The organism is Pirellulales bacterium, assembly GCA_036499395.1.
GTDB lineage: Bacteria > Planctomycetota > Planctomycetia > Pirellulales > JACPPG01 > JACPPG01.
On the sequence record DASYDW010000095.1, the window covers coordinates 115,344 to 173,014 of the forward strand.

A 57,671-nucleotide genomic window follows, 5' to 3' on the forward strand; every position below is an offset into this window, starting at 1 on the left:
CCCCTAGCGAGACACATCCTCGATCGCTTCGTCGCCGGCCATTGAAATCGTCTTGATCTCTTTGGCGTTCAGATCGACTTGGGCCAGGTCGACGACGCGAATGCGGCTGTTGGCGAACGTGCGGAAGTAAAACCTTCGATTCGCCAGGTCCGAGGCGCTGGTCCACAGCGTGTACTCGGCATGCTCGTGCCCGTCAGTAACATCGCGGACCGCCCCCTTGGGGATATCGAACTGGTTTAAGATGTGGAAAGCTTGCAGTGTCCCTTCGCGCGACGTTTTGACGGGCACGGCCGACTGCGAGAACGCAACGGCACGGACAAAGCGTGACGGCGGCGTAAAATCTCCGGGCAAACCCAGCAGCCCGTTCCCTTGGCCGAAACCGCTGACTTTGATTCCTTCCATTTCGACAGGGGGAACGTTGGTGACCGTCAGGTTGGCATAGTTACGCAGATTTGTGATATGCCAGTCGAAGGTCGGGGAATTGCTGAACACACCCAAAGGGTTGTCATAGACCTTCAGTTCACCACCGACATATTCGATCACCGAGCAATGGCCCGCCGCGTCGTGTAGGACGTAATGGCACGGGGGCACAAATCCAAAGTTCTTTTGGACGACTTCCCCGACCCGCACCTGCTGGGCAGCGGCGACGGCTTCCTCGACATTGGCCGTGGTGCCCAGGAGGAACGCTCCCAGTTCCCACGGCGCCAGGGTCCGCTCGTCGTCGGCCGGGCGGACTTCCTGGTATTTCGCGTAACCGGGGAAATAAAAGATGCCGACACCGAGTCCCTTTTCATTGACGCCATCGACTAGCACCGATAGCCCAAACGCGTTGGCGCCGACCGCGCCATATTTGGTCGTCCAATTCAGACCCGGCTGACCGTCGGGCGTGCTACCGACGAACGCTCTGCCACGCGGGATTACGATCACGCTCGAATCCAGATCGATACCGAACTCGAGCGTCCGCGCGGAAATGATCGAACCGTCTTCCGGCTTGATGCGGATCCCGGTGCAAGCGCTGGCCGGCGACAATTGGCCGAGCAGAATCGCCAGAACGACCATCCACGATGCGACTGTCTTCATGGAAAGGATCCTGTAATAGGGCATCATTCACGCGGGATCGAAGGATTTCTGAAGCACGCCCGACCTGCCGGAGCTGGCAGCCAGACCGTGTATGTATATAGGTTTTTCTTCGCGGTCCCGTAGAAAAGGGGAATGGCGGGCTCGTGTACCCACGGTTGGCCGCGCGAAGCCTGGCGGCCACGGAACGCGTGAAGCGGCACCAACCGACGCGGTTGTAGGAAGCCGGCCGTGGTTTACGTCAACTGCGCCGCGCGAATTGCATGAATTCCGCACGATTGATTCTCACCGCCGGACGGTCCGCTTGCCGAATGGAACTTGATAGAGAAGTCCGGTGACGGCAAAAACGTGCCAAGCCCGACCATGACACCGGACTGCTCGTTCTCGCTACTCCCTACCATCGTTGAAACGCGTGCGGCATGCGACTCGCTGATCCTTCCCGACTGACGCTATTCCCGCCTGCCCGGTGGGAAGGACGTGTGGCCGTTGTGGCGATCGAGTCGTTGATCGATGTGTCGGGAAATCACGCGGCCGACGAGGATTTCGACTCGCTCGAGCAAGATCTGCGGGCGATCGTGGTGCGGCGTTCCGGCAAGCTGCCGGCCGTGCATCAATTCTGAAGATCGCTCCGGCAACGCGTCGGCGCAGGGCTGGCCGATGTTTCCACTGACGTAGCGGTGGCAAACTCTGCCGCTTGTTACAGGGCCGAAGCGCCGTCATTGCCGGCCGGCGGTGGTGATGGCGATGGACCCATACTTGGAATCGGTGGCGGAAGCGTCCACGCCTCGATCGGTCTTCCCACGCGCACGTCGAAATTGCGGATGTTCGCCTGCATCATGGCGAATCCCAGGATGAGATAACCGCCGACTCCGATGAAAAGTGCCAGGGCGATATTCATCGCCTCGGACCCAAGATAGTGCCGCTCCATAAATGCCAGCCACAAGATGGACGGGCAACCGAGCAAGAATGGGATGCAGGCCGAGAACCCCAGCAACGCTTCGTCGCCCCGCCCCACGATGTAAACCGGCATGCAGCAGAGCAGATAGCCGCCGCCGAGAAACACGCCCAGCGCTACCGTCCCTCCCATGGCGCGAATCGACGTCGTACACCAGGAGGAAAACCAAACGCCGAGCGCCGCCAAGGCCCAGGCGATTACGAAAAACGGCGCCAGTAGGAACGGTAACGCGCCGAGATAACTGGGCGTGAGGATTACGACCAACAGCCACCAGATACCGATCGGCAGTACAAACCAGCGAGCGGCATAAATACTGCCTGCCGTTTTGGCCCAAATAATTTCGCTGGGAGTTAGTGTCGTGCTGACGAGTGTGAGCCAGCTATCCCGTTCTTTCTCAGACGTGATCGAACCGGCGGCACGCGTCGCTACGACCAACAGGGCAGCACACTCCAAGAGAGTGACCATTCCGATCGACGTCCCGACTAATTGGCTCGGAATTCCGTTGCGTAGCTGCCGGGTCGTGATTTCGTCCCAGAAAATCAGGAACGCGGGCACAGTCGCCCCCGCGAACAACAGTAAGACGGCAACCCGACCGAGCATTCCCAGGTGCAGCGCGGCGCTGCCGGCGAACAATTCCTTCCACAGCATGGGCCACTGGCCCAGTCGCGGGCGCCAGCGTGGAAAAGTACCGCGCACCCGCTTTCCTTCGCTCACGCCCATCGATTTGCGGTACACGCGCCGCACGGAAAGCGTTGCCCAAGCGAGCGACAACACGGTAAAGAGTGGATAGACCACGAGCAGCGGGCCGACGATCGCACGATATGTCTGACCGCTATTGCTGGTGAACATCAAGAGCGACCCGATCACGTAGAACGGGTTCACTAGCGTCACGGCGCCGATGCCGGCCAACGTCTTTGAGGCCCAGGGCCACATTAACGGCGTGTTGCTCAATACCCACGCCAGCGGCGGCAATGCCAGGAATACCAAAAGATACAGGTAAGTGCGGATCACGGCGTCGCGGCTGCGCTTCGACCATACGCTGGTCGCGATCGACAGCGCCGATATCGCCACGAGCGTAGCGACCGTGACGAGAAAGACCATGAACAGCAGCATCGGTTCGACGCCGCCGAGCATCAGTACTATGGCCAGGATGGGGAGCCCCACGAGGAGCGTTATCGTGACGTGCAGCGTTCGGCCCAGGAACTTCGAGAAGATAATCTCGCTGCCTGAAAGGGTGCTGGCGAACAGGTATTCGATCGTGCGCCGCTCGCGTTCCTGAGCGATCGAACCGGCGATCATGGCCGGAGTCAGAAATAGGACCGCGATCAGTTGTGCGAAGGCGAACGTGATGAAAAACGTCCGCGAAAAATCGGCGACCGCGCGAATGCTTACCGTGGCCTGCGGTGTCGAACGCCGTTGCAGCGGAGAATCAGCATAGTTGATCCATAACAGCCCGAGCAGCACCGCCGCATAAACGATACGGATAATGAAATACCGAGCGCGCCGCGCACCGGTGACCATCTCTAATGAAACGATGGGGCCGAAAAACATCGTTTGGTCGGTTACTGCCTCGTGGATTCGCGGGAAGCGTCTCTGATTCCGGGCGAGCGTTCGGCAGTCGCGGTGAAAATGCCGCCGATCGCATGCGACAAGCAGTCGTCAGCTTACACCCCAGCAAACGGCGAAGAAAGTACGCTCAGGGATAGACAGTGTAAAACGTCCGCGCGTCTTTAAATGTGCCAGACGCACTTCGGACGCAAAACATGAACGCACTAAGAACGGCGGCGCACGATCGGCTGCCTGTGCCTGGGGGAATCGAACCCGGGCACGCCTAGTAAACGGCTTCGCCGCGCAACATCACGGTTGGCGTGGGGGCGTACGAGGGCGTTCCGCTCTGATAAGAGATCAAGCGATCGAAGACATAGCCGGCTTCGAAGCGGTGATAGACGCCGGAGACCGTTTTGCGTTCCAGCCCCAGGATAAATCTCAGGTCGCGATAGGTCGCGATGTCGTTGGCGCCCCACGCCCGCTCGATGGCGTAGCTATTGCCGCCGAATTCGCCGGCAGTGTAGGCCCACCAATCGGCGTTGACGCTATCGGTCAGCCGACGGGCGAGTTTCGGCTTCGGGAAAATGATCTCGTGGCGCCAATCCGGAGTCGGTGTCCAAATTAAACCGCCGATCGGCAACACCGGCACGTCGGTGCGTCCGGTAGCCATCGCACCCCCCGCGATTTGCAGCGTGGGCGAGTACGTATAAAGCGCCGCCGCGCGGCCTACCCAGCGATATGCCTGATGCGACATGTTCTGGAAATCGCTGAGGATCGTCGGCGCGAACGCCAGATCGACTCCCCATTGCGGCGTGGGCTGCCGTAGGATTCGAAACTCCAGCGACACGTCGTACAACTGCGGCGGCAGATCGGTCTGAACCGGACCTTGCAGAATGTTGGCCTGAAAATAGGGCGTGATAAAAATCGGCTTGTCGCGCGTGAAGAGTGGTAGCGCGAAGACGGTCTGCAGCAGGATGCTCTGTATGCCCATCCCTGTTTCGCGTGACCCTTGCAGCAGGAAGGTCTTGCGAAAGGTGGTGAATTGCAGCACGCCGTTCTTGAAGCCCGGCGGCAACGCGGGGGCGTCTTCCTTCAAAATCTGCTCGTCGAGCGGGTCGTAAGCCCGGCCCGGATCGCGCGGACTGCTAAAGAAGCTCGAGTCGTCGGCGCTAGGAGGTAACAGCGCCACGCTTTCGGGTTGCCGCGTCGAGAGTACCGAACCGGGCGGAATCACCGGCGGCAAACGATTGAAGGGAGACTGTTCTTCCGACGGCGGCAAACGCGTGATGCTTTCCAGCACGTCATCGCCAGAAACTAGCGGCGGAAGCACGCTGTCAGCACAGGCTCCCGCCGCGAGCGCGACGCAGATCAACAACGGCGCGCAGCACGATCGCCAGCGCTGCAGGCGATTCGCGCATCGCAGAGAGCCTGCCATCGTTGATGATTCCGCGATATCGATCCGTGTAACCGTATTGAGTGCTTATCGGTCCCAGCGGCCTGGCGCCGGCACCAAATGGTTGAAGTTGAAATTCCCGCCATCGCCTGAACCGCCTGTTTTCACAGCTTGTCGCTGGCCTATCCGTGATTGCGGTATGCCAGCAGCGCAAGCTCAGCTTAGTGAAGATGCAAACCGCGAATGCCCCTGGTTGACGTTCTGAATGCCCTGCCTCGACGAAACGTGCGCAGCCGTTGGCCGCGCCGACTAGAAGCTGAACCCGCCACGGACCATCACAGTGCCGTGCGGGTAAGTGGTGGGTGTAATACCGCTTTGATACATCAAGCGGCGGTTGAAGACGTAACCGACTTCGAAGTTCATCCGCCGTGCCGCGGCGCCGATCAGTTCAGTTCCAATGCTCAATCGCAAATCGTTGTAGTCGACCAGATCGCCGCTGAAGCCGGGTTGATTGCGGCGAATTGTCCACGTGTTTCCGCCGTATTCCCCTTCGACGTAGCCCCACAGGTTCCCATTACGGATCGTCGCGATGCGATGCGATAGCTTCGGCCGCGGGAAGAGCAACTCGAACCGCGAATCCGGGTCGGGAGTCCAGATGACGCCACCGGCCGGCAGGATGCGCACCGAAAGACGATCGAGATACACCACGCCCGCCACGAAGGTCACCTGCGGGTTCACCGCGTACAGACCCAAGGCACGAAACGGAGTGCGCAAGCTCTGGTAGCTGACGAAATTGAAGTCCGTGTACATGCCCACGCGGACGGCCAGGTCGGCGCTGAGCCGTGGGGTAACCTGCGGCTTCCACGTCGTATCCAAGTAGGCGTCGTACGTCTCGGGGGGCATTTCTGGGCCTGGGTTAACCCCGAAGCCGCTGGTATCCGGACCGTTCCAAAAGTGCGCGGCGAATCCAGGCGTCACCAGGAACGGAGCCTTGAAAAAGATCGGGATCGCAAACGTGGCGCTCGCCTCGACATCGGTGATCCCTAGGTTCGTTCCCTGGTTATTTCCCGCGAGCCATGTGGAATCGAAATCAACTTGTTGAAAAAATCGCGTCGCATTGCCGATAAAGGTGGTCGGCTGGCCGGGGGCGGCGGCAGGATCCGCCAAGGTCGGCGCGGAGGTGGCGTAAGGGTCGAAGGCGGGCGGACCGCCTACGCTGGGCGGCGGAGGCGCATAGGTCGGCGCCGTAACCGGTGGCGGCGCGGTGTACGGGCTCCCTTCGGGCACTGCCGAAGGAAACTGTACTCGCTGGCCACTGCTCACGTTCGCGGCAAGCAGGACTAGGGCGGCCACCAGGCCGCCAGCAACGTACGCGTATCTCAGAAGAACTTCCTCGCGCGCGATTCTCGAACGAGACGTTGGGACTTGGGGAAGAGAGCCGCGTTGAATACCAAGGACCGATTTCTCGGTCAAGGTCGACTCCCCTGCGCCGCAAGTAATGCCCGCCAGGCATTGCCAGGAAGTCCAGCGTCGCAGCCGACTTGCTGCGACATGCCATCATCAACTGCTGGCACGACGGTTGTTTGATCGGCGTCGGATAATGTGCGGGACAGCCCTTTGGCAAACTGGGGCAGTTGCTGTCCGCTATCTTTGCTGCGACCCCGGAGCGGTACCGTGGGATCCCGGCCTCGAAGAGGCCAGCTATAGCAGACGAGGCGGGATTCTCGACTTTGCAGTTCACTGGCCGTCATCTCAGGTTTACGCCGAGCGAAAGCTGGTAAGAATAGAGCCAGCGACTTTCGTCCGCGGGCAAATGAATGACGCAGCAATCTGGAGAATTCGCCGTGCTTGATATTCTGGTCGTGGCTCCCCATCCGGATGACGCCGAACTGGGCATGGGGGGGACCATCCTCCGCGCGAAGGACGAGGGGCTGCGGGTCGGCATTCTCGACCTGACCAGTGGCGAGCCGACGCCGCACGGTACTCTCGAGATTCGTGCCCGCGAGACGGCCGCCGCGACCGAGATCCTGCAAGTCGATTGGCGCGAAAATCTGGGACTCGTGAATCGCAAGCTCGAACCAACACTCGAAGCCCGCGCACTTTTGGCAGGCGTGTTCCGCCGCGTGCGGCCGCGGCTGATCTTTGCTCCCTACTGGGTTGACTCGCACCCCGACCACGTCGCCGCCACGGAACTGGTTGAAGCAGCCCGCTTCTGGTCAAAGCTGACCAAAAGCGATTTGCCCGGCGAGCCGTTTTTCCCCTCGCGTATTCTGTATTACTACTGCGTGCATTTACGCCTGGTGACGCCGCCTGCGTTCGTGATCGACATTACTGCCTACTGGCAGCGCAAGCGGGCCTCGATCGAGTGCTACCACAGCCAGTTCATCGCGGGCCGCGAAAGCCAATCCCCCTCGTTCATCGATCGCTGGCGCGACCAGGCCTCGTTCTGGGGCTGGTCAATCGGCGTGGAGTACGGCGAGCCGTTTGCCAGCCGCGAGCCGGTGGGGCTCGCCAGCCTGCGAGATTTGCTCTAACGACCTTGCGCCCAATCCGTACGCGGCACTTCTGCGCGCCCGTAATGTCATTGCCAGCTTATAGGCGGTTGCCGCGCGGCGCATAGGGAACGGATTGCCGCCAGTCGCGCGGAGAGGCAAATCTCGGCGGTGGCGCTTTCTAACAGCGCTCGATAAAACGGCTCGCTAAAGCTGGAGAAGCGTTGCCGATTATGTCGATATCGTGAGCCGTGCCACCCAAAGGTGCGGCGCGTTGGCGCATCGCATTCAGCGGTCGATATAGCACCAAAGAGACAGCGTGCGTCTACGTGGCCCCCTGCGGCAATGCCCAGGACGGCCTTCCGGATCGGAACCGAAGGAGGAGGTTCGTCGTGGCCCAGGACATCAACGTTCTTGCCCTAGTGAAAGGGGCCGAGCGGTACGTGTTTTTGTACAACGACGCGAGCCGTGCGGCGACGTTGCGAGTTTTGGGCCGTTACGCCTCGAACCCGGACCTGAGTTTCTCCTGGTACGACGCCGCGGTGTTGAGCCAGAAGATTCGCCAGGAGAGCCAGCAGGTTCCCGCGACGCGTCCCCGCTTCAACATGCCGCAACCGGCCGACGGCGAGGAAACGACGTAACGTTTCCGGTGTTGTATTGCGTCTGGCCTGCGAGACCGCTGTGGCTACTGTCTCGGAAAACTCTCTGTCGGCCTCGGTGGGCCGCTTCCTGCAATACCTGCGGGTTGAGCGCAACGCCTCACCGTTGACGATCAAGAGCTACCGCGAAGATCTCGACGCGCTGGTCGAATTTCTTTCCGAGCGTCATCGAGGTCGCTGTCCTGACGCGGCCGATCTGACCACGCTCGATTTGCGCGGCTACGCCTCGGCCATGCACACGGCCGGCTACGCCAAGACGACGATCGCCCGGCGGCTGGCCTCACTGCGCAGCTTCTTTCGCTTCGGACAGCGCGAAGGATGGACCAGCACCAACCCAGCCAAACCGCTGCGGAATCCGCGGCGCGGGCGGTCGCTGCCGCATTTTCTGTCCACGGGCGAGCTGGACCGATTGCTCAGCGCTCCGCCGAGCGGTGATCCTTTGGGGCTGCGCGATCGAGCGATTCTCGAAACACTCTATTCGGCCGGCCTGCGCGTTAGCGAGCTGGTCGGACTGAACGACGGCGACACGGATCTGCCTGGCGGCGTGCTGCGTGTGCGCGGCAAGGGTCGCAAGGAACGCCTGGCACCGCTCGGCTCCTATGCTCAGAAGGCGGTGCAAAAGTGGCTGAAGGTCCGTCGCGTGGCGGGACGCGTGGCCGAAACTAGCCTCGCCCCGGTGTTCGTCAATCGCTTTGGCAAGCGGTTAACCACGCGCAGTGTTGGCCGGCTGTTGGAGAAGTATCTGAAAGTCACGGGGCTCGACGGCCGGACAACGCCGCACACGCTGCGGCATAGCTTCGCCACGCATCTGGTCGACGCCGGCGCCGACATTCGTAGCGTGCAAGAGCTGCTCGGACACAAGAGCCTGGTGACGACGCAAATCTACACGCACGTCAGCACCGCCGCCTTACGCCAAGCGTATGAAAAGGCGCATCCCCGCGCGAAATAGGGGCGAGGAAACCTTTTCGCCCGCGGCGGCAGGTTTCGCCATCGCAACCTTCGCGCGATATGCTTGCGGGTAGTGAAGCCTTGCAGCTTTCTTTTGCGTCCCGCGGGAATCGACCGAATGATGCGCGTGTGGATCATCGACGATCAGGAATACATGCGCACGAAAACCGTGCCGAAGATCGTGCGCGACCGCTGGCCCGATTCCGACATCACGGCGTTCAATAATCTGGCCGCGGCGCTGTACTACACGGGCTCGACCGACCTGATCATCATCGATATCACGGCCGTTTGTCCCATCGAGCGCGCGCAGCTGGCCTATGGCCCGATCTGCCAGTTGATCGACAAGCATCCGGGCACGACGGTGATCATCAATTCGGCGCTGCCGCGCTACGTGACGGATGTGGTGCGCCGCGAGGTGCTGGAGTTCTCGCCCGACGCGCACGTCCTGCTCTGCGGCTTCCCATTCGACGTGAACCTGCCGAAGGTGTTAGCCGAGATCACGTAGGGTACCCTGGATGCACCAGAACAACCCTCGATTCGATGGTGCACAAAATGCACCCTACGAATGCTTCGTACCGCCAGTGACTACACGATTCCCTTTCGCACGGCCCATACCGCGGCCTGGGTGCGATCGTTGACGCCGATCTTGCGCAGTACGTGTTGCACGTGTTCCTTGACGGTCTCGACGCTGATCGTCAGGCTCTTGGCGATTTCCTTGTTCGATAGCCCCAGTGCCAGATGGCGCAGGACCTGTGTCTCGCGCTGCGTGAGCGAGGCTTCGTCGTCCTCGGTCTTCTTGCGCGTAGCCATCGTGCCGGCGACCTTGCTCAATTCTCCGTGGTCGCTCGAACCATCACGCGTGGCCACGGCATGGATCGTTTCCAACAATTGTTCGCGCGTGCAACCCTTCAGCAGGTAGTCGCTCGCGCCCAACGCATTGGCTCGCGCGATGTAGGTCGGGTTGTCGAATGCCGAGAGCATGACGACGCGCGTGTCGGGCAGGTCCTTATGAATCTGCTCGAGCGCCGTCAAACCGTCGTCGCCGCCATCCATCATGCGGATATCCAGCAGCGCCACATCGGGCCGATGCCGATGGGCCATCTCGATTGCTTCGCTGGGATGGCTCGCCTCGCAGATAATTTCCACGTCGGTACCGGCCAGCAGGCTTGCCAATCCTTGCCGCACTACTTCGTGGTCATCCGCGATCAATAGCCGTACGGTCATCAGAACCCTCCTCCTCGACGAAGCGTACAGAGCACAAGGGCCGAAGGCCCTGAAGTGTGCCCCTCAGAATATTAGCCTAGCTGGCCGTCGCGGACCGAACAACCGGCATCATCCCGTCTGGCCGGCTGATTCGTCTGATGTCTCGATCCGCAGCGGTGTTGCCGCTTTGACCTGACACAGCGCGTGACGTAGATATTTGACGACAGTCGCGGTCCCTTCTCCCCACGGGCCTTGCCCGAACTGCGCCTGTTACCTCGTGGTGGCCCAGCCACTGGGGGGAACGAGTTGGATTGGAAACGATTAGAGCGGTCGTCACGGCCGGCACTTCGCGGGAGGTGCTGCTGAAACAGGCGGACCGTTGTCGGCTGTCACCGGAACGCAGCCGTGATAGGTAACAAGCGTGATGACAGCGACCGCTGCGCGAGGGATGTCGCGCTTAACACTCGGCCGTTCATCCGCGCTCGCGCGAGGCAATTCTCCATGAAGCGAGGCTCTTTGTTGCTGGTGGACGACGACCGTCCCCTGTTACAGTCCATGGCCCAGTGGCTGCGCGAGTTGGGATTCACCGTCGACGCCGTGACCGGCGTCGCGGAATCGATCGCCGTGCTCGGCAAGAAACATTTCGACCTGGCGCTAGTCGATCTGCGCCTGGGTGACGGGGACGGCTTCGACGTTCTGGCCCATTGCCGCGAGCATCGTCAGAACACGGCCGTGATCCTCATGACCGGTTACGGCACCGTGGAGACCGCCATCGAGGCGATTCGCGCCGGAGCCTTCGACCTGGTCACCAAGCCGATCGTCGACGACGAGTTGGAAATGTCGATCGATCGGGCGATCAATCATCGCCGCGTTGTCGAGGAGAACAAGAATCTCAAGACGCAGCTCGACATGCGCTTCGGCATGGATAGCATCGTCGGCCATGACTATCGCATGCGACGCGTATACGAAATGGCCTCGAGCGTTGCCGACACGCGCGCCAGTGTGCTGATCACCGGCGAAAGTGGCACCGGCAAATCGATGATCGCCCGGGCCATTCATCGTCAAAGCCGCCGTCGCGACAAGCCCTTCGTCGAAGTGGCTTGCGGCGCGCTCCCCGAAAACTTGCTCGAGAGCGAACTGTTCGGACACGTAGCCGGCGCGTTCACAGGCGCGATCGGTGACAAGGTTGGAAAGTTCAAGCTGGCCGACGGCGGTACGATCTTCCTCGACGAAATCGCCACCGCCAGCCCAGCGATGCAAGTCAAACTGCTGCGCGTGTTGCAGGAGTTCGAGTTCGAGCCGGTCGGCGGTACGAAGACCTTTAAAGTCGACGCCCGCGTGATCCTGGCCACCAACGAAAAGCTCGAAGACCTGGTGCGAGAAGGGCGCTTTCGCCAGGATTTGTACTACCGCATCAACGTCATCAATATCGAGCTGCCGCCATTGCGCGATCGCATTGCCGATATTCCGATGTTGGCCGCGCACTTTCTCAAAGAGGTGTGCGACGAGTGCAGCAAGCCGATCCCTGGCTTTACCGACGAATGCATGGCGCTGTTGGAGAATTACCAATGGCCAGGCAACGTCCGTGAATTGGCCAACGTCATCGAGCGAGCGGTGCTACTAGGCAAGGGTGGGCCGATCGGCGCTGCCGACCTGCCGGGGGTCATGACCTCCGGAGGCGGGCGGTCACTGGAACCGGTCGGCGGTCGTACCTTAAAGCAAGCGCTCGAAGAGCCTGAACGACGGATCATTCTGGAAGTGTTGGAAAGCAATCAGTGGAATCGTCACGCCACGGCCGACTCGTTGGGCATCAACCGCACGACGCTTTATAAGAAGATGAAGCGCCTGGGGCTGGAGGATCGCCCGTTCGTTCGCTTGTAAAGACAACGGCCTAGCGAGCGTGCGTCTAGAGCATTTGTCGACGCCGGGTTCTATAGCTCTTCGCTACAGGCGAGTGCGTCCGATTCTACCGCACGGCGCCGCTTGACGAGCGTGACCTCGTTGCCGCGGTCGTTGAAGTTCAACTCGTCGACGAACGTGCGCATCAACAGCAGGCCCCGCCCGCTGACCTTGTCGAGATTCACCGGATCGGTGGGGTCGGGAAGTGACGCCGGCTCGAATCCCGGTCCGTCGTCGCGGATGCGGACCGTCACTTCGTCTGTCGAAACGCATACCTCGACGTGGATCTTGCGTTGTTTGTAGGGAGATTGCTGGGCGCGCTCCTCGACCATCGCGTAGTACGCCTCGTGACTTTTCTCCATCAGCGCGGACTGCACTTCCAGGTTGCCGTGATAGAGGGCGTTGACCAGTGCTTCTTCCAGCGCGATGCCCAATCGTACGCGCTCGGTCTGATCGAACAGACCAAACCGCGTGGCATGCTCTTGCACGAAGTTGATCAGCGGCGGAAACAGCGTGCAGTCGTTCTCGAGTTGAAACGTACAGCGATTCTGCACGACATGCTGCAACAGGCGCGCCTGTCCTTCGCGCGGGCGAGAAGCGTCAAGCACCCGGCCAATGGTGTCGAGAAGCGTTCCGGCGAGCTGGCTCTTGGGGACGTAGCTCGCCGCCCCGCCTTGCAGTGCCTGGACCGCGATTTCTTCGTTTCCCTTCGACGTCATCAAGATGACCGGCACGAACGGATGATGCTCGCGAATCGCCTTGACCAGCTCCAGCCCGTTCATCTCGGGCATGATCAAATCGGTGAGCACCAGCGCCGGAACGTTTTGCCGCATCATGGTCAGCGCGTGCGTGCCATTGGCCGCGAAGGTGACCGAGAGCTCGGGATCCTTCTCGATGAGCCCGCCCACCAGGCGACGATCGACAGCCGAGTCATCAACGACCAGTACGTTCGGCATAGCCCCCATCCTTCGCTCTTATCGTGAAACCTAAAGCCGTATCCTCAATCGACGACTCTCACCTTCAGGGTCGCGATTGTCTTCACCATTAATCGGTACCGTTTTCCTGCAGGCCGACCAGCGGCGGCAATTGTTTTAACACATCCTGGACCCGTTCGATGAACAAAGGCATCGCGATCGCGGCATCGGCAATGCGCTGGTCGCGACCGCAAGATTCCAGTGTAAACGCATCCTCCGCCAAGGACGCCGCGCCAAGATAGCGCAGCGATGCTTTTAGGGTGTGCGCAGTGCGGCACAAAGTCTCGGCATCGCCGGTCGCGGCCGCGTCGCGCAGTTCGCGGAGCTGGTGCGGCGCTTCTTCCAAAAATGCGGCCGCGATCTCGCGCAACAAGTCACGATCGCCACCCACGGTTTCCATCATCGCGTTCCAATCCAATCCAGCGTCGGCGATTGCTTTCTCGGGCGCCGCCATGTTGGAAGGGGCTTCCTCGCCATCGGTGAGCTGCACGATCGTCGCGAACAGATCGCGGCTGCGGATCGGCTTCGAAATATAACTGTCCATGCCCGAGGCCAGGCAGCGCTCGCGATCGCCGGCCATGGCATGGGCGGTCATAGCGATCACGGGGACGCGGGTTCGTCCCGTAACGACTTCCCGCTCGCGCAGGGCGCGCGTCGCGTCGAGGCCGTCCATCTCGGGCATTTGCACATCCATCAGCACCACATCAAAGGGCTGCGCATCGAGCGCGGCGAGTGCCTCGCGACCATTATTGGTGACATGCACGCGATGTCCGCGCCGTTGGAGTAACCCAACGGCCAGTTTCTGATTTACCAGGCTGTCCTCGGCCAACAAGATGGACAATCTGCGGGCGTCGACCTGGCGCGCTTCCGGGGGTTGATCTGCCGCCGTGACATCGGCCGGAGCAAGCGCGGCAGCGATCGCGTCGAACAGCTCGGATTGCTTGACAGGCTTCATCAGATAGGACGTGATGCCCAACTGGTGGCAGCGTGCCACGTCGTCCGGTCGATCTCCCGAGGTGAGCATCATGATGACGGCGCTACTGAGCGCGACGTCGGCCTTGATAGCACCGGCCAGCGAGAAACCATCGACTTCGGGCATGTTGGCGTCGGTCAGCACGAGCGTAAACGGCCGGCCTGTACGATGCGCGTCACGCAGCGCTTGCAGTGCCTCGTTTGCGCCGGCGGCGGGCACCGGCTGCATCCGCCAGTTGTGCAACATCTCGCATTGAATGCGCCGGTTCGTGGCATTGTCGTCGACCACCAGCACGCGCAATCCTTCCAACGCATCGGCCGTCGCACTGGGCTCGGCGAGCGGAAGATCGACGGCGTCTTGAAAGCGCGCCGTGAAATGAAACGTGCTGCCGACTCCCTCTTTGCTTTCGACCCACACGCGTCCGCCCATTAAGTCGACCAGCGCCGAAGAGATTGCCAAGCCTAACCCTGTGCCACCAAAACGGCGCGTCGTCGAGGTGTCGGCCTGCTCGAACGCTCGGAAGATAATCCCTTGCTTGTCGGCAGGAATCCCGATGCCGGTATCCTGCACGGCGAAATGCAGAGTCATTCCGTCGGGGTCGCTCGCGTGGCGGCGGACGCTCATCACGACTTCCCCCTGGTCGGTAAACTTGATGGCATTGCCGACCAGGTTAATGACCACTTGTCGCAAGCGGTTGGAATCGCCGACCACTGCCTTGGGCACGTCGGGCGAAATATCGTGAACCAGCTCGAGCCCTTTCTTGTGCGCACGCACGGCGAGGGACTTCATCGTGTCGCCGATGCTTTCGTGAATCTCGAAAGGGATCGGATCGAGATCGAATTTGCCAGCCTCGATCTTGGAGAAGTCCAACAAGTCGTTGATGATCGACAGCAGCGAATCGGCGGATTCCAACACCAGCTTCAGATACTCGCGCTGCTCGGCGGACAATGACGTATCGAGAATCAACTCCGCCATGCCAATGATGGCGTTCATCGGCGTGCGAATTTCGTGGCTCATGTTGGCCAGGAAGGCGCCCTTGGCCCGGTTGGCGGCTTCGGCCGCCTCTTTGGCGACGCGCAGTTCGGATTCGTAACGTTTGCGCCGGCTGATGTCGTGCAGAAAAGCGTGATACAGCCGCGTCTTGCCGAGTTGCACGGGCGTGATCGCGGCCTCGACCGGGAACTCGCTGCCGTCGCGACGCATGGCCGTGATCTCGATCCGCTTGTTCAGCACCGCGCCCTGTCCGCGGGCGAGTGTCTGCTGCAATCGATGCCGGTAAACCTCGCGAAAGCGTTGCGGAATGATCGTCTCGGCCACCCGACGGCCAAGGGCCTCGTCGCGCGGCCAGCCGAAGACCGTCTCGGCCTGCGGATTCCAATCGATGATCCGGCCCTCTTCGTCGACCCCTACGAACGCATCGTAAGCGGTGTCCAGAATCAGTCGCGTCCGCTCGGCATTTTCCCGAAGTTTCTCTTCGACGCGCCGCCGCGCGGAGACGTCCCAGAACATGCCTTGCACGCCGCGCACCTGGCCGTCGGCGCCCAGCACAGGCGCTTTGAGAACCTGCACGTGAATGACTTCGCCGTCGGCCCTTTGGTGCTCTTCGACGACTTCCAGCACCCGTCCCGTGCTGAGGACTTGCTGGTCGTCACTGCGATATTTTTCCGCCATCTCGCCGGGAAAGAGGTCGGCGTCGGTTTTGTTCTGCAGCGCCTCGAGGGGCCGGCCGAGGATTTCGCAGAAGCGGCGATTGGCGAATATGATCCGCCCTTCGGCATCTTTGCGAAAGATGCTCAGTGGCAGGCTTTCGACCAGCGAATGGTACAGGGCCTCGCTGTCGCGCAGTGCTTGTTCGGTCTTCTTTTGTTCGTCGACGTCACGGAAGAAGGAGAGCGTGGCGGGCCGCCCCTCCCAGTCGATCATGACCGAGTTGATTTCGATCCACAGCCGCCGGCCGCTGGACGTAAGCAAGCGGAACTCGTACTGATGCGGAATGTCTTCGCCACGCAGCCGCCGCATGTACCGGTCGAGCACCAGGGGGCGATCCTCGTCGGCAATCACATCCGTGAAGGGCATCGTCGAAAGATGCTCGCTGGTGTAGCCGAGCATTTGCTGCAACTTCGGATTGAAAAACTTGACCACGCCGTCTTGCGCGACGCAGATGGCGTCGTTGGCGTTCTCGATCAATACACGATACTTCTCTTCCGAGATGCGCAGCGCGTCCTTGACCCGCTGCCACTCGCCCGAGTCGACGCGGTCTCGCGATTTTGCCGGCGCCTCATCGGCCGTGGCTGCTTTCGGGTCGCTGACCTGGGCGTTGCGTCGTCGCTTACCGAAACCAAAGGCGCAGCCGAGCGCGGCCACACAGGAGAGTCCGATCAAGCTGGGAAGCAGCGGAGAAATCATGACGCCTTCGCCGCGGGTCCGCCTGGAAGCGCGAGCTACCAGCTCCGCGAGCAATCGCCGAATGCGGTCTCGATTGAAAAAACGCGCCGCCAGTATCGAGCGTTACGACACCGACGGCCCCACGGTTTCCAATGTCGCAGACCGGTTTCGAGTGTCAATAAAATTCGCGATTGATTGCCGTACCGGCCTGAAGCGGTCCGGTCAGCACGGGGCGCTGGCGAGGCCGTTTCGATGCCCTCGCCGGGTGCGGTCGAGCACCGGCCAGGGCCGAGGCGTCGCAGGTTCGCTTATGTTCCCTGCCCGGGGCGTCCGGGGTCACCGACCCGTTGGACTACACCCTCGGCGAAGGGAGCTTCGTGCAGGAATGCCTGCGCGCGATGAGAAGCTTGCGAGCGGAACGCCGTTTCGCCGGCCGGATCTTGCTGCCCCTGACGCGCTTCTTGAATCATCAGCCAGGCTGTGGGAAGGACGACCAGCGCCATGCCACCCAACGATTCGGGCGTGAAGCTGCGCGACCAGAACAGCACGTCAAACAGCATCGCGAAACCAACCTGGCTGAGTGCCACGACCGAGACCTTGGCCGCATTGCCGCTGGTGAAAGCCTTGGTCAGCAGCAGTTGGCCGATCGTGGCTGACACGCCAACGCCCAATAGCATCAACAGCACGCGAGCGTCCCAACAATTCGCCAGCGGATGTTTTGTGGGGAACAAGAAAAACGCGGCGACGCAAAACAAGGTCGCCACGGCCGAAAAATGGACGACCACCGCGCGGACGTCGATCCCTGTCAGTCGGTGCAGTCCGATCATCGCGACGGCCGTGGCCATGCTGCCGATCAGAATCACGACGCTGGCGATGTTCGCATCGTTGCCTCCCGGCTGTTGCACCATGAAGACGCCGGCCACGGCGCAGACGATCGCCACCCAGACGCCGGCCGAAGGCTTTTCGCGCAACAGAGGCCACGAAAGCAGCGCCACCCAGACCGGAAAGATGTTGGCCAGCGTCAGCACATCGGCAATCGGCAATCTTGGAAGCGCGTAGAAGGTGCAGAGCATGCTGACGCTGCCGGCGATGCTGCGCACCCACAAGGTCTTCGGCCGCAAGATGACAAAGCGGGCTCCGCCGGACAGCACCATGCCGGTCGCAAACAGCGTGGCCAGGATGGCGCGGACAAAGACCACGACCTGCCAATCGCACGAGCCTTCGAGCCCGTGCGCAAATGCCCCCATGCATGCAAAGGCGAATGCTCCACAGAGCATCCAAAAATAAGGAAGCACAGAATCTCCAAACGGGGCACACCGCGGGCAGAGAAGTCGGCCGACGGCGCGGGTAGGCAGGCAAATCGTCGACCAAGCAAGCAGTGGACGCATTTCAAACGGAAATCGTTCGCGCTGCAAGAACAATTAGTGAACAGCAAGGTTTGCTAGTGCCGGTTGCCGCTGGCAACGCGCGCCGATCATCAAGCGGTCGATAACCTTGCCCCCATTTGCGGGGATCAATAGCTCGATTGACACACCTTTCGGAACCCGCGAAACTAGGTTTAGCCTGCTGGGGCCCAGCCGGGGCCTCGTCCCGTACCTGCCCAATTTTCCTCGCCCTGCCATGATGCATTATAGGGCGGGCGTGGTTTTCCAATTCTACTGGTCCCTGACTCTCAGGAGCATTCCGCGATGCGCAAGACTTTACCGATCGCCCTGGTTTGTGTGGCGATGCTGGCGAGCACGGCCGTGGCTGGCAAGTTCAACAAGGTCTTGAGCCTGGGCAGTGCCGCGCCGGCCTGGCCCACCGTCAGTGGCACCGACGACAAGCAACACAGCTTGCAGGATTACAAGGATGCGAAGGCGGTCGTGGTCATCTTCACCTGCAACCATTGCCCGGTGGCACAGCAGTACGAGCAACGATTGGTCGACCTGCAGCGCGATTACCAGGCGAAGGGGGTCCAGGTCGTGGCGATCTGTGTTAATTCCGGCGAGGAAGACAGCCTCGAGCACATGAAGCAACGGGCCGCGGCACAGGTCTTCAATTTTCCCTACTTGTCCGATCCTTCACAAGCGGCGGGCAAGATGTATGGCGCGCAGAAGACGCCCGAAGCGTTCGTGCTCGATGCCGATCGCAAAGTCGTTTACATGGGCGCCATCGACGACAATTGGATGGATGCCACCGAGGTCAAGAAGCCGTACGTTCGCAATGCGATTGATGCCGTGCTGTCGGGTAAGGCTCCCGAAGTGCAAGAAATTCGCGCCACGGGTTGCGGCATTGAGTATGGCCGCTAAGTAATCGCTCGATCGCGCAGCATTGATCGAGTGACGACGAGCGGCACCATCAGAGGAGCTTTTACATCCATGTCACGGTACGCACGTGTAGCCTGCAGCTTCGCGGCAGCAGTGGTTGCCTGGTTTTGCCTGTCGGGCTGGACTATCGAGCAATCGTGGACAGGGGCGACCGCCTGGCCTGCGGCAAACGTTGCCGCCGCGGCCGAATCGAAAGCCGACCTGAACCCGGCCGACATCAAGGTAATCGTCGTCGACAAGGCAGGACTGGCGAAAGCCATCGCGGCCCACAAGGGTAAAGTCGTGCTGGTCGACTACTGGGCCACCTGGTGCGCACCATGCGTCAAGCAGTTTCCCCACACCGTCGAGTTGTGGCGAAAAAACCGTGATCGGGGGTTGGCCGTGATCGCGCTCTCGTTCGACGAACCTGACGAGATCGAGGACGTGCAAAAATTCCTGGCTGGCAAAGGGGCCGGTTTCGACAATTTGATCAGCAAAGTCGGCGCTGCTGAGTCGTCGGCCGAGGAATTCGACTACGACGGCGCCCTGCCGAACTACGCGATTTACGATCGTGCAGGCAATCTGGTGAAGCGCATTTCTCCTTCGGATCCAACGATCAAATTTCGCCCGGAAATGATCGACGAGGCGGTCGAGGAGCAGTTGGCCGTCAAAGCCGCGCAATGAGCGCCGGCGGACAGCCTTGGTTGTCGTGCAGGAGAATCGCGATCTGCGGATCAGCCGGTCCGATAGCTGTCGGACCCCCGCATCCCGGCCCAGGGGCCTTTCCCCACACAGCCCGATTTCAGCTATCCTAGCTACAGGTGGCCACTTACTCGGGCCCGATGCAGAAAGGTGTGCATGCGCCAGTTTCTGACAAGTCTGCGCTGGCTGACGGTTTTCAGTGCCACGCTCTCGGCCGGCACCGGTCACGCTACGGCCGATGATACGGCGTCCCTGGACACGCGTGTTCAGATGTTGATTGGCCAGTTGGGCGACAACGACTACTTCGTTCGCGAGCGCTCTCAGAACGAGCTTGCCAAGATCGGGTTCGAGGCTTTCGATGCGCTCGAGGTCGCGGCGGACAACGATGATATTGAAGTCGCGTCGCGCGCCAAAAGCCTTGTGAATCAGATGCAGATCGAATGGACTACCCCGGACGATCCGCCGGAGGTCAAACGGCAACTGCATAACTACGGACTGAAAGACGAAGCGGCCCATCTGGCGACAATCAGCCCGTTGATTGACCTGCCCAATGACAAGGGGCTGGCCGTGCTGTGCCGTTTGGTTCGTTTCGACAAATCGCCGATCATGTCGAAGCAGGCGGCGCTGGCGATCATCGAGCAAAAGAAAGTACGTTCGGACCGGTGGGCGGCGCGCGAGCAAACCATCAAGGACGTTCTGGGCAACAGTCCACGGCCGGCGGCGGAATGGCTGCGAACCTATCTGGCCGCGCAGCGCGATCCGGCCACCGGGGTTGATGCCTGGGGTCGACTGGCTGAGCTCGAGCAACGCATAGCGCCGCCGCAAACGCAGCCGCAGATTGTTTGCGCGCTGTGGCGGCAACAGGTCGCTGCGTTGCGGAAGCTCGATCGCCGCGATGACGCGGTGGCGGCCATGATGCGGATTGTCGAACTCGAAGAAGGACACAGCGAAACCCTGGCCGAGTTGGTGCGCTGGCTGGTCGAGCAGGAAGCTTGGGATGTCGTCGATACAGTCGCTAAGCGGTTCGCCGAGCGAATCGACCACGAGCCGATTTTGCTGTACACGTTGGCGCAGGCGCAGCAGGCGCGCGGCAACGAACAACAAGGGCAGGAATTGGCCGACAAAGCCCTGGGGCTCAACCAGGGGGATGCCTTCGACAAATTGGTTCAGCACGTCGAAGCAGCTCGTGAGCTACAGCGCCGCGGCATGATTGCCTGGTGTCAGCGGGAATTCATGCACGTCATCAACACCGGCGGGCCGGGCGATTTCATCACGATCTTCGCTCAGCGCGGCTTGAGCGAACTGGCGCACGATCAAGGCGACGATCGCCTGGCAGCCCGAGTCTGGGAAGGGGCGGTTAACGCCCGCGACGCCAAGGAAAAAAAGAAGGACGGCGACGTCCAAGTTCTGGCTGACCGTTTCGGGACGGTGGAAACGATGCGGGCCCGCATGCATTTTTTCCGTGCCTGCTACCACGATGCCGAAGGAAACCGCACCGAGCAACTCGCGGAATTGAAAGCCGGATTGGAGCAGGACCCGGAAGAGATCGACGTCTTGATCGCGTTGTTTCGTTTCCCGAATCTCGATCCCGAGCTAAAGGATAAGACGCGCCGCCTATTGCATGAAACCATCGACGGGTTCCGGCGCGAGATTCAAGAATCGCCCGACGATCCAACTCCCTATAACCAGGTCGCCTGGCTGATCGCGAATACCGAAGGTGATCCCCAAGAGGCACGGCGCCACAGCGAACGTTCGCTGGAACTGGTGCGCCAGCAATCCGACGATAAAGAGGTCCGCCAATCCGAGGCCGGTTACCTTGATACCTTGGCGCGCTGTCATTATGCGTGCGGTGATCTGCCAAGCGCCGTAGAAACCCAGACCAAGGCCGTGGATCTTGATCCGCATTCAGGCCAAATGCGAAAGCAATTGACGCTCTTCAAAGCGGAGCTTGAGAAGTCGCAGCACAAGGGGTCTTAGCCTTCGACGGAGCAAGTGAGTTATGCGGCGACTTAGTGTTGGTGACTCTCAGTTCAACGTGTTCGAGCGCGGTCGTGGTCAGGCCGTGGTTTTCATTCACGGCTTCCCGCTGAACCATGCCATGTGGATGCGGCAGCTCGACGAGCTGGCCGAAACGACTCATCTGATTGCTCCTGATCTACGCGGCTTCGGCGGCAGCACCATCACCGATGGCACGGTCACGATGGCGCAAATGGCCGATGATCTGGCCGGCATTCTCGACGGGCTGAACCTTCGAGATCCCGTCTGCCTGTGCGGGCTTTCGATGGGAGGCTACGTGGCCTTCGAGTTCCTGCGGCGCCATCGCGAGCGGGTTCGTTCCTTGATCTTATGTGATACGCGCAGCGTTGCCGATACGCCCGAGGCCGCGGCCGGGCGCCGCCAATTGGCCGATCGCGTGTTGACTGAGGGGTCCGGCATCGTAGCCGAGGCGATGCTGCCGAAGCTGCTGGGGCCGAACACCGCGAAGGCGCAGCCGCTCGTGGCCGAAGCTATGCGCGAGATGATCGTGTCCACCGACCCACGCGGCATTGCGGCCGCACTGCGCGGCATGGCCGAGCGAGCCGACTCGGCCGATTTATTGCCAAACATCAAATTGCCAACGTTGGTTCTGGTGGGACACGACGATGCGATCAGCCCTCCGGGCGAGATGCGCAAACTGGCGGAGTCGATCCCGCAAGCCCAGTTCACGATCGTGCCGGATGCTGGGCACATGTCCCCCCTGGAAAATTCGGCGTTCGTCAATCGTATGATCGCGGCGTTCCTGGCCAACGAATTGCCTGCGCGGTAAGCTGGCCCGCCACGTGCGTCCCCGGCTTCCTCAATCGCCTGCAACTTCTCCCTCATGACCGCTGTCGAAACGCCCGCCTCGCTTGGTTATCGGATGCCTGCCGAATGGGAGCCACATGTGGCGACCTGGCTTTCCTGGCCGCACAATCTGGAAAGCTGGCCGGGAAATTTCGGTCCGATCCCCGGCGTGTGGGAAAGCCTGGTGCGGACGCTCGCCCCCTTCGAGCACGTTCATGTGTTGGCCGGCGCGCCCGGCACGCTGGCCGAAGCGCGCTCGATGGTAGGGAACGTGCCCAACGTCACGATTCACGACATCGCCACGAACGATGCTTGGACGCGCGATCATGGGCCGATGTTCTTGCAGGGACCGGTTGGCGCGCCTGCCTCTCTGGTGCATTGGGGTTACAACGCATGGGGCGGCAAATACCCACCGTTTGATCGTGATGTCCAAGTCCCCGCCAAGATCGCGCACGTGCTCGGGATGCGCCGTTTCGAACCGGGAATCATTCTCGAGGGGGGCGCGATCGACGTGAACGGGCTCGGAGCCGTGTTGACTACCGAGCAGTGTCTGTTGAATCCGAACCGCAACCCGCACCTATCGCGCGCAGACATCGAGCGATACTTGATCGATTACGGCGTCGGCCGGCACGTGATCTGGCTGGGCCATGGAATTGTCGGCGACGACACCGACGGACATATTGACGAGTTGGCCCGGTTCGTCGGACCGCGCACCGTGGTCACGGCCGTCGAGGAAGATCCTGCTGACGAGAATTACCAGGCGCTTGCCGACAATCTGCGGCGGCTGCAGGCCGCGACCGATCAAGAGGGGCGCGCGCTCGAGCTTGTCACGTTCCCCATGCCCAAGGCCGTGTACTACGACGATCGTCGGCTGCCCGCCAGCTACATGAATTTCTATATCGCCAACGGCGTGGTCGTGGTGCCGACATTCGACTGCCCGGCCGACGCCGTGGCCCTCGAACGGCTAGCGCAACTGTTTCCTGGCCGGCAAGTGCGTGGTCTGCGAGCGGTCGAACTCGTGTGGGGCCTGGGCACGTTCCATTGCAGCACACAGCAGCAACCGCGCCCGCACGCCGCGGGTTAGCGGTCCACGGTCAGCCTGCAGCGTTCAAGATTGCACGCCGTAGGTTAGTATGAAAACCCCTCTCCCTCCGGGAGAGGGTAGGGTGAGGGCGAATTGCTCACGACGACAACATCCACGCGGTGCTCTGCGCGATTATGATACGAGTATGAACAAGGCCTTCGTACGAGAACCGGAAGACACGGGACAGCGGCATTGTCCGCGTTGCGGATCGCTAGCCGTGGCGGCGACCGTCGAAGCCGTGCGCGAGCACTTGGACGCGGCGGCACTGGCGAACCTTTCCGAGACGGCCTGGTTCTGCCCCTTCCCGCGCTGCGAAGTGGTGTACTTCGACACGTTCGAGCGCGTGGCCACGATCGAGCAGTTGCGTTACCCGGTCTGGCCGAAGGATCCCGAGGCCCCTTTATGCAGTTGCTTTGGCCTGACGCGCGACGATGTGGAACAGGATATCCGTGAGCGCGGTGTCACGCGCGTGCGGGCCATTATCGAAAAAGCAAAGTCCCCCGAGGCCCGCTGCCAATCAATGGCCCCCGACGGCCATTCCTGCGTGGCCGAAGTGCAGCGCTATTACATGAAGCTGCGGCAAGCGGGTGGGTAAAGCTGAAAGCGCCCGCTTTTGCGACACCGATTCGCGTTGCCTCGTGTGCGCTCGCGCGCTAGACTCATCTTTCCACCCGATTTCTTGCTGCCGATCGCGTGGTCCCATGGAGGTGGTTTATGCGAAAGACCGTGGCGTTGCTGGCGCTGATTCTTAACTGGGCAGCCGCTCCTTTATCTGCTTTCGAGCCGGTCTCGACCGATTCCATTTTCGGAAAGTGGGCGAAAGCGTCGCGGGACCTGAACTCTTGGGACGCGCATTTCACACGATTCAATTACGACCCCACCTTTAATTCTAACGGACGCCGTGAGTCGGGCCGTTTCTATTGGAATGAAACGGGGCAAGCTTTTTACACGATCGAAGGTCGTGACACGATTGCCTGGGAGCGCGGGGCGCTGCTCGTGCTCGATCATCGACACAAGACCTATATGCGTGTCACGGCGCGCGAAATTTTGTTGGCGAAGACCTATGTCGATCAACTGGCCACGATGTCGACGATCCAACAATGGCTAACTGCTTTCGACATTCATTCATTCGTCGCAGCCAACCTAGGGTCTATGGACGATGTATTGCCGCTTTGCTCGAGGATCGACGAAAGAGAAGTGCAGGAACGATTTCAGCTCTCTTGTGACGTTCGGGATGATACGATTTTCGTAACGGCAGTTCCCAAGCACGCCCAAGATGGCGATAGGTATCGGCAAATCGACGTTCAATTAAGTCGCGATAACTATCGGGTGCTAGCTCATCGTGTGACCAAGCCAGACCGAACTTCCACGGTGCATGTCTTCGAGGATGCATGCATGAATGAAACACGGGACGACGTCGATGCGCACCTTCACCCGCTGCTGATCGGCTTTCGTGCGCAATTTGAGTCAACGGGCGACGACGGACCCGACATTCAGTGACGTCCATCACGCGGAGTTTTTGACCAATCCGGTCTGCCGCTTTACACATCGTGGCTGATTTCCGATACTACCACCTGCGCGGTATTCGACACGCCCCATGCTGGACGGGCTTCTTGCCAGGACAGCAATCACCTCGTGGGCTTTGTCGAATTACCTGACGCGCGCGGGGGCGAAGCAAGTCGTTTAGCGTGTCTCATCGAAGTTGTGCGTTGGAGGACCGGCGCGCAATTCTACGACGATTCCCGAAGGAGCGATCGCGCATGGCACGGCTGTCGATGAACGAAATGACGACCTACCGCTGGTCGTTCGAAGAAGACGTCGCCCATTACAAGGCCGCCGGTATTCCGGCCATCGGTGTCTGGCGGCAGAAGTTGTCCGACTACGGCGAGGATAAAGGGATCGAGCTGCTGACCGAAAGCGGTCTGGCCGTGTCGAGCCTGTTGTGGGCCGGCGGATTCACCGGCAGCGACGGCCGTACCTTTCGCGAGAGCCTGGACGACGCCTTCGAGGCCGTGCGACTGGCCGCGATGATGCAGGCGGGCTGCTTGGTGGTCTACACCGGCGCCAGAGCGGGTCACACGCACAATCACGCCCGGCGCCTGGTGCGTGACGCCCTGCGCGAGCTATCGGGCCTGGCCGGCAGCCTAGGCGTGCGTCTGGCCATCGAGCCGATGCACTCCGGCTGCGCCGCGGAATGGACGTTCTTGACCGATATCGAGGGGACGCTGGAAATGATCGAGGCCGTGGGGGATCCGAACCTCCGGCTGGTCTTCGACACCTATCATTTCGGGCACGATCACGACGTGCGGTCGCAACTGCAGGCCCTGGCCCCCCGCATCGCGATCGTCCACCTGGGAGACGGCCGCGAGCCACCGCAGCGCGAGCAAAATCGGTCCCGCCTGGGCGAAGGGAATGTCCCGCTGTCGGAGATCATCGACGGGCTGGCTCGGGGAGGTTACAACGGCGACTACGACGTCGAGCTGATGGGCGAGGACATCGAGAACTCGTGTTACAAAGCACTGCTCGATCAATCGAAGTGCGCCTTCGCCCGGCTCGTCGCCAGTTAGTTGACACAGGCGCTACCGTGCGCGGCCGACTGTGAACCGTCGTCGGCGGAACACTGTCCGGCGATCCCATGCACAATGCGCCCCCGGTCGCGTCGTGCCCTGCGTTACGCGCCGGCGTGCCGAGTGTTGTGACCCGATCCGAGGAAGCCTTTTTCATGCAGTTCCGTACGCGTGCGATTCATGTCGGTCAGGAGCCTGACCAGCAGACTGGCGCGATCATCCCGCCCATCCATTTGGCCACCACGTTCGTTCAGCCGGGAGCCCATCCCAGCCTAGAGTTCGATTACTCGCGCAGCGGCAATCCGACGCGCAAAGCGTTCGAGACAACTCTGGCCTCGCTCGAAGACGGTCGACGGTCGCTGGCCTTTGCCTCGGGCATGGCGGCCACTCACTGCGTGATGATGCTGCTTTCGCCAGGAGATCACGTCGTAGCGAGCGCCGATCTGTACGGCGGCACCTATCGACTATTGCATAAGATTCTCGAACGCCAGGGCGTGGGCGTAACGACTGTCTCGACGACCGATCTGGCGGCCGTCAAATCGGCATTCACGGCATCCACCAAGTTGTTGTGGATCGAAACGCCGGGCAACCCGCTGATGTCGATCACGGATATCGCGGGTTGCGCCCAGATAGCGCACGAGCGCGGGGCGCTGTTGGGTGTCGACAACACGTTCGCCACGCCGGTCTTGACGCGACCGCTCGCCTTGGGCGCGGACATCGTGATGCACTCGGCGACGAAGTACCTGGGGGGTCACAGTGACGTGCTGGCCGGCGCCCTGGTCGTGGGGGATCGAGAGCTCGGCGACCGGCTGTACTACATTCAGAACGCCACGGGGGCGGTCATGGGCCCCTGGGAAGCGTTTCTCTGCTCGCGCGGCTTGAAGACCTTGGAATTGCGCGTCCGCGAGCAATCACGCACGGCGCAAAAGATCGCCGAGTACCTGGCCAGCCACCCCCGCGTGCGCCGGGTTTACTATCCCGGTTTGCCAAAGCATCCGGGGCATGCGCTGGCCGCGCAGCAAATGCAGGGGGCGTTTGGCGCCATGCTGAGCTTCGAGATCGACGGCGAGCTGTCGCAAGCGGCGCGCGTTGTGGAGAGCACGCAGTTGTTTCGCCTGGCCGTCAGCCTGGGGGCAGTCGAGTCGCTGATCGAATGCCCGGCCACGATGTCGCATGCCAGCTATGACGCGACGGCGCGGCAAGCGTTCGGCATCAGCGACGGGCTAATCCGCTTGAGCGTCGGGCTCGAGGCCTTCGACGATCTGCGTGACGACCTGGCCCAGGCTCTGAGCCTGGCCTTCGGGGCTTAACGGCCCTTCTCCCCACTGTTTCATGGCGAATTTGCGCCCAGCATGCGCCGCTACCACGCGCGACTTTGCGCATTAGTGAATCCGCGGGTTTTGGTGAAATTTTTCCGGTCGCGAAGATTTTAACGGAAGTTCCGTCACACGCGGGGCCGATAGTTTGGCTGTTAACAGTGCACTCCGTGCTAGCACGGTGGGACCTGTTTCGTGAAGCTAGCTAGGAAGGTGATCGCGATGAACGAGCGGTTCGGGACGAAGTTGATCCATCGGGGGATGGTCGTGGTCGCGGCTCTGGCGGTCGTGTGCTGCGGTAACGTGCTGCACGCCCAGTCGCGCTCCTACGACGATTCACCTGACTATCAACGCGCCCCGACGCCCACGGGTGACTGGCGCTACGAGAATCCGCGCGGTGCCGACGCTCGCCCCGCGGTCGAAGAGGATTACGACCAGGACGCTCCGCAGCAGTACGAAACGATCAATCGCGCCCGACCTGTCGCCGCTCAAGTACGCCGTCCGGCACCGCGTCCTCGCGTTGCCGACTACGACGCTGGCCGCGATGACCAGCAGTTTGACGCCCCGCCCCGCGACGGCGGGCGTCCGCGGCGCCCCGTAGAACGGGTTTCGCACGAAGCAGATTCGGCCAACGACCGTCGCCCACCGCAATACGATCGCCGTCCGCCGGTGAATGCACGGGCACCGCGCCTGCCGGATCGGTATGCCGCGCCGCAGGAACAGGTCGCAGGCGATTATCGCGCAAACCGCGAAGATCGGCGGCCCGCCGACAATCGCGTTGCGTCGCGTCGTTACGACGATCGGGACGGTGACTACGGACAACGGGCGCCGCGCGTCCATGACGACCATGTCCACCAGGTTGGCTACCAATGGCGTGCCTCGCGCGAGGAAGCGCAGCGCGCCAAGCTTTCCGATGCACCGACTTTTCGACCTGGCGCGGCAGACAACTCGGGCATCAATGTCATGCCCCGCCGCGACCTGCTCGAAGCTCCGGCGCCGCGCATGGCGTCGCGCGCCCGGTATCGTCCCACGGCCATGAACGCCGAGTACGAATTGCCGCCGGGCAACAGTTCGCCGCAGCCGCAGGCGGAATTCGTTCCTGGCGCGGCGCGCGGGAATGTGGTCTATCCGAACGGCGCTCCTTCGGTCGCTTACCCGGACGGCGGCAACTACATGCCAAACAATGCGGCGCCCGGCGGTTATTCGAACGACGGTTATGCCCCCGATGGCTACGATGGGGATGGCTACGGCACGGACGGCTACGACGAGGGCGGCGATTTCTACGACGATGGTGGCCCGGTCACCTACGACGAATTCGGCCGGCCGTTGTACCTGACTCCTTGCCCCTACTGCGGCGAGTGCTGCGGCGGCATCAGTTGCCATCACCGTTGGCTGGACGAGTCGTCGATATTCGCCGGCGTGCATGCCTTCAAAGGCGGGCTCGACCAGGGGAAGAATGGCAACTTCGGCTTTCAGGAAGGTGTTAACTTCGCTGGTGCCCTGTGGCATCGATATGGCATCGGCTACCAGGTCGGTGCGCAGTTCGTACAGAGCGATCTGTCGGGCACCAATATCTCGAACGCGTTCAATAACTCGCGGCAGCAGTCATTCTTGACCGTCGGCTTGTACCATCGCCCGCAATGCGGACAAGGATGGCAAGGGGGTGCGGTATACGACTGGCTGGACGACCGCTTCTACACGCGGGCCCGCTTCGAGCAGATCCGCGGCGAGTTGAGCTACATCTTTAGCGGCGGGAACGAAATTGGTTATTGGGGCGCCTTTGTCACCGGCAGCGATCAATCGCAAGTCGTCAACGGCGTGCCGTTGACGTTCAACGCCGTGAACCTGAACACCTTCTTTTATCGCAAGAACTTCGCCAACGGCGATCAATTCCGCATCTGGGGCGGTTTTACCGGCAGCTCAGGCGGTTTGGTCGGCGCCGATCACCGCATTCACATGTCGAACCAGTGGGACCTGATCGGCGGATTCAACTACCTGATCCCGGACCAGGGCAAGGACGGCGGCGGCGCCACGCAAGAATCGTGGGGCCTGGCTATGAATCTCGTCTGGTACCCGACACGTCCGAGCTGCGGCACCCACAACGGCCCATTCCGCTCGCTGTTCGGCGTTGCTGACAACAACGTGCTGATGGTGCGGGAGAAATAAGGTCGACGATCAAGGCGGCTTAATCGATTCTCAAGTCGCGACTGCCGTGTTTCCGATCGCTATGCTTGTCGGATGTCTGGTTGTTGGGCGTCGCAGGCGTCCCGTTTCCCAAGGCCCCGTAGGCGAGCGATGATGCGAGGATCACGGCCACCATATCGGACCGCACCGCAGCAGCCAACGACGACCGCCATCACGGCCTGCTCTTCTTCCGCGGCCGTTTCGGGTTGTCGCTTGAAATAGCAGTGAGCATAGGCTCCTGGCCCTTCTTCGTGAGACATCAAGTCCGGTGCCTCATGCTCCGGCGCGCCGCACGTGATGCAACACTGATCCAGGACATAGAAGTCGCCCGCGGCGTTCATCGGGTATCGGCGGCTCGGACCATTCGCCGATTTGTCGTTTGAGATCCACGGCAGCCAAAACAATAGCCCCCCGGATACGAAGTGTCCGATCGCATAAACGATCAACCAACAGGCGCGAATCACTCGAGATCGCGGCGGACGCTTCGGTGCCTCGAACATGGCTGTATTCTACAACTGCTGTCTAACCCGATCGACTGGGAATTTAAAGTCATCCTGCGCCACCTCGTCAGTAGCGATTCACTTTGAAATCTTCACGGTGTTGGATTCTTGCTGGGTTCGAAGATATTGATGAGGGAGTTGGCTTCATCGATCTTGAATGAGCACGCCGGTGCCTTTTGCCGGCAAACGTCGCGTGCCACGTTTTCCATAATCTCGACCTTGCGGCCGAATGCCCAAGGGTGGATTTGCTCCCACTGATTCGCGTCGCGCGGCCATATCAAGACGACCGCTGGGGCAGCTGCGAATTCCCAATCGAACAAGGCAGAGTTTTCGCGTTCTCTGTAGTGAATCAGTCCACATCGCCCCAGCTCTTCAATGTCGACCGTCCACTGTGGTTCGGGAGCCATCGTCGTTTTCCGGTGAAGGATCTGAAGAGGGCAAATGTTGGTGCTTCCTAAGAGGATACTAGAACCCAGAGTCGATCGATCCAGCGACTGGATACGGGCATCCGGACGCTTCTGTCAGGGCATATGAACTCGGCCACGATCCGCGCGGCCGTGACGTTGGGGTCGGGGTTATGCTGGTGGTCGCGGGGCATGCGATATTACGTAGGTGAAACGGTGCGCGGACGACTTGCTGAGATGCCCCGCAGCTATGGAAACGGCACCCAGCCAAAATTGATCGCTATACAGATCGCAATGGCATAGACGCCAACCAGTGTTATACCCACGAGGAGGCCACGGAGCCGATGCCCTAAGAGCGTTCCAAATGCAATGAATGGACTAATTGTTAGAGCAGCCACAATCGCGAATAGGAGCAGCGGGTTGCTATCCGGCGCCTTCCACCATCGAGTCAAACAATAGGCAGCAACAGTGACGCTCGTCCAAAGGGCGGCGTCAATCAATCTACGTACAGTGACTTGGAACCAGCGGCGGCGGGTTGGCGATTCGTCGGCCATGCCTCAATTCTACTTGTGTGGAACCGGTAGCGGGCGATCCCGACCCTGAAAATCTTTGCGTCAGAGTAAGCGACTACCCATCACATCCCCCTTTTGCGAACCCGGCCTGAATTTCGCATAATGTGTGTTCTGGCAGCGTGATCGCGGCCCGGCGCTGGACGAGCCTTGGGCCTGGTTCACGCTATCGGTCAGCCCGTGCGGCATCGGTCGATCGCGGACCTGTGCCTTTTGTGCGGCGCGACTTTTTCTCCGAGGTGCGCCTTTCGATTCTTTTGCCTGGATAACGCATGTCATTGGATCAGTACGACAACCCTCTCATCGCTCGTTATGCTTCGGCCGAGATGTCGCGGCTGTGGAGTCCTCAACGGAAGTTTCGTACCTGGCGCGAGCTGTGGGTCGTGCTGGCCGAGGAAGAAGCCCGACTGGGCCTGCCGATCACCGCGGCGCAGATCGCGGCGCTCAAGGCGCACGTCGACACGATCGACTTCGCCGCCGCCGAACGATACGAGCGCAAGTTACGGCACGACGTGATGGCGCACGTGCACGCGTATGGTGATGACTGCCCCGAGGCGCGAGGGATCATTCACCTGGGAGCCACGAGCTGCTACGTCACCGACAATACAGATTTGATCCTGCTACGCGAATCGCTCGAGCTCGTACGCTCGCGACTGGTGGCGGCCATCGATCGGCTGGCGACATTTGCCATAAAAACTCGCAGCCTGGCTTGTCTGGGTTTCACGCACTTTCAGCCGGCCCAGCCCACCACGATCGGCAAGCGGGCCTGCCTGTGGGCGTACGACCTGGTGCAGGACCTGGCCGAGATCGAACATCGCCTGGCGACCCTGCAAGCGCGCGGGGCCAAAGGGACGACCGGCACCCAGGCCAGCTTCCTCGAACTCTTCGGCGGCGATCACGAAAAGGTGAAGCAACTCGATCAGCGCATCGCCGAGCGACTCGGATTTGCGACTAGCTATGCTGTCACAGGTCAGACCTATTCGCGCAAGGTCGACGCACAAGTCCTGGCGACGCTTTCAGGCATCGCGCAGAGCACCCAAAAAGCGGCCACCGATTGGCGATTGCTGCAAAGCCGCAAAGAGCTGGAAGAGCCGTTCGAGAAGAACCAGATCGGCTCGTCGGCCATGGCCTACAAACGCAACCCGATGCGTTCCGAGCGCATTTGTGGGCTTTCTCGTTTTGTCATCAGCCTGGAATCGAGCGGTGCCGAAACCGCCGCCACGCAGTGGCTCGAACGAACGCTCGACGACAGCGCGAATCGCCGCTTAACGTTGCCGCAGGCATTTTTGGCGATCGACGCGATTTTGATCCTGTACGAAAACGTCGCGTCAGGCTTCGAGGTGTATCCGCAAGTGATCGCCAAGCACCTGGCCGAAGAGCTGCCGTTCATGGCGACCGAAAACATTTTGATGGTGGCCACTAGCGCCGGCGGCGACCGGCAGGAATTGCACGAGCGCATCCGCCAGCACAGCCAGGCAGCCGGCGCAGTCGTCAAGCAAGAAGGTAAGCCGAACGATCTGCTTGATCGACTGCGCGGCGACTCGGCCTTCAAAGGTGTAAATCTGGACGATGCCCTCGACTCGAGCCGGTTCGTCGGCCGGGCGCCCGAGCAGGTCGATGAATTCGTGGCGACGGTCGTCGAGCCCATTCGCAAGCGCTACGCCGATGCCCTCGCGGTAACGGGGCAAGTGCGGGTGTAGGGGTTGCCGAACCGGGATTTTGACCGTTCAGATCAAATCCAGTCGGCGGTTGGCGCGTTTGGGGCGGCTGCAATCGGCGCACACGCCGTGGATGATCAGTCGATGGCCCGAAGCGCGGAAGTTGTGCTTGCGGGCTACGGCTTCGCGAATCTCCTTCACCTCGTCGCTGGAGAACTCGATCAGCTTGTCGCACTTCTCGCAGTGCAAATGATCGTGCTGCGGATAGCCGTAATCGTGCTCATAGACCGAGCGGTCGTTGAGTACCATCTTGCGCAACAGGCCGGCGTCGACCAGCTCGGACAAGGTGCGATAAACCGTCGGGCGGCTGACGCTTTGATCTCCGACCTGCTTGCGGAGTTGCTCGAGTAGCTGGTCGGCGTCGAAATGCTCGTGGTGGCTGAAGACCCGATCGACGATCACCCGGCGCTGCTGGGTGACTCTTTTGCCACGGCTCTGCAGGAACTCCTCGAACCGTTCCAACGGCGAGAGATTGACGTCGACGGTGCCGAGTGAGAAATCGTGGCTCATGAAAGCAACTTCCGTCCGCAGTCCCTCGGGGAGGAATGCCGTATCAGGGCCGCCCTGGCCCCGATCCACAAATGCTCGCAGGCCTCGCTGAGGGGTTCAGCACCCAATTCTAGATTACCGGGGCTTTTAAACAAACGGGGCGAATGGCCGGCACGGTTCCCATCCGGTTCCGAGCGGCTCGCGAGACGGCCAAGAAAGGTCGTAGGACTGCGGCTGCCCGTCATTTCGACCCCGTGGGCCGCCTCTCCGGCAGGCCGGCGCCTGCGACCATCCTAAAGGCCTTTAAAAAGGATACGACGCCTGGCCGCGAGGTCCCAGGCGTCGTTTAGGTATGCAGGAGGTGCCGGAATGGGGGCCATTTCTCCCTCGGCCAGCCCTGGCCGGGGGAGGAGGCCAATCGCTCCGACACTCAGAAGTCGATGACTAGGCGATTTCGTCGAGCAAGCGCTCAACAGCCAGGTCCAGCTTCTCGGCGGTATCGTAGCTGCCGTTCGCGATCTGAGCACGAAGCTCGGCGACGCGATCAGCGCGGATCTCGGGAAGCTGAGCGGCCATTTCCATCAAACGGCCGGTTTCCGAAATATCGACGACGTCCGCCGTGGCGCTAGTGCGCTGTGCGACAGCCGTGGAATCGGTGCGGGTAGCGGCGTGAGGAGCGTTGATCGCTTGCGCGCCGTGAAGCTGAGTGACACCGTGAATTTGCATTTTCTATCTCCCATCAAGGGGCATGTTCACCAGCTCTGCGATGCTGCGCGTACCAGCGCGCCGTTCGCAACGGGGGCAAACATACGGCCAAAACGTGTGTTGAATCGGGATAACTCGCCAGCTTGCGCGAAACGGCAAATGTCTTGCTGCTTAGCTTTCCTGTTCCTGCGGCCTGGTCCGACCGGACCTTACTCAACGACTGCGGCCGACTTGAACCTCTTGAAGCTAATACTCGCAGACGAGACTTTGACTCGCTCGCATTCAAACTACCGGCGCCGCATTCCCTGTCACGTTGGCATGACCTCGCGGGCACGGAACTCTGCACCCGTTACATCGACCAACGTGTGGCGGCTTATTGAACCAATCCTCCGTGCTGGGTGTTGTGCCTATCTCTCAATTGCTGGCACATTTGCCGACTATGCGGATCTCGGAGCGGATGTTGATTTCATGCATCGCGCCACGAGCCTGTTGTGCGGCCAACGATGCGGCCGTGCAACATCGAACCCGACGCGCGGCCACCTTGCCGCGAGGGTCAGGTCTCTTCTGCCTGTTACGCCGGTCGCGAGGGCCCGGTTCGGTCGACGCGACCAAAATAATCGGGGGGATTCTAGGAGATCGAAGGCTACGGGGCAATGTCGCCTAAGCTATCGGCGCCGCAAGCCCTTACGGCAACCCCTGGGGACACTGAATCCGGGGACTTGGCACAACCTGCGAAACTTTTGGCAGGTTGCCCGGTTCAATCGTAAATGGGACTTTTTTCGCCCAAGCGCAAGATGTGCTTGCTTTGCCCCCCGGCCGTCGAACGGCAGCAGTGGGCCGGTAGGCCTGCGCACTTTGGCAGGTCGCTACCAATGGTGGCAGCCATCGCGATGACGGCATTGCTGGCGCCTTTGTCGTCTGCACTCTGGCAGTCGATCGCGCGGGCCGGCGAAGCCGATTCCGAATCGCTGTTCCAGCAGTTGGACGCCAACCAAGACGGGCACATTGCATCCGACGAGATTTCAGCCGCTCAGGAGCGGTTGTGGAAAAGGCTCGTACGTAAAGCCGACGCGAACAGCGACAGCATGCTCGACCGGGGCGAGTTTGTCGCCGGGCTGAAATCACCAGTGCCTGATCGCACGACTGAAGGTCAGGCAGAGCAGGCCCGCGGCGCTATGGCCTACGACACGGAACAATTCTTTCGCCGCTTGGACACTAACGGCGACGGTCGCGTGGTCGCGGAGGAAATACCCGCCGAACGTCGCGAAGGTTTCGCGAAAATGCTCGAGCGCGGAGACACCAATAGCGACGGCGGGCTGTCTCGCGAGGAGTTCGATCGCGTGCGGCGATTCCTGGGTGATCGAAAGACCAAGGGGACCGGTACAGAAAAATCGGCCGAACCGTCGGCCGCGCGACCCGATCCGGCCCGCTTCTGGCAACGCCTGTTGGCGGGCGACAAGAACAGCGACGGCAAGCTGAGCGAGGAGGAAGCTCCTGAGCGAATTCAGCGGAATTTCGAACGGTTCGACGAGAACAAAGACGGCCTGATCGACGAAGCCGAGTTTCAAGCCAGCGTGGCCCGGATGAAAGGCGCTCTCGGCAAGAAATAAACTACTCAAAGCCCGCCATACGGTGGGAACACCCCGGGCGACGATCCAGGGCGTTTCTCGCCGGACAGGTATCTCAGCCTTACGGCGGCTTAACAATCTACCCACCGACGTGTCGAGGCGAGAGCCCGGCCGGCCTTGCTTCCCCGAACAGCAGGAACGGTTTGGGCTCTCGCTGTTTTTTTTGCCGGATTTGGCGATTTTTTCCCTCTTGGGGATGTAGCGAACCAGAACGAGTTGCGCTTGTCTTTCGTAGTAGAGGTGAAGGCGGAACTTTGAGAAAAGCCGCCCCCACCGCTACCGAGATGTCGCGGGGCATTCGCTCAGTCGCTCTCCGGTAGCCAAAGACATGGGGAGAAAGGCAATGCGCAGGGCACAAGCGAATTCGAATCACGGGCACGAAACTGCGGCCGTCGAAACCGAGACCGCGCAAATGACCGCGGCCCAAGAGCAAGCCTTGGCTGAATTTGGCCACTGGCTGGACGGCGAGCTCGAACAGCTTGTCGCCAAATGGGTCCATCTGGCTGCCCCGAACGCCTCGCGGCGCGAACGCGCTTTACGGCGCACGCTGTAAGTCCAAAGGACCCGCTGAAATCTCGCCTCGAAACGTCATCGTGCCGGCAGCATGCTTTTTTGCCTTTGAGCAAAAACAGCATGTTCCGGCCGGCGAGGCCCGTTCAGAACCGGACGACGCGGCGCATCAGCCACACGCCCCATAGCGCGAGGATGATGTTCCCCAGCCAGACGCTGTACGGCGGCAGGTTGCCGTCCTTGGCCTGGTCGACCCCGTAGATCAACAGCGGGTAGTAGACTACCAGGATCGGCAGGAAGCAGGCGAAGAAGCTCGTAAACACATCCGAATTGCGCAACCGGATGGCCATTGGCGCGCCAATCAGCACGAAGAACAGGCAACTGAAGCCATTGGCCCAGCGCCGCGGCGGCTCGGTGTAGAAGCGCGAGAGTTGCCCTTCAAGGAACTCCAGGTTCTTGCGCTCTAGTTCCCAGTGGGGCTTCGCCAGTTCGGCGAAGTCGCCCACGGCCAGCGCGTAAGCGGCACGAGCGGACATGTCCTGGCGGGTGATGTTGATTTCGTTCTGCTGCCAGCGAATTTCGCCCGGCACGTCCTTCAGTGCGACATGCGCTGGATGATGCTTTGTTTCTTGCTTGCCGCTGGCGTCTTGCAGCGAGATTTCGCGTTCTTCGTGATTGAAGTGGTAGCTCGCCTGGCCCGCGGCCTGGACCAACCCTTGTTCGAAGGCGATGACCAGGACCTTGCGTCGCGTGTCGGAGCGAAGCTCGGCTTCCTGCGCCGTGATCGTGTACGGTGGCGTAGTGCCGGTGGCCGTGAAGGTAATCACCGGCTTGATCAAGCGCCGGTCGTCAACGCGTTTCACATTGATCGTGAATTTATTCGTGCCGAACGATTTCTGCGTTCGCAACATGCCGTAGGCGATGTCGTCGAGCGACTCGATCGCGACGCGCTGCACGTTATTGAAGCCCCACGACACGGCTACGTCGTTCAGCCAGACGCAGACCAGGCTCAACAGAAATGCCAGGACCAATGCCGGCCAGAGCACCGTCATGGGATTGATGCCCAACGACTTGATGGCCACGATCTCGTTGGCCCCCGACATGCGGCCGTAGACGATCGACACGGCAAACAAAGTACTGCCCGGCAGCGCGAACAACAGCGCGTTCGGCAGGATGTAGGGGAGCATTTGCAGGACCTGCACCAGGCCCAGTCCTTGATCGATGGCTTCCTTGGCCACACCGACCAGCATCATCAGCGTCGTCAGCGACGTCACGGTGACGGCGAAAACCTTCAATAGCTCAATCAGTACGTAACGCGGCAGCAATCGCATCGTGGGAGTCTCGCGACAAGCGGAAAAACGGTCAAGGGCATCGCCGTACATGCATGGCGCCGTCCGCGCATTGCATCGCCAGGTCGCAGCGTCCTGGGCATTTCGGGGGAGGCTCAGGACGTTCATCGCGTGAAGCTATTGACACTCTCTGCTGGCTTGACCTATACACCCCCACTCGCGGCAGGCGATCCGGGGCGCTCGATCATTGCGCGCGCCCCCGTTCCCACGGAAAGGCGACAGCAGCTAGCATGGATGCATCACGGCAGCGCGACGACGGCCCTGTTTTGGTTTCGCTTTCAGGCCTTCCGCCTCAAGCGACGCGTTTGAGCATCTCGCTCGTTTTGCCCGTCTGCAACGCGGAGAAGCATCTGGCCCGCATGTTGCGCGCCGCGGACGAAGCCTTGTCGACCGTCACCAGCGACTACGAGATCGTAGTTGTCGACGGGGGGAGCACCGACGGCACGCTGACCGTGGTCGCGGCGATGGCGACGCTCTATCCGGCGCTGCGTGTTCTGCCTGCTGCGACGATGGCCGGCTACGGAACGCAATTGCGCGCGGGGATCGAAGCGGCCGGGAAGGAATATGTGGCGCTGGCCGGGCTGAACGCAACGCTCGAACCGCAGGATCTGGCACGCCTGGTGCTATTGGGACCGCATTGCGGGATCGCGTGCGGAGCGCACATCGATCGACAGGACGGCTGGCTGCGGCGTACCGCCTCGCGAACCTACAGCATCGTGACGGATGCCTTGCTGGGAACGAACGTGCGCGATTGCGAAGGGGCGCTGAAGCTCGCACGCCGCGAAACGTTGCTCGCTTTGCCTTCCACCTCGGGTAGCCAATTCATTCACGCCGAACTTTTGGCCACGGCGCGGCTCGCCGGGCTGTCGGTTGTCGAAGTAGACGTGGCGCCGCGCAAGTATGCATCGGTTGAAAACAAAATCTCTCTGCCGAGCGTTGTTGCCTCGCTGACTGAGACGGTGCGATTCTGGTGGACGCGCGTCATGTTTCCCGGGGCTGACCAGGTTACTTCACCGGACGCGTCGGCCTCGGTCATCCGCCCCTGGCACGTCTGGCTGCTGATGGCAGCGGCCGCGCTGGTTCTGTTTACGCGTTTGACATTCCCGCTGATCGAGCCTGATGAGGCACGCTATGCCTTGATTTCGGTCGGCATGCTCGACTCGGGCGAGTTGCTGGTGCCGCGCCGCGAAGGTTCGTTCTATTTGGACAAGCCGCCGTTGCTTTACTGGCTGACGGTGGCCAGCTTTTGGGCTTTGGGCGTGCATGATTACGCGGCCCGTACCGTGACTGCCCTGGCGGGTGTGGGGACGCTGGTATCGACGTATTGCATCGGCCGTCACCTGGTCGGCAGGCGAGGCGCCTTGCTGGGTTCCCTGATGCTGGTGTTGTCACTCGGCTTTCTGTTGGCCAGCCGTTTTCTGATCATGGACGGATTGCTGACTCTCTTCACGACGATTTCGCTACTGAGCATGTACACGGCGACACAAGGCCCACGGTTACGTCGGGGCTGGTGGCTGCTGGCGGCCGTTTCTTGCGGCTTCGGCGTGATGACCAAGGGGCCCGTGGCCCTGGTCCTGACGTTGCCGCCGTGGATCGTCTCGCGGTGGCTGGTTCGTAAGGGGATTGCCGGATTGTCGGCCAGCACGAGTGCCGAAGCTTCGAACGCCGGCGCCGCGGTACGGCTGCGCGATTGGCTGTGGTATGGCGCCGGGGTAGTGGCCGTGGCCCTTCCCTGGTTTATCGCCGTGACGATTCGTGAACCGGGGTTCCTGAAATACTTCTTTTGGGAACACCACGTCATGCGTTTCACGACGAACATGATCCACGTCGAACCGTGGTGGTTCTACATTCCGGCCCTGGCGATCGGTATGTTCCCGAGTTCGATTCTGCTGCCGGTGTTGGCCGTCTATCTGTTCCGCCGATCGACGACGCTGGCCGTATGTCGTACGCCGGCTCAGGGCTTCCTGTTGCTTTCGGCGGCCTGGACCGTCGGTTTCTTTTCGCTCGCCACGGGCAAGCTCGCGCCGTATATCCTGCCGGCGATCCCAATGATTAGCTTGCTGATTGGCGCCATGCTCGATCGGGCCGTGCTGGGCGATATCAACGACAAGTTCATGGCGCGGATGAAGCGCTGGATTCCGTTCCACGGCACGCGCACCGCGCTGTTGGCCGGCATGGTGCTGGGCGTCGTAGATTTCGTCCTTGATCGGGGCGAATCGGATCAATGGGCCGAGAGCTCAATCCTGGTTTTCGGTTCCGCCGTGTTGTACTGGTACGTCTCGCGACGTTCGTTCGCCGAGCGGCCGGCACGATGGATGTTTGCTGCCGGCGTGCCCCTGGCCGTGCTGGCGATCGGCATTGCCGATATCTACCCGACCATTGCCACTAAACGCTCGCTGGCCGCGCAGGTCGAAGCGGTGCGGCGCGAGTTAGGGGACGCCGATACGCCGATCATCTGCTTCGGCCGATATGAAGACAGCCTGATCTTCTACAACCGCGAGCGGGGTGTCCGCCAATTCAACATCGACCAGACCGACGAAGTCGGCGAAATTTGCGAGGCTCACCCGCGCGTTCTCGTATTGTCGCAGGACATCTACATTCCGCAATTACGCGAGAAGCTGCCCGACGTGGTGATCGAAGAGCAAGCCGACTCCCGCGGCAAGCTGTACATCGCGTCGACCAGTAATGTCGCGCGCAAGGTCACCTCAGGCCCGCCGGGCGAGTCACGTCGCTAACCGTCGATCCGTGCGTCTCGAATTCAGTCACTTGGCCGCATGGCCGCCGGGCGAGGCCACGTAATCCACATCGGCGTCGAAGACACGTACGCCTTTGAACGTCGTGGCGTTGTCGGCGATGAACTTCTGGTGATCCGCCGAGGCTGCGTACGTGTGCAATGCCTCATGGTCTGAGAAGACCATGAGTAGCGCAACGTCGAAGTCGCGCACGTTCAGCGGGCTCTTGGCCTCGTCGCAGAGCGTCCCGGCGGCAAAGTAGACCACGCCTGGATGTTGCGACAGTAGCTTCTTGCAGGAATCGACCAGTTTTTGCTTCGCCTCGGGCGTCGGCTCCTTGAGAGCGAAGTAGACGCTGTGCGAAAGCAACTGGCCCTTTTCGGCCGGGGCCTTATCGGCGGCCACGGCGCTCCAGGCGTACGACATCCCGACGAGAACCAGAACCGCGGCAGTGACGGCGATCGACTTTTTCATGGCGAGTTCCTTCTTAATGAGGCGCGCGAATGTGGCGGCGGAGTAGATTTTGACCGGTAACGCAACCACAAACTTACCTGGCGCACCGGCGCGCGGAAAGAGTGCGGCGAAGGTTCGCAGATTTTGCGTCACCTGTATCTCTGGACGTCCGGCGCGGTGCATGGCATAAACGTTGCCGTTCGGATCGTATAGTGAATGGCGCGCTGAAGTAGGCAATTCGGTTCACGGGCATCATCAGGGCAAGGGCGGAGACAGGACAGCCATGACGAATGACAACACCGGGACTGAGGACGGGGCCAGTCAACCACGCTGGCAACCCATCAAGGCCATCGACCGGCGCGTTTTGGGGGTGCTCGTCGAAAAGGCGAAGACAACTCCGGACGCCTATCCACTGTCGCTCAATGCATTGGTCACCGGCTGCAATCAAAAGAATAACCGCTACCCGCTTTCGCAGTACGAGGCGGAGCATATCGAGGATTCGGTCGATCGACTGCGTTTGATGGGGGCCGTTGCCGCGGTCCAGGGAAGCGGACGTGTCGGCAAATACCGGCACTACATGTACGAATGGCTGGGCGTCGAGAAAATCGAACTGTCGATCATGACCGAGCTATTGCTGCGCGGCGCGCAAACCGAAGGTGACTTGCGCGGCCGCGTCGCGCGCATGGATCCGATTCCTGACCTGGCCACGCTACGATCGCTGCTCGATTCGCTGAAAGCCAAGGGTTTGGTTCAGGCCCTGACGCCCGAGGGGCGTGGGCAGATCATCTCGCATACGCTCTATCTGCCCGAGGAAATGGAAAAAGTCCGTCGCAATGCGCAAGCAACCGATGCGGCGACTCCCGCGCACGCACCGACGCCAGCACACTCGCCGGCGCCGTCCCATTCCAGCCCGCAGCCCTCGGCACGTCCTGCCGCCGAACCGGCTGGCCGTCACGAAGAGTCGTCCCGCTCAGCGCCGGCCGACAATGGCGACACCGCTGCCTTGCGCCGGGAAGTGACCGAGCTGCGTACCGCGATTGCGCAGCTTCGCTCTGATTTGGCCGATCTAGTGGGCCAGACCCAGAAGAACACCGACGAGTTGGCGGCATTGCGCCAATCCCTGGGGGGCTAAAGCGCGGCGGACGCGACTGCTGTGGCGCAAGACGTCCGACCGTGCATGACGTAAAATAGGGCATGGAAATCAATCGCGTCCAGCATTCGGCGACGGCCGTTTCATGAAGCTCGTCAAAGTCTCGGCGGCGGCTCTGAACCAGACGCCGCTCGATTGGAACGGCAATCGGCAGCGAATTCTCGCGGCGATCGCCGCCGCGCAGGCCGACCAGGTCAGCATCCTGTGCCTGCCCGAGTTGTGCATCTCGGGCTATGGGTGCGAAGACGCGTTCCAATCTCCAGGCGTCCAGCAAACGGCCGCCGACGTGCTGGCCGAGATCGTGCCGCACACGCAAGGCTTGATCGCTTCGCTAGGCTTGCCCGTTCCGTACCAGCACGCGCTGTTCAATGCCGCCTGCCTGGTCGCGAATGGCAAGATCCTGGGCTTCGTGGCCAAGCGTTTCCTGGCCGGCGACGGCATTCATTACGAGCCGCGCTGGTTCAAGCCGTGGCCGGTCGGCGAGCACGCCCAGGTAACGATCGCCGGTGGCACTTTTCCGCTGGGGGACGTCGATTTCAATCTCGGCGGGATCAAGGTCGGCTTCGAGATTTGCGAAGATGCCTGGGTGGCCGATCGACCGGGAGCAGAGCTTGCGCGGCGCGGGGCCGACGTGATTCTTAATCCCAGTGCCAGCCATTTCGCCTTCGGCAAGATGGAAATTCGCCACCGCTTCGTGCTCGAAGGTTCGCGCACTTTCGGTGTCAGCTACGTGTACGCGAATCTGCTGGGCAACGAGGCCGGCCGCGCGATTTACGACGGTGGCGCACTCATCGCGACCGGTGGCAAGCTGGCCGCGACCGGGCCGCGATTTTCATTCGCTGATTGGCAACTGACGACCGCCGTGGTCGATGTCGATGCCACGCGCATGCAGCAGTCGCGATTGGGCAGCTTCGAGCCGCGGCTACAGACCGACGGGGCCACGATCGCCGCGCCGTTTGACTACCCGCGGTTACAGCCTACGAGCGCCAAATGTGAGCGCGCTGCCTGGGAGACTGGCCCGCACGTCAAAGAGGAAGAGTTCGCTCGCGCGGTTTCGCTGGGCTTGTTCGATTACATGCGCAAGAGCCGCTCGAACGGCGTCGTGATTTCGGCCAGCGGTGGGGCCGATTCGTCGGCCGTGGCCTGTCTCTCGGCGATGATGGTCGAATTGGGGGCCGGGGAGCTGGGCCTGGAGCAGTACAAACAAAAATTAGCCTATTTGCCGGCAGTCCAGACTGCTGCTTCGACGGCCGAATTGATCAAGAGTCTCGTCACTTGCGTCTATCAATCGACGCAGAACAGCTCGCAAACGACTCGCGATGCCGCCGCCGGCGTCGCTCACGCGATCGGCGCCCAGTTTTATGAATTCGACGTCGATCGCTTGGTGCGCGATTACGTGGCGATGGTGTCGGGCGCGGTCGGGCGCGAGCTAACCTGGGGCCAGGACGATCTGGCACTGCAAAACATTCAGGCGCGGGTTCGCGCGCCGGGCGTGTGGATGCTCGCGAATTTACGATCAGGCCTGTTGCTGGCCACCAGCAATCGTTCCGAGGCCGCGGTCGGTTACGCCACGATGGACGGCGATACCAGCGGCGGCCTGTCCCCCATCGCGGGCATCGACAAGGCGTATCTGCGCTCCTGGCTGCGCTGGCTCGAGGTGGCAGGACCCGCCGGCGGCCGTCCAATTCCCGCGCTCGCGGCCGTGAATTGTCAGCCGCCAACGGCCGAGCTGCGTCCGGCCGAATCGGGTCAAACCGACGAAGCGGATCTGATGCCCTACGAATTGCTGGACGCCATCGAACGGGCCGCGATACGGGACAAGCTGACGCCGGTCGAGGTCTTCGAGCAGATGCGACCGCGATTCCAGCAGTACGCACCTTCACAGCTAGGCCTGTGGGTCGAGCGATTCTTTCGCCTGTGGTGCCGCAACCAGTGGAAACGCGAGCGTTATGCACCGTCGTTTCATCTGGACGACGAGAACCTCGACCCCAAGACGTGGTGCCGCTTCCCAATCCTCTCCGGCGGCTACGAACGCGAGCTGGCCGAGCTGCGAAACTACGTCGCCACACTACAGCCGTAGTGCAAACACCCCTCTCCCTCTGGGAGAGGGCAGGGTGAGGGGGCGCTGCGAATGAATCGTCAACGCAAGTGAACTACCACTTGCCCGATTTCTCTTCCACGGGGAACGAGAAAACCTGGTGTAACGCCCTGCGAGATTCGACCGGTCAATCAATCATGGGGCGATTACCCCCCACCATACGCTATCCCCCACGGGGGAGAGGGGGTTAATGGTCGCACCGCTCTTTGTGATCGCCCACGCGTTTATTCTTCGTCCTTCACAGCCAGTCGGACGTCGTCGATGCCGACGGAGTGGGCCGTATCCATTACGGTCACGGCCGCACCGTGCGAAGAGTCGCTGTGGCCGACGACCAGGAGTTTGCCTTTGCCGCCACTGCCGCCGGATAGTTGTCGCAGCTTGGCGGCCAGGTCGTTGGGGGTCATAGCGACCGATTCTTCAACCCACATTGTGTCGTCCGCGTCGAGGCGAACGACGATAAAGTCGGCGTCGTTTTCGAAATCCTGGACGGTGCGCCGCGCCGTGGCCTTGCCGGTGGCGCCGGTCGGGGGCGCGGGCGTGGGCATTTCAATCGACGCCTGCTGTGAATTGAACGACGTGACCATGAAGAAGATCAATAGGAAGAAGACGATGTCGACCATCGCCGTCATGTCGATCATCTCTTTGAACTCGAGCTTGGCCGAGCCGGGGCGAACCAGCGGCGGCCGTGGACCCTTGCGCCGTTTGGGCGTGCCCGTGGCGATGAGCCCTGACCGACTGAGCGACTTGCTCCCCGCGAGGCTTCCTGATTTGCTGCCGGAAAGGCCGCCCGACATGCCGCCGCCCGAGGTGCTGGGGGCGGGGGCCGGCGGCGGGGCAGCCACGGGTACGACCAACTCGACACCGCAGCGCGGACAGCTTCCCTTGCGCCCGGCAAAGGAGTCGTCGATCTTCAATCGACGTCCGCAATTTTTGCAGTGGAAGGAAATCATTTGCGACAGTAGTCGGTAGTTAGTAGTCGGTAATCGGGATGCTTCTGGCTACCGACTACCGTTTACTGGCTACTTCCTCAGTCCTTCTCCATCACGGCGAAGTTGAGTTTCATTTCTTCGCTGGCGGCGCCCACGGCCGAGCCAATGCGCGCCGTGGTGGCCAGCGGCACGAAATACTCGGCCTTTAGCACGACGTTCGTTTTTCCATCTTTGCGCGCCTGCTGCACGGCTGCTGCCACTCGCTCTTCGAGTTGGGTGTCGGGCACCAGTTCGCCAGACCCGACTTCGCCGATGTAGACCGACGGTTTGTCTCCCCGCTCCTTGGCGACAATGCTGATCAACAGCGAGTTTTCCATGTCGGCTGCCGAGACATGCGTGGCGGCGGGCAAGTTCAACTCGGCCAGAGCCGTCACGAGCGACGTCACCAGGAAAAAGATATTGAGCATGAACACCAGGTCGATCATCGCCGTCATGTCGACATGCGTATCGAGTTCCTCGGTGCTCTTTTGAACGAGCGAACCGGCTTCGAAGGATGATGCGAAATCGCTCATGCCGGGTAGAGGTTAGGGTTTGGTCTTTTATTGATAGAGTGGTTGGATTGGCGATCGCCCTCACCCTGCCCTCTCCCCAAGGGAGAGGGATTTTTGGGGTGCGTCGGAATCACACCGGGGGGCGGAAGCGGCTTAGCAGACGCATCAGGGCGTGGCTGAGGGTTTCTTGTAAATCACGAATGCGAATGTTCAAGGTGTTGGCGATATAGCCCAGCGGAATGGCGGTGCCCAGGCCCATGGCGGTGCAGATCAAGGCGACGGCGATCTCGTCGGCGATTTGCGAAGGCTGAACTTTTTCGCCGGTGCCGATGCGTCCGAAGGCCGCCATCATGCCTAGCACCGTGCCGAACAGACCCAAGAGCGGGCCGTTGCGAACGACGGTCAGAATCCAGTTGATGCGGTTTTCCATCGGTCCCAACACGTCGCGCTGCAACCGTTCGGCGACGACCTGGCGGAGGTCATCCTGATCCAGGTCGCGGTTCATCAGTACAACCCGCGTCAATTGCGGCAGCGCGCGCGGGTCGAGTTCGCAACGCTCGATGGCCGCTTCGAAGTCGCCGGCCGAGAGGGTTTCGTTCAGCTCATTGAGAAACTGCTGCTGCTCGTCGTCGCTGCGAAAGCGCAGCTCGCGCAGCCGGCGCCAGACGAGGATCGCGCAGAACAAACCGAATAACAAGTTCAGGGCCAGGAACCCGTAGGTGGAATCCCCCAGGAACTTGGCCAGCAAATTGACGTTCATGTTATGATGATGTTCCTGTTCGCCCCACCGCCGCGCTACCGCATCGGCGATCGATATACAAACGTCGCACAGGTGGTGATCGCCAATCGACTTAACACTGCCGCCCGAACGGCAACTCAGTCGAACGACACTGTCCTTCCGACGACACTGTCGATTCGACGGCGACCCCTCGCACACCCTGCCTTCGGTCGAGGGCGTGCTGCACGGCATGGCGGCGCAGCGGCCCAAACATTCATCATGCACCCCCTCGGCTCGTTGGGCAAGAACGAGCAGTGGTTTTCGAAAGTGAAAACATAATTCATGCCTTACATCCCGGCAATTTGTCAGGTTCGCCGCGAGTTTATTGGCTGGGCGTGGCCGATGATCGTGCTGCTAATTTCCCTTGGATCGGCCGGGGCGGAAGAGCGGGCCAGGGATTTTCTACATAAGCCGGACGACTGGTTTCGCACGCCCGCCGGGCGGACGACGCTCGATAACATCTTGTCGTTTCAATCGCCCGCCGCCAGTTGGCCGAAGAACACGGATTGCGTTTCGGCGCCGTATGCGGGTGAACCAGGGAAACTGCATGGTACGTTCGACAACGCAGCCACGACCGATGAGCTGCGGCTGCTGGCCCGCTCGTGGAACGTCACGCGCACGCGGCGAGACCGCGAGGCCTTTTTGCGAGGGCTGGACCATATCCTGTCGGCCCAGTATCCGACCGGTGGCTGGCCGCAGTATTTTCCCCCGGGCGATGGCTATGCGCGCTATATCACGTTCAATGACGACACGATGGTGCGGCTGATGACGCTGTTGCGCGAAGTCGCTACCGCGGACGGCTATCAGTTCGTCGATTCCGCGCGCCGCGAGCGCGCCGGCGCGGCCTTTGATCGTGGCATTGATTGCATCGTGCGTTGCCAGGTACGGATCGACGACCGGCTGACCGTGTGGTGCGCGCAGCACGACGCCGTCGATTGGCAGCCACGGCCGGCGCGAACGTTCGAGCTGGCGTCTTTGAGCGGTTCGGAATCGACACGGATCGTGCGGCTACTGATGAGCCTCGACCGGCCCAGCCCTGCGGTCGTCACGGCGATCGATGCGGCGGTGGTGTGGTTCGATCACGCGACGCTAACCGGCATTCGTCAGGATTACCAGCCCGACCCGCAGGCGCCCAAGGGGGAAAATAAAATCATCGTGGCCGACCCGGCGGCGCCGCCGTTGTGGGCCCGATTTTACGACCTGGCGACGGAAAAGCCGATCTTCGTTGATCGCGATGGCGTGCCTCGCGCGCAGCTGGCCGACATCGGCTATGAGCGGCGCAACGGTTACGCCTGGCTAGGAACCTGGCCGCAAAAGCTGCTGGACGACGAGTATCCGGCCTGGTGCCAGCGACACGGGCATACGCCGGTGATTTCAGCAAAGGTCGAAGCGCGATAGCAACGAGCTGACGAAAGAAGTTGCCACGCCTGATCGGGCCGGTTACGTTCAGGGAACTTCGATAGCGCGCTATTGAGCTACTGGTTGCATTAACTCTTGGTCGAGGCGCGCATCACGATTCCGCACACACGAGAGGTTGATCGATGCGCAGTCATCGCGCCGGGGTGGGATTCTTGTTCTGGTCGGTCGTTGTCCTGGTGCCGCTCGTGGCGCAGGGGGCGAAGCAGACCTCGGTCGGTCAGCACGTCGACGATTTCACGCTGCGAGATTTCCACGGCAACAGCCACGCTCTGGCTGACTATCGCCAGAGCAAGGTGATCGTGCTGGCCTTCGTCGGTACCGAATGTCCGCTGGTGAAGCTCTACACGCCGAGGCTGGTGGAACTGGCGAAAGAATACGAGGCTCGCGGCGTGCAGTTTTTGGGCGTCGACGCCAACGTGCAGGACACGCCGACCGAGATCGGCCGCTATGTGCTGGCCTTTGACGTCGGCTTTCCATTGTTGCGGGATGCCGGCAACGTGATCGCCGATAAGCTATCGGCCGAGCGAACGCCGCAGGTCTTCGTATTGGACGAAAAGCGCGTGGTGCGCTATGCCGGGCGGATCGACGATCAATTCGGCATTGGCTACCACAAGCAAAAGGCCGAACGGCGCGAACTGGCCACGGCGATCGACGAGATTCTGGCCGGCAAGGAAGTGACACAGCCGTTAAGCGACGTGCCAGGCTGCCTGATCGGACGTACGCGCAAGGTGGAACCGCACGGCGACATCACGTTCAGCAACCAGGTTGCGCGAATTCTCAACAAGCATTGCGTCGGGTGCCATCGCGAAGGGCAACTAGCGCCGTTCGCGCTCACCAGCTATGAAGAGACGCTGGGTTGGGCCGACATGATTCGTGAGGTCGTCGACCAGGGGCGGATGCCCCCCTGGTTCGCCAATCCCGAGTTTGGCCATTTCAGCAATGATTCGAGCATGACGGCCGACGATAAGGCCGCGCTCAAGGCGTGGGTCGACAACGGCTGCCCCGAAGGGGATCGCGGACAATTGCCGCCGCCGCCGACTTTCGCCAGCAAGTGGCAGATTGGCGAACCGGATGCCGTGTACGAAATGCAAGAGTCGTACACCGTGCCGGCCGAGGGCGTGGTTGACTATCAATACTTCCAAATCGATCCCGGCTTCACCGAAGACAAATGGCTATCGATGGCCGAAGCGCGGCCGGGTAACACCGCGGTCGTACACCATATTGTGCTTTTCTCGCTGCCGCCGGGAACGAAGATTCGCAGTCCCGAGGAAGCGCAGGCACAGGGGCAGATGATCGCGGTCTATGCTCCCGGCATGCCACCCTGGCGTTATCCCGAAGGAACGGGGATCAAGATCACGGCCGGCTCGACCTTTTACATTCAGATGCACTACACCACCAACGGCATCTCGCAAACCGATCGCAGCATGGTCGGTTTGAAGTTTGCTGACGCCGCGACCGTGAAGAAAAAGGTGATGTACGGCATGGCAGTAAACGCGGGCTTCGAGATTCCGCCGCACGCCGACAACTACGAGGTGATCTCGAAGGTGAAATTCAGCCGCGACATGATGCTGTTGAACTTGTTCCCGCACATGCACTATCGCGGTAAGTCGTATCGCATCGAATCGGAAATGCCGGACGGCACGCGCGAGGTGCTGCTGGATGTGCCGCATTACGATTTCAATTGGCAACTGCGATACGACCTGACGGAACCGAAATTTCTGCCCAAGGGTTCGCAGTTGATTTGCATTGGGCATTTCGATAATTCCCAAGGGAACCCCTCGAATCCCGACCCGAATAAGGCCGTTCGCTTCGGCCTGCAGACGTTCGAAGAGATGCAGGTCGGGTATTACACAATTGTTCGCGCTGACGAGGACTTAACCAAGGGCGAGCCCGAGCCCAAACGGAAGAAGTCAAAGAGGGCCGAGACGCCCGCGAAGTGACGGCAGCCAAATGACAGTAGACTCCGGCGCGCTTTAATGGGCGGCGGCGTTTTGCAATCTCGCGGGGCGCGCGGGATGCGGTGCGGGTTCGTGTGATTCTTGTCGATTCGTGGTTAGACTGCGTAGCTGGCTTGCTCAGTTCCACGATTGTCGAAAACGAATCACGATCATGTCGAAACTCCGACGTTCTCTTTCGTCGCGTATTCTGTGCGCGGTCCCTTGCTTTTGTATCGCCATTGTCATGGCCGCGCACGTGGGCGTAGTGGCTGCTGACGACCCGCGGCCGAATGTTCTTTGGCTCACCAGCGAAGACCACGGGCCGCATCTGGGCTGCTATGGCGACAAGTTTGCCACGACGCCGAACGTCGATGCCTTGGCCGCCAAGGGGATGATCTATCGGCATGCCTGGTCGAATGCGCCCGTCTGTGCGCCAGCGCGGACGACGTTGATCTCGGGCATGTACGCACCCTCGACTGGCGCCGAGCACATGCGCAGCATGGTGGCGTTTCCGACCGGCAAGCAAATGTTCCCCCAGTTGCTGCGTTTATACAACTATTACTGCACAAACAACAGTAAAGAGGATTACAACGTAACTAGTCTGGGCCAAGTATGGGGTGACTCGTCGAATAGAGGTCATTGGCGAAATCGTGCACCAGGCCAGCCATTTTTTGCCGTGTTCAATTCGACCAAGAGTCACGAGAGCCAGATTCGCACGCGTCCACACGCGCTCGTGCATGATCCGGCCGACGTGCGCGTGCCTGCTTATCATCCCGACACGCCCGAGGTGCGTCACGACTGGGCGCAATACTACGACGGTGTCAGCGCGGCCGATGCCGACGCGGGCAAACGCCTGCGCGAACTGAAGGAAGATGGCCTGGCTGATTCGACGATTATTTTCTATTTCGCGGACCACGGTTCCGGTATGCCGCGATCAAAGCGCTCGGCGTGCAATTCCGGGTTGCAGATGCCGCTGGTGGTGTACATCCCCGAGAAGTTTCGGGCTCTACGGCCGGCCGATTATCAGGCCGGGGGTGCGACGGATCGGCTGGTGAGCTTCGTCGACTTCGCCCCCACGGTGCTCGACCTGGCGGGGATCGAGCCGCCTGCGTGGATGCAGGGGCATGCTTTTCTCGGTCCCCACGCTGCGCCGCCGCAGCCGTACGTCTATGGATTCCGCGGTCGCATGGACGAGCGGTATGACATGATGCGCAGCGCCACGGATGGTCGGTTCGTCTACGTGCGCAATTACATGCCGCATAAGCCGCCCGGCCAACACGTGAGTTACATGTTCCAGACCCCCACGACCACGGTGTGGCACCGCCTGTTCGAAGAAGGAAAGCTTGCAGCAGCGCAGGAGGCATTCTGGAAAAAGAAGCCGGCCGAAGAGTTGTACGATCTGGCGAACGATCCTGACGAGATCAAGAACCTGGCCGGAGATCCGGCGCATCAGGAAATACTCGTGCGGCTGCGCCGCGCACAACAGGATCTAGCGCTTAGGATTCGCGACCTCGGGTTTCTGCCCGAGGGAGAGATTCACTCTCGCAGCGCCGGCACAACGCCGTACGGCATGGGGCATTACCGATCTAAATACCCGCTCGATCGGATTCTGGAAGCGGCCGAGCTTGCTTCGCGCAGCGACGGTGATTCGGTCTCCCCCTTGGTCGAGTACCTTCGCGACGAGGATAGCGCGGTGCGCTACTGGGGCGCTATCGGGTTTCTGGTGCGCGGGGAGACGGCCGTACAGGCTGGGCAGAAGGCGCTGGTGGCAGCGCTCGACGATTCGTCCCCGTACGTGCAGATCGTGGCGGCCGAGGCGCTCGGGCGTTACAGCGCGGAGGTCGAACGTGAACGGGCCCTAGCACTGTTGGCGAAGCTGTCGAACTGCCAGGAAAACAATGTCTTTGTCGCGATCGCGGCGCTGAACGCGATCGAGGCGGCGGGCAAGCTGCCGGCGGCGATGATCGACGTGCTCAAGCGGTTGCCGGCGAAAGGGCCTGTGCCCGACTCGCGTTACGCGGAGTACGTGGGGCGTTTGATTGGGGATTTGGGAGCTTGGCATGAGCGGTAAGTCCCTGCCGCTACCAGGGCGTGCGCTTTTGCCTCGGCAGTTGGCCGGTTATCATCGAGCACTCGTGCCAGATTCGGCCCGCCGCGATATCTACGCCCGCCCCCCGAGGATTCTCGCCATGTATCGGATTGCCGCCCAGTGTTTCGCGATGCTCGCCGTGACGGCGATTCTTTCTGCCACGGCCTTGGCCCATCCCGATCACGTCGAGCACGATCTGTTGTTTCACTTTGCCGCGGGGACGCACGAGATTCAAAACGGCGCCTGGCAGGACATGACGCATCAGGCCACGGCGCAGGTGTTTGGCGCGCCGCGGTTTCGCAATTTCGGCCCAACCGAGGCGCTGGCCTTCGAGGGTGATGAATATCTCAGCCTGGCCGGCACGCTGGACGACGCGCGCAAGCTACTGCCGACGCGGGCCATGACGGTCACGGCGTGGGTTCGCCTGGATGCATTGCCTGAACGGGGCACGATCGTCAGCTTTCAGAGCAAGTCTCGTAATAATCGCGACGGTTGGGTGTTAGGCTTTAACCACGAGTCGTTCGCGTTTGGGTTAACGGCCGGCGGCGAGCAAGCCACGGGCAATCCGCCCGTGACTTACATTGTCGGCAAGACGCCGCTGGCGAAGGAACGCTGGTATTACGTGGCCGCCACGTACGATGGGGCGCGGATGCGATTGTTCGTCAATGGCGAACTCGAAGCCGAGTCGAGCGCTCAGGCGGGCGACATTCGCTATCCGGAAAACGGCGCCTATTTGATCGGCGGCACCGCCAGCCGGGCGCATGATCTTTTCGAAGGGGGGCTCTATGAGCTGAAGTGCTACGCCCGAGAATTGTCTCCCGACGAAATTCAGAAAGTCGCCAAGAAGAACGAAAACCTGATCGCCTGGGCTCCCACGCCGGAAACGGATTTGATGTTTCTGGTGAAGCCGTATTTGCAGTTCGCCACGGCCGACTCGATCACGGTGATGTGCGAGACATCGCGTCCGGCCAAGATGCGGGTGGAATACGCCGAGTTGCGTCCGCTCGAACAGAAGGCCGAAACCGCCGAGGCACAATTGATCAGCGAGGTGACGCTGACCGGGCTCAAGCCCGCCACACGCTACTTTTACCGTGTCACTTGCACGGACGATAAGGGGCAAGAGCTGCGCGCACCGCAGTATTCGTTTCAGACGATCACCGGTGAATCCATGCCCTGGGCGTTTGGCGTCATTGGCGACACGCAGCGCAATCCCGAGGTGACCCGCAAGTGCGCCGAGGGGATATTTGCGAAACGGCCGAATTTCCTGATCCATTGCGGCGACGTCGTGGACGACGGATTTGCCAAGAATCAGTGGCTGCAGGATCTGTTCGAGCCTTGCGCGCCGCTACTGGCGCAGATCCCGATGTACCCCGTGATCGGCAATCATGAAAAAGATTCGCACTGGTACTACGATTATTTCGCGCTGCCGAAGCCCGAGTATTACTACACGTTCCGTTACGGCAATGCGCAGTTCTTCATGATCGACAGCAATAAGCCGCTCGGTCCGAAGTCACCGCAATACGAATGGCTCGAAAAGGAGTTGGCCGCGTCGAAGGCCACCTGGAAATTCACCTGCCATCATCACCCTTGCTTCAGCTCGGAAGAAAACGACTACGGCGACCATAACAAGGGGGCCGAAGGATCGAAGTTCGGTTACGGCGACCGCAACGCCCGGCAGTTGGTGCCGCTGTACGAGAAGTATGGCGTCGACATCGCCTTCAACGGTCACATTCACATGTATGAACGAACGTGGCCGATCTTCGAGATGTCGATCAACCAGCAGCAGGGAGTCCGCTACATCACCAGTGGCGGCGGTGGCGGATCACTCGAACAAGCGGCCCCGCAGCGGACCTGGTTCAACCTGCACTTTCAGAAGGCGTATCACTATTGCTACGCCGCGATCAGCGACCGGACGATCGTCTTCAAGGCCTACGACATCGACGGCCTGATGTTCGACATGTTCGAATTGACGAAGGCGCCAGATCGGTAGGCGGCACGCATAACAATTGGTTGCGGATTCACTCCGATCAGCGTCAGCAGGGCTGCCGGCGGCTCCAAAATGCGGACCCCCACGTACGACTAAAGGCCACCGTAATACCGGCGCGTCGTAAGCCCCGTCTTGCTGCGAACGAGTTCGACGATCTCGTCGACGTCGGCGTTCGAAAGCGGGGTGACGTTGGATTCTGCCGGACGGCGGGCCACGGTGTAGATCTGCACGAGCGACAGTTTTCCACCGGCGGCCGTGATTTCGTTCAGGCGATCGCAAAAGGCCGAAAGCTCTGCAGGGCTCGGCGGGCTGCCTGCCACGCGCATGAACAGGGATTGAATCACCAGCGGTCGAACGCGGGCCGCCGCGCTGATGTTGTCGAGGATGCGGCGGAAGGGGATCGTCGTGCGTTCGATCAGGTAGTAATACTCGTCGGTGCCCGCTTCGAGCTTGGCCCAAATCTCGCCCTGGTTCGCGTCGAGAATAGCCAGCCCTCGCTCGACGGCCGGCCGATGGAACATGCTGGCGTTGGTGATCAGCACCATCTTTACGGCGTCGAGAGCGTGACGGCGCTTCACATCGGCGCAGGCCGAAACGATTTCGTCGAAGTCGCGATACGTCGTCGGCTCGCCGTCGCCGCTGAAGGCTATGTCATTCAACCGCCGTAAGGTCACGGGCGTGTCTCGAAAGCGCGGATGCGCAAACAGCTCGCCCGTCGTGACCAGCGACAACATGTGATCCAACTCGGCGAGCAACTGTTCGCGGCCGACAAATTTTGTTTCACTCGTGCTGACGCGATCCACCTGGCAGTAGATGCAATCGAAGTTGCAGACCTTGTCCGGGTTGAGATTCACGCCGATCGATACGCCCCCTGAGCGCCGGCTGACGACCGGATAGACAAACCGGTTGGTCTCGAACGAGCGCGGGTGCTCGCGAAAAAGCGGAGTTGATTCACTCGGCGGCTGATCGACGTGTGGGTCCATAAGCTTCGTTGCAAATTGCAATCAACGGTGCTTCGGCCCTCGCGAGATTCTCTTTCATCTCTCTCCCCTGTGGGGAGAGGTTCGGTGAGGGTATATCGCTCGCGTTTGATAATCGTTCGCTGTTCGCCCCTCACCCTGCCCTCTCCCGGAGGGAGAGGGGATTTGGTGCCGCGGCTCTTAGCCTAAGCGGCGTAGTTGCGAGAACTCGTCCATCGTGACGGTGGTCAGCGAACCGTCGGCCAGCTTCAAAACCACCAGGTCGCTGAATGCTTTGTCGTCAACGTTGCGGCGAAAGTGCAGCCCATGCCGGCGACGCTCGAAGCGGACGACCGTGCCCACGGTCTTTGTGTTCCAGATCTTCTGCCCCACTTTGACCTGGTGCAGCACTTCGATGCGATCACCCGGCTTCAACTCGTTGATCGCTTCGCGGGTCGTGATCTCGGTCGTGGCCGTGGTTGGCACTTGCGACATGGCACTCACTTATAGGGATTCAAACGGAGCAATTGGCACTGGTTTGGGCGTGGCTGCTCAATTGTCGCCGTCCCGGCGGGCCGGGCAAGCCCAAGTCCGAGACCGTTGCCGCGCCGGTCCCGCCACGGACTTTTCAAAAGCACTTCGTAAATGGCGTGGATTGCTATGGTTCGCCGTTGCGCTACGCGCCCTCACCTGCCCTCTCCCAGGGGGAGAGGGGTTTGGAATGTGCTGCACGCGTACCGGTGGGCAGCTCTGGGTTTATCCAGATGCTTTGGCCTTGGGCCGGCTTAAACTTCCTTCGAGTTGATCCAGCTCATCAGGCGGCGCAGTTGGCGGCCCACCGTTTCGATCGGGTGGTTGCGCTCGCGGCGGCGGGTGGCTTTGAAGGCTGGGGCGTTGGCCTTGTTTTCCAGGATCCACTCGCGAGCGAACTGACCCGACTGAATCTCTTGCAGGATTTTCTTCATCTCGGCCCGGGTCTCGTCGGTAACGATCCGCGGCCCGCGGGTGTAATCGCCGTACTCAGCGGTGTTCGAGACGCTATACCGCATGTAGTTCAAGCCGCCCTGATAGAACAGGTCGACGATCAGCTTCAGTTCGTGCATACATTCGAAGTAGGCCATCTCGGGCTGGTAGCCCGCCTCGACCAGGGTCTCGAATCCAGCCTTGACCAAGGCGCTGACACCGCCGCACAGTACGACTTGCTCACCGAACAGGTCGGTTTCGGTCTCTTCGGCGAAGGTGGTTTCGATGACGCCGCCGCGCGTACCGCCGATCCCCTTGGCATAGGCCAGACCGAGCTTGCGTGTCTCGTCGCTCGCACCTTCGCTGAGCGCGATCAAACAGGGGACACCGCCGCCGCGTTCGAACTCGGCACGCACCAGGTGACCGGGTCCCTTGGGGGCTACGAGCAGCGTGTCGACACCTTTCGGCGCTTCGACCTGACCGAAATGGACGTTGAAGCCGTGCGAGCACATCAGAATATTGCCCGGCTTTAGATGCGGCTTGATGCTCTGGCGATAGACGTCCCCCTGCACTTCGTCGGGAAGCAGGACGTTGATCATGTCCCCCTTCTCGGTCGCTTCTTCGGCCGAAACCGGCTTGAAGCCGTCTTTCACCGCCAGATCGTAATTCGCGCTACCGGGACGCTGGCCGACAATCACGGTGCAACCGCTGTCGCGCAGGTTCAACGCATGGGCGTGCCCTTGCGAGCCGTAGCCCAGGATTGCGATCGTCTTTCCCTTCAGCAGGGCGAGGTCGGCGTCTTTGTCGTAGTAGATCTTGGCGGGCATGAGCGTGGGTTCCTCGGTTTGTGTGTGCGGTTTGGAATGTTTATTTGTTGTTACTTATCTTTTGTTCCATCTCTTGCAGAGATGGCGGCTGGCGAGCGGTTGGGTTTTTGCCTTCGCTCCCTCAACCTGCCCTCTCCCAGAGGGCGAGGGGTTGTTTGATCAGTCGAATCGGCTTACTCAGATTGGCTCACTGAAATCGGCTCATTCGGATCGGCACTCGCCCCTTAAGCAAAGTCCGAGGGGGTGGCCTCGAACGAGCGGCCCGTGGGAGAACGGCGGTCGACGTTGCTGGTCTTGGCGCCGCGCACCATCGCGATTCGGCCGGTGCGGACCAGCTCGCAGATGCCGAAGGGGCGCATCAGTTCGACGAACGCCTCGACTTTGCGCTCCTGCCCCGAGATCTCGACGATCACGGCCTCGGCGGCGACGTCGACGACGCGTCCGCGAAAGATTTCGGCCAATTGGTGGACTTCGTTGCGGGCGGCACCGTCCGCCGCTTTGACCTTGATCAGCATCAGGTCGCGCTCGACGAAATTCTGCGAGCTGATGTCGTCGACGCGGACCACGGTCACGATCTTCGACAGTTGCTTGCGGACCTGCTCCAGCACGCTGTCGTCTCCCATGATGACGAATGTCATCCGCGACAGGTGGGGCTCCTCGGTCTCGCCGACGGCCAGACTATCGATGTTGTACCCGCGTGAGGCGAGCATGCCTGAGATATGCGCCAACACCCCCGGCACGTTCTGCACGAGTGCCGATATTACGTGACGCATCTCAATCCCCCGGAAAAGTAGCTGATAATAGCCCCGCTGATTCGCGCGGACAAGTCCCGGGAAGCCAGGCATTTTAGGCCTAGTAAAGGGACTTAAGTCGTGACGGCCGCCGTATTTTCACACACTAAATCTACCATGCCGGGGCCCGGGCCGCCGGTTGTCGTTTTCGGACCGCTCTGTTAGCCTCGAAAGTTTGGGGTCCTCCGAGCCTTCCCCGCCTGGGAGCCGCATGAGCCACGCAGCGTCGAAAGCCAACGGTGGCACCTCGTCCCGTGGTGATTTCATCCGCCTGCGCGGCGTCCGGGTCCACAATCTGCGCAATCTGGACCTGGATATTCCCCGCGACCGGCTGGTTGTCATTACGGGACCCAGCGGGTCGGGGAAAAGTTCGCTGGCTTTCGACACGTTGTTCGCAGAGGGGCAACGGCAGTACATCGAAAGCTTGTCGGTCTACGCCCGCCAGTTCCTGCATCAGCTCGAACGCCCGGACGTGGACTCGATCGACGGCCTGCAGCCGACGATTTCGATCGATCAGCAGGCAGGCACGCAAAATCCGCGTAGCACGGTAGCCACGGTCACCGAGATTTACGACTACCTGCGGCTGCTGTTCGCCCGAATTGGTTTACCGCTTTGCTATCGCTGCGGGGCAGAGATCCGCCAGCAGTCTCCCGAGCAAATCGTCGA

At 61.1% G+C, this 57,671-nt stretch carries 48 protein-coding genes (1 of these 48 only partly in view); 27 read left to right on the plus strand and 21 right to left on the minus strand.

Features of this window, described 5'->3' with window-relative positions; genetic code table 11:
- Positions 1 to 3: 3 nt before the first annotated feature.
- Positions 4 to 1,080 carry a choloylglycine hydrolase family protein gene (locus VGN12_17265; GenBank protein HEY4311203.1) on the minus strand — a complete coding sequence of 359 codons (1,077 nt, stop codon included), beginning with the start codon at positions 1,078 to 1,080 and terminating at the stop codon, positions 4 to 6.
- A gap of 416 nt (positions 1,081 to 1,496) precedes the next feature.
- Here VGN12_17265 and VGN12_17270 point away from each other — a divergent pair, with 416 nt between their 5' ends.
- Complete coding sequence (locus tag VGN12_17270; protein HEY4311204.1) at positions 1,497 to 1,697, plus strand: hypothetical protein; 201 nt, start codon at positions 1,497 to 1,499, stop codon at positions 1,695 to 1,697.
- A 77-nt stretch (positions 1,698 to 1,774) separates the two neighbouring features.
- Here VGN12_17270 and VGN12_17275 read toward each other — a convergent pair whose 3' ends face one another.
- From VGN12_17275 to VGN12_17285, 3 genes are all read right to left on the minus strand, one after another.
- On the minus strand, positions 1,775 to 3,583 hold the full coding sequence (locus tag VGN12_17275) for an ABC transporter permease (protein ID HEY4311205.1): 1,809 nt from the start codon (positions 3,581 to 3,583) through the stop codon (positions 1,775 to 1,777).
- A 280-nt stretch (positions 3,584 to 3,863) separates the two neighbouring features.
- Positions 3,864 to 5,015, minus strand: a complete 1,152-nt coding sequence (locus VGN12_17280) for a DUF6268 family outer membrane beta-barrel protein (protein ID HEY4311206.1) — start codon at positions 5,013 to 5,015, stop codon at positions 3,864 to 3,866.
- Between the two features lie 267 nt (positions 5,016 to 5,282).
- Positions 5,283 to 6,326, minus strand: coding sequence for a hypothetical protein (locus VGN12_17285; protein HEY4311207.1), 1,044 nt, complete (start codon positions 6,324 to 6,326; stop codon positions 5,283 to 5,285).
- A gap of 464 nt (positions 6,327 to 6,790) precedes the next feature.
- On the opposite strand from VGN12_17285, the gene bshB1 reads away from it, so the two are divergent.
- The 4 genes from bshB1 to VGN12_17305 all read left to right on the plus strand — a co-directional run bounded on the left by bshB1 (position 6,791) and on the right by VGN12_17305 (position 9,577).
- Positions 6,791 to 7,507 (plus strand): bacillithiol biosynthesis deacetylase BshB1, encoded by a 717-nt coding sequence (gene bshB1, locus VGN12_17290; protein ID HEY4311208.1) that lies wholly within the window; start codon positions 6,791 to 6,793, stop codon positions 7,505 to 7,507.
- Positions 7,508 to 7,857: 350 nt separating this feature from the next.
- A complete protein-coding gene (locus tag VGN12_17295; GenBank protein ID HEY4311209.1) occupies positions 7,858 to 8,106 on the plus strand; it encodes a hypothetical protein in 249 nt (82 codons plus the stop codon).
- Between the two features lie 40 nt (positions 8,107 to 8,146).
- Positions 8,147 to 9,073 carry a tyrosine recombinase XerC gene (gene xerC / locus VGN12_17300; protein ID HEY4311210.1) on the plus strand — a complete coding sequence of 309 codons (927 nt, stop codon included), beginning with the start codon at positions 8,147 to 8,149 and terminating at the stop codon, positions 9,071 to 9,073.
- A gap of 117 nt (positions 9,074 to 9,190) precedes the next feature.
- Positions 9,191 to 9,577 carry a hypothetical protein gene (locus tag VGN12_17305; protein HEY4311211.1) on the plus strand — a complete coding sequence of 129 codons (387 nt, stop codon included), beginning with the start codon at positions 9,191 to 9,193 and terminating at the stop codon, positions 9,575 to 9,577.
- Positions 9,578 to 9,657: 80 nt separating this feature from the next.
- On the opposite strand, the gene VGN12_17310 is transcribed toward VGN12_17305, so the two are convergent.
- Positions 9,658 to 10,296: a response regulator transcription factor gene (locus tag VGN12_17310; GenBank protein HEY4311212.1), complete on the minus strand. Its 639-nt coding sequence runs from the start codon at positions 10,294 to 10,296 to the stop codon at positions 9,658 to 9,660.
- 480 nt (positions 10,297 to 10,776) lie between these two features.
- On the opposite strand from VGN12_17310, the gene VGN12_17315 reads away from it, so the two are divergent.
- Positions 10,777 to 12,156 (plus strand): sigma-54 dependent transcriptional regulator, encoded by a 1,380-nt coding sequence (locus VGN12_17315; GenBank protein HEY4311213.1) that lies wholly within the window; start codon positions 10,777 to 10,779, stop codon positions 12,154 to 12,156.
- 50 nt (positions 12,157 to 12,206) lie between these two features.
- Here VGN12_17315 and VGN12_17320 read toward each other — a convergent pair whose 3' ends face one another.
- The 3 genes from VGN12_17320 to VGN12_17330 form a co-directional block, all read right to left on the minus strand.
- Positions 12,207 to 13,130, minus strand: a complete 924-nt coding sequence (locus VGN12_17320; GenBank protein ID HEY4311214.1) for a response regulator — start codon at positions 13,128 to 13,130, stop codon at positions 12,207 to 12,209.
- Between the two features lie 88 nt (positions 13,131 to 13,218).
- Positions 13,219 to 16,527 (minus strand): PAS domain S-box protein, encoded by a 3,309-nt coding sequence (locus VGN12_17325; GenBank protein ID HEY4311215.1) that lies wholly within the window; start codon positions 16,525 to 16,527, stop codon positions 13,219 to 13,221.
- A gap of 287 nt (positions 16,528 to 16,814) precedes the next feature.
- Positions 16,815 to 17,801: a DMT family transporter gene (locus tag VGN12_17330; GenBank protein ID HEY4311216.1), complete on the minus strand. Its 987-nt coding sequence runs from the start codon at positions 17,799 to 17,801 to the stop codon at positions 16,815 to 16,817.
- 393 nt (positions 17,802 to 18,194) lie between these two features.
- Here VGN12_17330 and VGN12_17335 point away from each other — a divergent pair, with 393 nt between their 5' ends.
- The 10 genes from VGN12_17335 to VGN12_17380 all read left to right on the plus strand — a co-directional run bounded on the left by VGN12_17335 (position 18,195) and on the right by VGN12_17380 (position 29,452).
- Complete coding sequence (locus tag VGN12_17335; protein HEY4311217.1) at positions 18,195 to 18,797, plus strand: thioredoxin family protein; 603 nt, start codon at positions 18,195 to 18,197, stop codon at positions 18,795 to 18,797.
- A gap of 69 nt (positions 18,798 to 18,866) precedes the next feature.
- The gene (locus VGN12_17340; protein ID HEY4311218.1) at positions 18,867 to 19,478 is read left to right on the plus strand and encodes a TlpA disulfide reductase family protein; all 612 of its coding nucleotides are present in this window, start codon (positions 18,867 to 18,869) and stop codon (positions 19,476 to 19,478) included.
- 174 nt (positions 19,479 to 19,652) lie between these two features.
- Entirely contained in the window at positions 19,653 to 21,473 is a 1,821-nt protein-coding gene (locus VGN12_17345; GenBank protein HEY4311219.1) for a hypothetical protein, read from the plus strand.
- A gap of 22 nt (positions 21,474 to 21,495) precedes the next feature.
- On the plus strand, positions 21,496 to 22,302 hold the full coding sequence (locus tag VGN12_17350; protein ID HEY4311220.1) for an alpha/beta fold hydrolase: 807 nt from the start codon (positions 21,496 to 21,498) through the stop codon (positions 22,300 to 22,302).
- Positions 22,303 to 22,356: 54 nt separating this feature from the next.
- On the plus strand, positions 22,357 to 23,403 hold the full coding sequence (locus tag VGN12_17355; GenBank protein ID HEY4311221.1) for an agmatine deiminase family protein: 1,047 nt from the start codon (positions 22,357 to 22,359) through the stop codon (positions 23,401 to 23,403).
- 145 nt (positions 23,404 to 23,548) lie between these two features.
- Positions 23,549 to 23,998, plus strand: coding sequence for a hypothetical protein (locus VGN12_17360; protein ID HEY4311222.1), 450 nt, complete (start codon positions 23,549 to 23,551; stop codon positions 23,996 to 23,998).
- A 119-nt stretch (positions 23,999 to 24,117) separates the two neighbouring features.
- Positions 24,118 to 24,903, plus strand: a complete 786-nt coding sequence (locus VGN12_17365; protein HEY4311223.1) for a hypothetical protein — start codon at positions 24,118 to 24,120, stop codon at positions 24,901 to 24,903.
- Positions 24,904 to 25,163: 260 nt separating this feature from the next.
- Positions 25,164 to 25,970 (plus strand): sugar phosphate isomerase/epimerase family protein, encoded by an 807-nt coding sequence (locus tag VGN12_17370; GenBank protein ID HEY4311224.1) that lies wholly within the window; start codon positions 25,164 to 25,166, stop codon positions 25,968 to 25,970.
- A 155-nt stretch (positions 25,971 to 26,125) separates the two neighbouring features.
- Entirely contained in the window at positions 26,126 to 27,280 is a 1,155-nt protein-coding gene (locus VGN12_17375) for a PLP-dependent aspartate aminotransferase family protein (protein ID HEY4311225.1), read from the plus strand.
- A gap of 228 nt (positions 27,281 to 27,508) precedes the next feature.
- On the plus strand, positions 27,509 to 29,452 hold the full coding sequence (locus VGN12_17380) for a DUF6666 family protein (GenBank protein HEY4311226.1): 1,944 nt from the start codon (positions 27,509 to 27,511) through the stop codon (positions 29,450 to 29,452).
- 59 nt (positions 29,453 to 29,511) lie between these two features.
- Here the strand turns inward: VGN12_17380 and VGN12_17385 are convergent, their stop codons facing one another.
- Both VGN12_17385 and VGN12_17390 read right to left on the minus strand, forming a co-directional pair.
- The gene (locus tag VGN12_17385; GenBank protein ID HEY4311227.1) at positions 29,512 to 29,970 is read right to left on the minus strand and encodes a hypothetical protein; all 459 of its coding nucleotides are present in this window, start codon (positions 29,968 to 29,970) and stop codon (positions 29,512 to 29,514) included.
- 92 nt (positions 29,971 to 30,062) lie between these two features.
- The gene (locus VGN12_17390; GenBank protein HEY4311228.1) at positions 30,063 to 30,377 is read right to left on the minus strand and encodes a hypothetical protein; all 315 of its coding nucleotides are present in this window, start codon (positions 30,375 to 30,377) and stop codon (positions 30,063 to 30,065) included.
- 838 nt (positions 30,378 to 31,215) lie between these two features.
- Between VGN12_17390 and purB the strand changes: the two genes are divergently transcribed.
- Positions 31,216 to 32,643 (plus strand): adenylosuccinate lyase, encoded by a 1,428-nt coding sequence (purB, locus tag VGN12_17395; protein ID HEY4311229.1) that lies wholly within the window; start codon positions 31,216 to 31,218, stop codon positions 32,641 to 32,643.
- A 27-nt stretch (positions 32,644 to 32,670) separates the two neighbouring features.
- Here purB and VGN12_17400 read toward each other — a convergent pair whose 3' ends face one another.
- A complete protein-coding gene (locus VGN12_17400) occupies positions 32,671 to 33,171 on the minus strand; it encodes a Fur family transcriptional regulator (GenBank protein HEY4311230.1) in 501 nt (166 codons plus the stop codon).
- A gap of 423 nt (positions 33,172 to 33,594) precedes the next feature.
- Positions 33,595 to 33,876: a flagellar biosynthesis anti-sigma factor FlgM gene (locus VGN12_17405; GenBank protein HEY4311231.1), complete on the minus strand. Its 282-nt coding sequence runs from the start codon at positions 33,874 to 33,876 to the stop codon at positions 33,595 to 33,597.
- 851 nt (positions 33,877 to 34,727) lie between these two features.
- Here VGN12_17405 and VGN12_17410 point away from each other — a divergent pair.
- Together VGN12_17410 and VGN12_17415 are read left to right on the plus strand one after the other, a co-directional pair.
- Complete coding sequence (locus VGN12_17410; GenBank protein ID HEY4311232.1) at positions 34,728 to 35,465, plus strand: hypothetical protein; 738 nt, start codon at positions 34,728 to 34,730, stop codon at positions 35,463 to 35,465.
- 361 nt (positions 35,466 to 35,826) lie between these two features.
- Complete coding sequence (locus tag VGN12_17415; protein ID HEY4311233.1) at positions 35,827 to 36,036, plus strand: hypothetical protein; 210 nt, start codon at positions 35,827 to 35,829, stop codon at positions 36,034 to 36,036.
- Positions 36,037 to 36,139: 103 nt separating this feature from the next.
- Here the strand turns inward: VGN12_17415 and VGN12_17420 are convergent, their stop codons facing one another.
- A complete protein-coding gene (locus VGN12_17420; GenBank protein ID HEY4311234.1) occupies positions 36,140 to 37,324 on the minus strand; it encodes an LptF/LptG family permease in 1,185 nt (394 codons plus the stop codon).
- A gap of 323 nt (positions 37,325 to 37,647) precedes the next feature.
- On the opposite strand from VGN12_17420, the gene VGN12_17425 reads away from it, so the two are divergent.
- On the plus strand, positions 37,648 to 40,077 hold the full coding sequence (locus VGN12_17425) for a phospholipid carrier-dependent glycosyltransferase (protein ID HEY4311235.1): 2,430 nt from the start codon (positions 37,648 to 37,650) through the stop codon (positions 40,075 to 40,077).
- A gap of 27 nt (positions 40,078 to 40,104) precedes the next feature.
- Here VGN12_17425 and VGN12_17430 read toward each other — a convergent pair whose 3' ends face one another.
- A complete protein-coding gene (locus tag VGN12_17430; GenBank protein ID HEY4311236.1) occupies positions 40,105 to 40,548 on the minus strand; it encodes a Dabb family protein in 444 nt (147 codons plus the stop codon).
- 262 nt (positions 40,549 to 40,810) lie between these two features.
- Here VGN12_17430 and VGN12_17435 point away from each other — a divergent pair, with 262 nt between their 5' ends.
- On the plus strand, positions 40,811 to 41,659 hold the full coding sequence (locus VGN12_17435) for a DUF480 domain-containing protein (protein ID HEY4311237.1): 849 nt from the start codon (positions 40,811 to 40,813) through the stop codon (positions 41,657 to 41,659).
- 103 nt (positions 41,660 to 41,762) lie between these two features.
- Positions 41,763 to 43,757 carry an NAD(+) synthase gene (gene nadE, locus VGN12_17440; protein HEY4311238.1) on the plus strand — a complete coding sequence of 665 codons (1,995 nt, stop codon included), beginning with the start codon at positions 41,763 to 41,765 and terminating at the stop codon, positions 43,755 to 43,757.
- A 242-nt stretch (positions 43,758 to 43,999) separates the two neighbouring features.
- On the opposite strand, the gene VGN12_17445 is transcribed toward nadE, so the two are convergent.
- From VGN12_17445 to VGN12_17455, 3 genes are all read right to left on the minus strand, one after another.
- The gene (locus VGN12_17445; protein HEY4311239.1) at positions 44,000 to 44,689 is read right to left on the minus strand and encodes a biopolymer transporter ExbD; all 690 of its coding nucleotides are present in this window, start codon (positions 44,687 to 44,689) and stop codon (positions 44,000 to 44,002) included.
- Between the two features lie 113 nt (positions 44,690 to 44,802).
- The gene (locus VGN12_17450; protein HEY4311240.1) at positions 44,803 to 45,276 is read right to left on the minus strand and encodes a biopolymer transporter ExbD; all 474 of its coding nucleotides are present in this window, start codon (positions 45,274 to 45,276) and stop codon (positions 44,803 to 44,805) included.
- 109 nt (positions 45,277 to 45,385) lie between these two features.
- Positions 45,386 to 46,015 carry a MotA/TolQ/ExbB proton channel family protein gene (locus tag VGN12_17455; protein HEY4311241.1) on the minus strand — a complete coding sequence of 210 codons (630 nt, stop codon included), beginning with the start codon at positions 46,013 to 46,015 and terminating at the stop codon, positions 45,386 to 45,388.
- 300 nt (positions 46,016 to 46,315) lie between these two features.
- On the opposite strand from VGN12_17455, the gene pelA reads away from it, so the two are divergent.
- The 4 genes from pelA to VGN12_17475 all read left to right on the plus strand — a co-directional run bounded on the left by pelA (position 46,316) and on the right by VGN12_17475 (position 53,468).
- A complete protein-coding gene (gene pelA, locus VGN12_17460; protein HEY4311242.1) occupies positions 46,316 to 47,431 on the plus strand; it encodes a pectate lyase in 1,116 nt (371 codons plus the stop codon).
- A 143-nt stretch (positions 47,432 to 47,574) separates the two neighbouring features.
- On the plus strand, positions 47,575 to 49,392 hold the full coding sequence (locus VGN12_17465; GenBank protein ID HEY4311243.1) for a redoxin domain-containing protein: 1,818 nt from the start codon (positions 47,575 to 47,577) through the stop codon (positions 49,390 to 49,392).
- A gap of 169 nt (positions 49,393 to 49,561) precedes the next feature.
- Positions 49,562 to 51,460 (plus strand): sulfatase-like hydrolase/transferase, encoded by a 1,899-nt coding sequence (locus VGN12_17470; GenBank protein ID HEY4311244.1) that lies wholly within the window; start codon positions 49,562 to 49,564, stop codon positions 51,458 to 51,460.
- Positions 51,450 to 53,468 (plus strand): LamG-like jellyroll fold domain-containing protein, encoded by a 2,019-nt coding sequence (locus tag VGN12_17475; GenBank protein ID HEY4311245.1) that lies wholly within the window; start codon positions 51,450 to 51,452, stop codon positions 53,466 to 53,468. The genes VGN12_17470 and VGN12_17475 overlap by 11 nt, the downstream gene beginning before the upstream one ends.
- Before the next feature lie 89 nt (positions 53,469 to 53,557).
- Here the strand turns inward: VGN12_17475 and VGN12_17480 are convergent, their stop codons facing one another.
- The 4 genes from VGN12_17480 to ilvN all read right to left on the minus strand — a co-directional run bounded on the left by VGN12_17480 (position 53,558) and on the right by ilvN (position 56,987).
- Positions 53,558 to 54,448 (minus strand): radical SAM protein, encoded by an 891-nt coding sequence (locus VGN12_17480; protein HEY4311246.1) that lies wholly within the window; start codon positions 54,446 to 54,448, stop codon positions 53,558 to 53,560.
- 177 nt (positions 54,449 to 54,625) lie between these two features.
- Positions 54,626 to 54,919 (minus strand): hypothetical protein, encoded by a 294-nt coding sequence (locus VGN12_17485; protein ID HEY4311247.1) that lies wholly within the window; start codon positions 54,917 to 54,919, stop codon positions 54,626 to 54,628.
- A gap of 290 nt (positions 54,920 to 55,209) precedes the next feature.
- On the minus strand, positions 55,210 to 56,214 hold the full coding sequence (ilvC, locus tag VGN12_17490; protein ID HEY4311248.1) for a ketol-acid reductoisomerase: 1,005 nt from the start codon (positions 56,212 to 56,214) through the stop codon (positions 55,210 to 55,212).
- 224 nt (positions 56,215 to 56,438) lie between these two features.
- A complete protein-coding gene (gene ilvN / locus VGN12_17495; GenBank protein HEY4311249.1) occupies positions 56,439 to 56,987 on the minus strand; it encodes an acetolactate synthase small subunit in 549 nt (182 codons plus the stop codon).
- A gap of 229 nt (positions 56,988 to 57,216) precedes the next feature.
- On the opposite strand from ilvN, the gene uvrA reads away from it, so the two are divergent.
- A protein-coding gene (uvrA, locus tag VGN12_17500) for an excinuclease ABC subunit UvrA (GenBank protein ID HEY4311250.1) crosses the window boundary here: on the plus strand, positions 57,217 to 57,671 show its 5' end (the start). The gene runs 2,440 nt beyond the window's last position; 455 of the gene's 2,895 nt are visible here — the first part of the coding sequence; its start codon is at positions 57,217 to 57,219; its stop codon lies beyond the right edge, outside the window.

Excerpts from the sequence above, each read along its gene's own strand:
- VGN12_17265 (HEY4311203.1), bottom strand. The coding sequence starts at position 1,080 with ATGAAGACAGTCGCATCGTGGATGGTCGTTCTGGCGATTCTGCTCGGC.
- VGN12_17270 (HEY4311204.1), top strand. The coding sequence starts at position 1,497 with ATGCGACTCGCTGATCCTTCCCGACTGACGCTATTCCCGCCTGCCCGG.
- VGN12_17275 (HEY4311205.1), bottom strand. The coding sequence starts at position 3,583 with ATGTTTTTCGGCCCCATCGTTTCATTAGAGATGGTCACCGGTGCGCGG.
- VGN12_17280 (HEY4311206.1), bottom strand. The coding sequence starts at position 5,015 with ATGGCAGGCTCTCTGCGATGCGCGAATCGCCTGCAGCGCTGGCGATCG.
- bshB1 (HEY4311208.1), top strand. The coding sequence starts at position 6,791 with ATGACGCAGCAATCTGGAGAATTCGCCGTGCTTGATATTCTGGTCGTG.
- VGN12_17305 (HEY4311211.1), top strand. The coding sequence starts at position 9,191 with ATGATGCGCGTGTGGATCATCGACGATCAGGAATACATGCGCACGAAA.
- VGN12_17310 (HEY4311212.1), bottom strand. The coding sequence starts at position 10,296 with ATGACCGTACGGCTATTGATCGCGGATGACCACGAAGTAGTGCGGCAA.
- VGN12_17315 (HEY4311213.1), top strand. The coding sequence starts at position 10,777 with ATGAAGCGAGGCTCTTTGTTGCTGGTGGACGACGACCGTCCCCTGTTA.
- VGN12_17320 (HEY4311214.1), bottom strand. The coding sequence starts at position 13,130 with ATGCCGAACGTACTGGTCGTTGATGACTCGGCTGTCGATCGTCGCCTG.
- VGN12_17325 (HEY4311215.1), bottom strand. The coding sequence starts at position 16,527 with ATGATTTCTCCGCTGCTTCCCAGCTTGATCGGACTCTCCTGTGTGGCC.
- VGN12_17335 (HEY4311217.1), top strand. The coding sequence starts at position 18,195 with ATGCGCAAGACTTTACCGATCGCCCTGGTTTGTGTGGCGATGCTGGCG.
- VGN12_17340 (HEY4311218.1), top strand. The coding sequence starts at position 18,867 with ATGTCACGGTACGCACGTGTAGCCTGCAGCTTCGCGGCAGCAGTGGTT.
- VGN12_17345 (HEY4311219.1), top strand. The coding sequence starts at position 19,653 with ATGCGCCAGTTTCTGACAAGTCTGCGCTGGCTGACGGTTTTCAGTGCC.
- VGN12_17350 (HEY4311220.1), top strand. The coding sequence starts at position 21,496 with ATGCGGCGACTTAGTGTTGGTGACTCTCAGTTCAACGTGTTCGAGCGC.
- VGN12_17355 (HEY4311221.1), top strand. The coding sequence starts at position 22,357 with ATGACCGCTGTCGAAACGCCCGCCTCGCTTGGTTATCGGATGCCTGCC.
- VGN12_17360 (HEY4311222.1), top strand. The coding sequence starts at position 23,549 with ATGAACAAGGCCTTCGTACGAGAACCGGAAGACACGGGACAGCGGCAT.
- VGN12_17365 (HEY4311223.1), top strand. The coding sequence starts at position 24,118 with ATGCGAAAGACCGTGGCGTTGCTGGCGCTGATTCTTAACTGGGCAGCC.
- VGN12_17370 (HEY4311224.1), top strand. The coding sequence starts at position 25,164 with ATGGCACGGCTGTCGATGAACGAAATGACGACCTACCGCTGGTCGTTC.
- VGN12_17375 (HEY4311225.1), top strand. The coding sequence starts at position 26,126 with ATGCAGTTCCGTACGCGTGCGATTCATGTCGGTCAGGAGCCTGACCAG.
- VGN12_17380 (HEY4311226.1), top strand. The coding sequence starts at position 27,509 with ATGAACGAGCGGTTCGGGACGAAGTTGATCCATCGGGGGATGGTCGTG.
- VGN12_17385 (HEY4311227.1), bottom strand. The coding sequence starts at position 29,970 with ATGTTCGAGGCACCGAAGCGTCCGCCGCGATCTCGAGTGATTCGCGCC.
- VGN12_17390 (HEY4311228.1), bottom strand. The coding sequence starts at position 30,377 with ATGGCTCCCGAACCACAGTGGACGGTCGACATTGAAGAGCTGGGGCGA.
- purB (HEY4311229.1), top strand. The coding sequence starts at position 31,216 with ATGTCATTGGATCAGTACGACAACCCTCTCATCGCTCGTTATGCTTCG.
- VGN12_17400 (HEY4311230.1), bottom strand. The coding sequence starts at position 33,171 with ATGAGCCACGATTTCTCACTCGGCACCGTCGACGTCAATCTCTCGCCG.
- VGN12_17405 (HEY4311231.1), bottom strand. The coding sequence starts at position 33,876 with ATGCAAATTCACGGTGTCACTCAGCTTCACGGCGCGCAAGCGATCAAC.
- VGN12_17410 (HEY4311232.1), top strand. The coding sequence starts at position 34,728 with ATGGTGGCAGCCATCGCGATGACGGCATTGCTGGCGCCTTTGTCGTCT.
- VGN12_17415 (HEY4311233.1), top strand. The coding sequence starts at position 35,827 with ATGCGCAGGGCACAAGCGAATTCGAATCACGGGCACGAAACTGCGGCC.
- VGN12_17420 (HEY4311234.1), bottom strand. The coding sequence starts at position 37,324 with ATGCGATTGCTGCCGCGTTACGTACTGATTGAGCTATTGAAGGTTTTC.
- VGN12_17430 (HEY4311236.1), bottom strand. The coding sequence starts at position 40,548 with ATGAAAAAGTCGATCGCCGTCACTGCCGCGGTTCTGGTTCTCGTCGGG.
- VGN12_17435 (HEY4311237.1), top strand. The coding sequence starts at position 40,811 with ATGACGAATGACAACACCGGGACTGAGGACGGGGCCAGTCAACCACGC.
- nadE (HEY4311238.1), top strand. The coding sequence starts at position 41,763 with ATGAAGCTCGTCAAAGTCTCGGCGGCGGCTCTGAACCAGACGCCGCTC.
- VGN12_17450 (HEY4311240.1), bottom strand. The coding sequence starts at position 45,276 with ATGAGCGATTTCGCATCATCCTTCGAAGCCGGTTCGCTCGTTCAAAAG.
- VGN12_17455 (HEY4311241.1), bottom strand. The coding sequence starts at position 46,015 with ATGAACGTCAATTTGCTGGCCAAGTTCCTGGGGGATTCCACCTACGGG.
- pelA (HEY4311242.1), top strand. The coding sequence starts at position 46,316 with ATGCCTTACATCCCGGCAATTTGTCAGGTTCGCCGCGAGTTTATTGGC.
- VGN12_17465 (HEY4311243.1), top strand. The coding sequence starts at position 47,575 with ATGCGCAGTCATCGCGCCGGGGTGGGATTCTTGTTCTGGTCGGTCGTT.
- VGN12_17470 (HEY4311244.1), top strand. The coding sequence starts at position 49,562 with ATGTCGAAACTCCGACGTTCTCTTTCGTCGCGTATTCTGTGCGCGGTC.
- VGN12_17475 (HEY4311245.1), top strand. The coding sequence starts at position 51,450 with ATGAGCGGTAAGTCCCTGCCGCTACCAGGGCGTGCGCTTTTGCCTCGG.
- VGN12_17480 (HEY4311246.1), bottom strand. The coding sequence starts at position 54,448 with ATGGACCCACACGTCGATCAGCCGCCGAGTGAATCAACTCCGCTTTTT.
- VGN12_17485 (HEY4311247.1), bottom strand. The coding sequence starts at position 54,919 with ATGTCGCAAGTGCCAACCACGGCCACGACCGAGATCACGACCCGCGAA.
- ilvC (HEY4311248.1), bottom strand. The coding sequence starts at position 56,214 with ATGCCCGCCAAGATCTACTACGACAAAGACGCCGACCTCGCCCTGCTG.
- ilvN (HEY4311249.1), bottom strand. The coding sequence starts at position 56,987 with ATGCGTCACGTAATATCGGCACTCGTGCAGAACGTGCCGGGGGTGTTG.